The sequence below is a fragment of the Mesorhizobium sp. J18 genome (genome assembly GCF_007829525.1).
In the GTDB taxonomy this organism is placed as follows: domain Bacteria; phylum Pseudomonadota; class Alphaproteobacteria; order Rhizobiales; family Rhizobiaceae; genus VLJP01.
This window is the reverse complement of the sequence record NZ_VLJP01000003.1, coordinates 1-56,972: the sequence shown is the minus strand read 5'-3', so window position 1 is coordinate 56,972 and position 56,972 is coordinate 1. Positions and strand designations below refer to the sequence as shown.

General features: G+C 60.9%; 55 protein-coding genes (1 of these 55 running past the window's edge). 27 read left to right on the top strand and 28 right to left on the bottom strand.

Going from position 1 to position 56,972, the window contains the following annotated elements:
* A protein-coding gene (locus L598_RS02250) for an SLC13 family permease (protein WP_144859781.1) crosses the window boundary here: on the top strand, nt 1–761 show its end. It extends 1,021 nt beyond the left edge of the window; only the last 761 of its 1,782 coding nucleotides appear in the window; its start codon lies beyond the left edge, outside the window; it ends in the stop codon at nt 759–761.
* A 22-nt stretch (nt 762–783) separates the two neighbouring features.
* On the opposite strand, the gene L598_RS02245 is transcribed toward L598_RS02250, so the two are convergent.
* Nucleotides 784–1,953 carry a pyridoxal phosphate-dependent aminotransferase gene (locus L598_RS02245; RefSeq protein WP_144859779.1) on the bottom strand — a complete coding sequence of 390 codons (1,170 nt, stop codon included), beginning with the start codon at nt 1,951–1,953 and terminating at the stop codon, nt 784–786.
* Between the two features lie 66 nt (nt 1,954–2,019).
* Between L598_RS02245 and L598_RS02240 the strand changes: the two genes are divergently transcribed.
* Genes L598_RS02240 through L598_RS02230 form a run of 3 tightly spaced genes read left to right on the top strand, consistent with a single transcriptional unit; the run spans nt 2,020 to nt 3,893 of the window.
* Nucleotides 2,020–2,712, top strand: a complete 693-nt coding sequence (locus tag L598_RS02240) for a GNAT family protein (protein ID WP_246658588.1) — start codon at nt 2,020–2,022, stop codon at nt 2,710–2,712.
* A 7-nt stretch (nt 2,713–2,719) separates the two neighbouring features.
* Nucleotides 2,720–3,655, top strand: a complete 936-nt coding sequence (locus L598_RS02235) for a cation diffusion facilitator family transporter (protein WP_144859776.1) — start codon at nt 2,720–2,722, stop codon at nt 3,653–3,655.
* A 49-nt stretch (nt 3,656–3,704) separates the two neighbouring features.
* Nucleotides 3,705–3,893, top strand: coding sequence for a hypothetical protein (locus L598_RS02230; RefSeq protein ID WP_144859911.1), 189 nt, complete (start codon nt 3,705–3,707; stop codon nt 3,891–3,893).
* A 7-nt stretch (nt 3,894–3,900) separates the two neighbouring features.
* Here the strand turns inward: L598_RS02230 and L598_RS02225 are convergent, their stop codons facing one another.
* The 4 genes from L598_RS02225 to L598_RS02210 form a co-directional block, all read right to left on the bottom strand.
* Nucleotides 3,901–5,007, bottom strand: coding sequence for a nickel/cobalt transporter (locus L598_RS02225; protein ID WP_144859773.1), 1,107 nt, complete (start codon nt 5,005–5,007; stop codon nt 3,901–3,903).
* A gap of 4 nt (nt 5,008–5,011) precedes the next feature.
* Complete coding sequence (locus tag L598_RS02220) at nt 5,012–5,677, bottom strand: DUF1007 family protein (RefSeq protein ID WP_144859770.1); 666 nt, start codon at nt 5,675–5,677, stop codon at nt 5,012–5,014.
* Between the two features lie 73 nt (nt 5,678–5,750).
* Complete coding sequence (locus L598_RS02215; protein ID WP_144859767.1) at nt 5,751–6,650, bottom strand: LysR family transcriptional regulator; 900 nt, start codon at nt 6,648–6,650, stop codon at nt 5,751–5,753.
* A 1-nt stretch (nt 6,651) separates the two neighbouring features.
* Nucleotides 6,652–7,947 (bottom strand): amidase family protein, encoded by a 1,296-nt coding sequence (locus tag L598_RS02210; RefSeq protein WP_144859764.1) that lies wholly within the window; start codon nt 7,945–7,947, stop codon nt 6,652–6,654.
* 555 nt (nt 7,948–8,502) lie between these two features.
* Between L598_RS02210 and odc2 the strand changes: the two genes are divergently transcribed.
* Nucleotides 8,503–9,636 (top strand): ornithine/lysine decarboxylase, encoded by a 1,134-nt coding sequence (gene odc2, locus L598_RS02205; protein WP_144859761.1) that lies wholly within the window; start codon nt 8,503–8,505, stop codon nt 9,634–9,636.
* 159 nt (nt 9,637–9,795) lie between these two features.
* The gene (locus L598_RS02200) at nt 9,796–10,302 is read left to right on the top strand and encodes an N-acetyltransferase (protein WP_246658594.1); all 507 of its coding nucleotides are present in this window, start codon (nt 9,796–9,798) and stop codon (nt 10,300–10,302) included.
* 78 nt (nt 10,303–10,380) lie between these two features.
* On the opposite strand, the gene L598_RS02195 is transcribed toward L598_RS02200, so the two are convergent.
* The 8 genes from L598_RS02195 to L598_RS02160 all read right to left on the bottom strand — a co-directional run bounded on the left by L598_RS02195 (nt 10,381) and on the right by L598_RS02160 (nt 17,703).
* The gene (locus L598_RS02195) at nt 10,381–10,662 is read right to left on the bottom strand and encodes an SCP2 sterol-binding domain-containing protein (protein ID WP_144859755.1); all 282 of its coding nucleotides are present in this window, start codon (nt 10,660–10,662) and stop codon (nt 10,381–10,383) included.
* Between the two features lie 152 nt (nt 10,663–10,814).
* Nucleotides 10,815–11,540, bottom strand: coding sequence for a helix-turn-helix transcriptional regulator (locus L598_RS02190; RefSeq protein WP_246658587.1), 726 nt, complete (start codon nt 11,538–11,540; stop codon nt 10,815–10,817).
* Between the two features lie 14 nt (nt 11,541–11,554).
* On the bottom strand, nt 11,555–12,172 hold the full coding sequence (locus tag L598_RS02185; RefSeq protein ID WP_186444907.1) for a LuxR C-terminal-related transcriptional regulator: 618 nt from the start codon (nt 12,170–12,172) through the stop codon (nt 11,555–11,557).
* A 437-nt stretch (nt 12,173–12,609) separates the two neighbouring features.
* On the bottom strand, nt 12,610–13,611 hold the full coding sequence (locus L598_RS02180; protein ID WP_144859749.1) for an ABC transporter ATP-binding protein: 1,002 nt from the start codon (nt 13,609–13,611) through the stop codon (nt 12,610–12,612).
* Between the two features lie 43 nt (nt 13,612–13,654).
* Nucleotides 13,655–14,494, bottom strand: coding sequence for a carbohydrate ABC transporter permease (locus L598_RS02175; RefSeq protein WP_144859746.1), 840 nt, complete (start codon nt 14,492–14,494; stop codon nt 13,655–13,657).
* 7 nt (nt 14,495–14,501) lie between these two features.
* The gene (locus L598_RS02170) at nt 14,502–15,422 is read right to left on the bottom strand and encodes a sugar ABC transporter permease (RefSeq protein WP_144859743.1); all 921 of its coding nucleotides are present in this window, start codon (nt 15,420–15,422) and stop codon (nt 14,502–14,504) included.
* A gap of 71 nt (nt 15,423–15,493) precedes the next feature.
* The gene (locus L598_RS02165) at nt 15,494–16,756 is read right to left on the bottom strand and encodes an ABC transporter substrate-binding protein (protein WP_144859741.1); all 1,263 of its coding nucleotides are present in this window, start codon (nt 16,754–16,756) and stop codon (nt 15,494–15,496) included.
* Nucleotides 16,753–17,703, bottom strand: coding sequence for an N-acetylmuramic acid 6-phosphate etherase (locus L598_RS02160; protein WP_144859738.1), 951 nt, complete (start codon nt 17,701–17,703; stop codon nt 16,753–16,755). Before L598_RS02160 ends, L598_RS02165 begins: the two co-directional genes overlap by 4 nt.
* Nucleotides 17,704–17,908: 205 nt before the next feature.
* On the opposite strand from L598_RS02160, the gene L598_RS02155 reads away from it, so the two are divergent.
* From L598_RS02155 to nagA, 4 genes are read left to right on the top strand one after another with little or no spacing between them, the layout of a single operon-like run.
* Nucleotides 17,909–18,796 (top strand): BadF/BadG/BcrA/BcrD ATPase family protein, encoded by an 888-nt coding sequence (locus L598_RS02155; RefSeq protein WP_144859735.1) that lies wholly within the window; start codon nt 17,909–17,911, stop codon nt 18,794–18,796.
* Complete coding sequence (locus tag L598_RS02150) at nt 18,789–19,574, top strand: GntR family transcriptional regulator (RefSeq protein ID WP_144859732.1); 786 nt, start codon at nt 18,789–18,791, stop codon at nt 19,572–19,574. The genes L598_RS02155 and L598_RS02150 overlap by 8 nt, the downstream gene beginning before the upstream one ends.
* Nucleotides 19,575–19,591: 17 nt before the next feature.
* Entirely contained in the window at nt 19,592–20,602 is a 1,011-nt protein-coding gene (locus L598_RS02145; RefSeq protein WP_144859901.1) for an SIS domain-containing protein, read from the top strand.
* On the top strand, nt 20,599–21,774 hold the full coding sequence (nagA, locus tag L598_RS02140) for an N-acetylglucosamine-6-phosphate deacetylase (RefSeq protein WP_144859729.1): 1,176 nt from the start codon (nt 20,599–20,601) through the stop codon (nt 21,772–21,774). Before L598_RS02145 ends, nagA begins: the two co-directional genes overlap by 4 nt.
* Here nagA and L598_RS02135 read toward each other — a convergent pair.
* The 5 genes from L598_RS02135 to L598_RS02115 form a co-directional block, all read right to left on the bottom strand.
* Entirely contained in the window at nt 21,754–23,055 is a 1,302-nt protein-coding gene (locus L598_RS02135) for an acyltransferase (protein WP_186444906.1), read from the bottom strand. The genes nagA and L598_RS02135 overlap by 21 nt on opposite strands.
* A gap of 109 nt (nt 23,056–23,164) precedes the next feature.
* Nucleotides 23,165–24,016, bottom strand: coding sequence for a DUF296 domain-containing protein (locus tag L598_RS02130; protein WP_144859723.1), 852 nt, complete (start codon nt 24,014–24,016; stop codon nt 23,165–23,167).
* A 9-nt stretch (nt 24,017–24,025) separates the two neighbouring features.
* Nucleotides 24,026–24,829, bottom strand: coding sequence for an SDR family oxidoreductase (locus tag L598_RS02125; protein ID WP_144859720.1), 804 nt, complete (start codon nt 24,827–24,829; stop codon nt 24,026–24,028).
* Nucleotides 24,826–26,451, bottom strand: a complete 1,626-nt coding sequence (locus L598_RS02120; RefSeq protein WP_144859718.1) for an acyl-CoA synthetase — start codon at nt 26,449–26,451, stop codon at nt 24,826–24,828. The genes L598_RS02125 and L598_RS02120 overlap by 4 nt, the downstream gene beginning before the upstream one ends.
* The gene (locus tag L598_RS02115; protein ID WP_144859715.1) at nt 26,448–27,287 is read right to left on the bottom strand and encodes an IclR family transcriptional regulator; all 840 of its coding nucleotides are present in this window, start codon (nt 27,285–27,287) and stop codon (nt 26,448–26,450) included. The genes L598_RS02120 and L598_RS02115 overlap by 4 nt, the downstream gene beginning before the upstream one ends.
* A 213-nt stretch (nt 27,288–27,500) precedes the next feature.
* Here L598_RS02115 and L598_RS02110 point away from each other — a divergent pair, with 213 nt between their 5' ends.
* The 4 genes from L598_RS02110 (at nt 27,501) to L598_RS02095 (ending at nt 31,804) form a co-directional block, all read left to right on the top strand.
* Entirely contained in the window at nt 27,501–28,505 is a 1,005-nt protein-coding gene (locus tag L598_RS02110) for a DctP family TRAP transporter solute-binding subunit (protein WP_144859712.1), read from the top strand.
* Between the two features lie 69 nt (nt 28,506–28,574).
* Nucleotides 28,575–29,057 (top strand): TRAP transporter small permease, encoded by a 483-nt coding sequence (locus tag L598_RS02105; RefSeq protein WP_144859709.1) that lies wholly within the window; start codon nt 28,575–28,577, stop codon nt 29,055–29,057.
* Nucleotides 29,050–30,372 carry a TRAP transporter large permease gene (locus L598_RS02100; RefSeq protein WP_144859706.1) on the top strand — a complete coding sequence of 441 codons (1,323 nt, stop codon included), beginning with the start codon at nt 29,050–29,052 and terminating at the stop codon, nt 30,370–30,372. Before L598_RS02105 ends, L598_RS02100 begins: the two co-directional genes overlap by 8 nt.
* Nucleotides 30,373–30,379: 7 nt before the next feature.
* On the top strand, nt 30,380–31,804 hold the full coding sequence (locus L598_RS02095) for an amidase family protein (protein WP_144859703.1): 1,425 nt from the start codon (nt 30,380–30,382) through the stop codon (nt 31,802–31,804).
* A gap of 6 nt (nt 31,805–31,810) precedes the next feature.
* Here L598_RS02095 and L598_RS02090 read toward each other — a convergent pair whose 3' ends face one another.
* Nucleotides 31,811–32,593, bottom strand: coding sequence for a DUF72 domain-containing protein (locus L598_RS02090; protein ID WP_246658586.1), 783 nt, complete (start codon nt 32,591–32,593; stop codon nt 31,811–31,813).
* A 153-nt stretch (nt 32,594–32,746) separates the two neighbouring features.
* On the opposite strand from L598_RS02090, the gene L598_RS02085 reads away from it, so the two are divergent.
* Complete coding sequence (locus L598_RS02085; RefSeq protein WP_144859700.1) at nt 32,747–34,429, top strand: GMC oxidoreductase; 1,683 nt, start codon at nt 32,747–32,749, stop codon at nt 34,427–34,429.
* A 1-nt stretch (nt 34,430) separates the two neighbouring features.
* Here L598_RS02085 and L598_RS02080 read toward each other — a convergent pair whose 3' ends face one another.
* Nucleotides 34,431–34,679: a hypothetical protein gene (locus L598_RS02080; RefSeq protein ID WP_144859697.1), complete on the bottom strand. Its 249-nt coding sequence runs from the start codon at nt 34,677–34,679 to the stop codon at nt 34,431–34,433.
* Between the two features lie 379 nt (nt 34,680–35,058).
* Between L598_RS02080 and rnk the strand changes: the two genes are divergently transcribed.
* From rnk to glpK, 11 genes are all read left to right on the top strand, one after another.
* Nucleotides 35,059–35,478, top strand: coding sequence for a nucleoside diphosphate kinase regulator (rnk, locus tag L598_RS02075; protein WP_144859694.1), 420 nt, complete (start codon nt 35,059–35,061; stop codon nt 35,476–35,478).
* Nucleotides 35,479–35,654: 176 nt separating this feature from the next.
* Nucleotides 35,655–36,191: a nucleoside-diphosphate kinase gene (locus L598_RS02070; RefSeq protein WP_144859691.1), complete on the top strand. Its 537-nt coding sequence runs from the start codon at nt 35,655–35,657 to the stop codon at nt 36,189–36,191.
* A 147-nt stretch (nt 36,192–36,338) separates the two neighbouring features.
* Nucleotides 36,339–37,115: a DeoR/GlpR family DNA-binding transcription regulator gene (locus tag L598_RS02065; RefSeq protein WP_144859688.1), complete on the top strand. Its 777-nt coding sequence runs from the start codon at nt 36,339–36,341 to the stop codon at nt 37,113–37,115.
* 102 nt (nt 37,116–37,217) lie between these two features.
* Nucleotides 37,218–38,747 carry a glycerol-3-phosphate dehydrogenase gene (gene glpD, locus L598_RS02060; RefSeq protein WP_144859685.1) on the top strand — a complete coding sequence of 510 codons (1,530 nt, stop codon included), beginning with the start codon at nt 37,218–37,220 and terminating at the stop codon, nt 38,745–38,747.
* Between the two features lie 23 nt (nt 38,748–38,770).
* Nucleotides 38,771–39,853: an ABC transporter ATP-binding protein gene (locus tag L598_RS02055; RefSeq protein ID WP_144859682.1), complete on the top strand. Its 1,083-nt coding sequence runs from the start codon at nt 38,771–38,773 to the stop codon at nt 39,851–39,853.
* A gap of 9 nt (nt 39,854–39,862) precedes the next feature.
* Complete coding sequence (locus tag L598_RS02050) at nt 39,863–40,933, top strand: ABC transporter ATP-binding protein (RefSeq protein WP_144859679.1); 1,071 nt, start codon at nt 39,863–39,865, stop codon at nt 40,931–40,933.
* A gap of 2 nt (nt 40,934–40,935) precedes the next feature.
* Nucleotides 40,936–41,802: a sugar ABC transporter permease gene (locus tag L598_RS02045; RefSeq protein WP_144859676.1), complete on the top strand. Its 867-nt coding sequence runs from the start codon at nt 40,936–40,938 to the stop codon at nt 41,800–41,802.
* Between the two features lie 49 nt (nt 41,803–41,851).
* The gene (locus L598_RS02040; protein ID WP_246658592.1) at nt 41,852–42,730 is read left to right on the top strand and encodes a carbohydrate ABC transporter permease; all 879 of its coding nucleotides are present in this window, start codon (nt 41,852–41,854) and stop codon (nt 42,728–42,730) included.
* The gene (locus L598_RS02035; protein WP_144859673.1) at nt 42,730–43,011 is read left to right on the top strand and encodes a DUF2160 domain-containing protein; all 282 of its coding nucleotides are present in this window, start codon (nt 42,730–42,732) and stop codon (nt 43,009–43,011) included. The genes L598_RS02040 and L598_RS02035 overlap by 1 nt, the downstream gene beginning before the upstream one ends.
* A gap of 63 nt (nt 43,012–43,074) precedes the next feature.
* Nucleotides 43,075–44,799 carry an ABC transporter substrate-binding protein gene (locus L598_RS02030; protein ID WP_144859670.1) on the top strand — a complete coding sequence of 575 codons (1,725 nt, stop codon included), beginning with the start codon at nt 43,075–43,077 and terminating at the stop codon, nt 44,797–44,799.
* Nucleotides 44,800–44,877: 78 nt separating this feature from the next.
* Nucleotides 44,878–46,371, top strand: coding sequence for a glycerol kinase GlpK (glpK, locus tag L598_RS02025; RefSeq protein WP_144859667.1), 1,494 nt, complete (start codon nt 44,878–44,880; stop codon nt 46,369–46,371).
* Between the two features lie 106 nt (nt 46,372–46,477).
* Here the strand turns inward: glpK and L598_RS02020 are convergent, their stop codons facing one another.
* The gene (locus tag L598_RS02020) at nt 46,478–49,450 is read right to left on the bottom strand and encodes a LysM peptidoglycan-binding domain-containing protein (protein WP_144859664.1); all 2,973 of its coding nucleotides are present in this window, start codon (nt 49,448–49,450) and stop codon (nt 46,478–46,480) included.
* A gap of 122 nt (nt 49,451–49,572) precedes the next feature.
* Complete coding sequence (locus tag L598_RS02015; RefSeq protein ID WP_144859661.1) at nt 49,573–50,370, bottom strand: tetratricopeptide repeat protein; 798 nt, start codon at nt 50,368–50,370, stop codon at nt 49,573–49,575.
* 74 nt (nt 50,371–50,444) lie between these two features.
* Between L598_RS02015 and L598_RS02010 the strand changes: the two genes are divergently transcribed.
* Nucleotides 50,445–51,488: an EscU/YscU/HrcU family type III secretion system export apparatus switch protein gene (locus L598_RS02010; protein WP_144859658.1), complete on the top strand. Its 1,044-nt coding sequence runs from the start codon at nt 50,445–50,447 to the stop codon at nt 51,486–51,488.
* Between the two features lie 46 nt (nt 51,489–51,534).
* Here L598_RS02010 and L598_RS02005 read toward each other — a convergent pair whose 3' ends face one another.
* From L598_RS02005 to L598_RS01980, 6 genes are all read right to left on the bottom strand, one after another.
* Nucleotides 51,535–51,987: a hypothetical protein gene (locus L598_RS02005; protein ID WP_348642727.1), complete on the bottom strand. Its 453-nt coding sequence runs from the start codon at nt 51,985–51,987 to the stop codon at nt 51,535–51,537.
* A gap of 11 nt (nt 51,988–51,998) precedes the next feature.
* Complete coding sequence (locus L598_RS02000) at nt 51,999–53,255, bottom strand: type II and III secretion system protein family protein (RefSeq protein WP_246658591.1); 1,257 nt, start codon at nt 53,253–53,255, stop codon at nt 51,999–52,001.
* Nucleotides 53,256–53,364: 109 nt separating this feature from the next.
* Nucleotides 53,365–55,515: a type III secretion system export apparatus subunit SctV gene (sctV, locus tag L598_RS01995; protein ID WP_144859650.1), complete on the bottom strand. Its 2,151-nt coding sequence runs from the start codon at nt 55,513–55,515 to the stop codon at nt 53,365–53,367.
* Nucleotides 55,508–55,843, bottom strand: coding sequence for a hypothetical protein (locus tag L598_RS01990; protein WP_186444905.1), 336 nt, complete (start codon nt 55,841–55,843; stop codon nt 55,508–55,510). Before L598_RS01990 ends, sctV begins: the two co-directional genes overlap by 8 nt.
* Nucleotide 55,844: 1 nt before the next feature.
* Nucleotides 55,845–56,282, bottom strand: coding sequence for a hypothetical protein (locus L598_RS01985; protein ID WP_144859647.1), 438 nt, complete (start codon nt 56,280–56,282; stop codon nt 55,845–55,847).
* The coding region (locus L598_RS01980; protein ID WP_144859644.1) for an EscD/YscD/HrpQ family type III secretion system periplasmic domain-containing protein at nt 56,279–56,972 on the bottom strand (694 nt) is incomplete at its 5' end. The genes L598_RS01980 and L598_RS01985, both read right to left, overlap by 4 nt.

The following is a 56,972-nucleotide window of genomic DNA, read 5'->3' as shown; positions in this document are numbered from 1 at the left end:
GTATCCTCGGCGCGCATCGGCACCGCCATATACCCGGCCCCGATCTCGACAATGTGCGTTTGAGACCTGCAGACAAGCTGCTTCTGGAGGGGCCGGCGGAAAGTTTCGATGCCCTGACGGCGGAGGCCGATCTGGTCTCCGTCACGCGTCCGAGCGGGCGTGCCTTCCGGCGCCGCAAGGCGCCGATCGCGATCCTCGCGCTTGCCGCCGTCGTATTGCTAGCCGCCTTCAACTTTCAGGACATCGGTATTCTCGCCATGCTCGCGGTCGCAGCCATTCTGCTGCTGCGCTGCATCGACGGAGACGAGGCGTGGGATTCGATCGACGGTCCGATCCTGGTCCTGATCTTTGCCATGCTGATAGTAGGCGTGGGTCTGGAGAGCACCGGGGCAGTCGAACTCATCGTCAACAGCCTGACGCCTGTTCTGTCGTCCTTGCCGCCGCTGGCAACATTGATTGCGATCTATTTCGTGACTTCGGCCCTGACGGAACTCGTGACGAACAACGCCATAGCCGTGCTGCTAACCCCGATCGTCATTGCACTCGCCGACCAGATGGGGGTTGATCCGCGCCCATTTGTGGTGGCGGTCATGTTCGGCGCCAGCGCCAGCTTTGCGACCCCGATCGGCTATCAGACCAACACGCTCGTTTACGGCGCTGGGAACTACCGCTTCTCGGACTTCCTCAAGATCGGCATCCCCATGAACATCATCGTCGGCGCGGCGAGCGTTGCGGCGATCTGGTTCTTCTTTCCGATGTGACGGACGAAAATCCCGGCCCGTGTCAGCGCGCGAGGAAATCGCCGATGCGCTCGATCGCGCGCAGGATATTCTCCTCCGAATTGGCATAGGAAAGGCGCACATAGCCCTCACCGAGAACGCCGAAATCAGGCCCGCCGATAAGCGCCACGCCAGCCTCCTCGAGCAGGGCCGAAGCGAGCTTCTTGGCCTTCCAGCCGGTCCCGGTGATGTTCGGGAAGGCATAGAAGGCGCCCTTAGGCGTCCGGCAGCTTATGCCGGGCAGGCTGTTCAGCCCCTCGACCGCGACCCGACGACGCCGGTCGAAGGCGCGCATCATCTTCTCGACGTCGTCCTGCGGCCCATCGATGGCGGCAATGCCGGCATATTGGGCTGGAGCATTGACGCAGGACCAGCAATTGACCGCAAGCTTGCGGATCTTGTCGTAAAGTCCATCAGGCCAGATCGACCAGCCCAGTCGCCAGCCGGTCATGGCCCAGGTCTTCGACCATCCGTTTAGCACGACCAGGCGGTCGCGGATCTCGGGAAAGCGGAGCAGGGAGCATGCCTCCTCGCCGTCATAGGTCATGACGTCATAGATTTCGTCGGAGAGGATCGCGACCTGCGGATGCTTTTCCAGCCCCTTGACGAGCTTCTCGATCTCCTCCCGCGGAGTGACTCCGCCGGTGGGATTGGCCGGCGAATTCAGGATCAACAGCCGGGTCTTCGGCGTGATCAACGCCAGAGTCTCATCGGCCGAGAAGGCGAAGCCGTTCTCTTCGCGGATGGGCACCGGGACAGGCTTGGCGCCGGTGAATTCGATCATGGAGCGGTAGATCGGGAAGCCGGGGTCGGGATAGAGGATTTCCGTTCCGGGCTCGCCGAACATGACGATCGCGCCATACATGGTCGGTTTGCCGCCGGGCAGGATCATGATGTTCTCCGGCGAGACCTCGACTCCCGTTATCGCCAGCGTGCGGCGCGCCACCGCCTCGCGGCAGGCGAGGATGCCGGTTGCCGGCGTATAGCCGTGATGGCCGTCGCGCAGTGCCTTCACGGCAGCTTCGACAATATGCTCCGGCGTCCGGAAATCCGGCTGGCCGATGCCGAGATTGATGATGTCGCGGCCCTGATGGCTGAGTTCCGTCGCCCGCGCCAATACGGCAAAGGCATTTTCCTCGCCGATGCGGTCGAAGGCGGCAACTGTTTGGAGCATAGTCGTGACCTATCTGGTTCTTTCCTCAAATCACTGCTTTTGTGAGCTTCGGAGGGAAAATGTCAAATGGGGATGAATGTGCCGCAGGATTTGAAGAACTGGACGCCGCGCCCACGCCCGTCGCGCATCGCAATGGAGGGCAGATATGTGCGGCTGGAGCCGCTCGACCCGGAAAAGCATGGGGACGGGCTGTTCGCCGCCTCCAGCATCGACGATGCCGATGGCCGCTTCCGCTGGCTTGGCGAATMCCCGCCGGAAAGCCGTGCCGCCTTTCAGCCCTGGCTGGAGAAAGCGGCGGCAAGCGAGGACCCGCTTTATTTCACCGTCATGGACAAGGCGACCGGCAGGATCGCCGGCCGCCAGACATTCATGCGCATCGATCCGGCCCATGGGGTGATCGAGATTGGCAACATCTATTGGGGGCCGCTGATCTCCCGAAGGCCGGCCGCGACGGAGGCGCTCTACCTCTTTGCCCGACACGCCTTCGATGAGCTCGGCTACCGGCGTTTCGAATGGAAATGCAACAACCGCAACGAACCCTCCAAGCGTGCGGCCCTGCGCTTCGGTTTCCAGTTTGAAGGCATTTTCCGCCAACATATGATCGTCAAGGGCGAAAACCGCGACACGGCGTGGTATTCCATACTGGACGGCGAGTGGCCAGCGGTCCGGCATGCCCTTGAAGCCTGGCTCGATCCCTCCAATTTCAGACAGGACGGACAGCAGAGGGCGCGGCTGGAGGACATACGCAACGCCGGCTAGGAGTGAGATGAACGGCGCTCACGCACATGACCATGGAGCAGGGCACGGCCACGCCGGCGAGGTTTCCGACAAACGCCGGGTGCTGATCGCAGCCTGTCTGACAGGTGGTTTCATGGTTGCGGAGGTGCTGGGCGGTCTTTTGACCGGATCACTGGCGCTGCTGGCCGATGCAGGTCATATGTTCACCGACTCCGTTGCATTGGGCTTCGCATGGTATGCCTTTCATCTCGGCGAACGGCCGGCTACCGGACGGCATACCTACGGCTTCGCGCGGGTAAAGACCCTTGTGGCCTACACGAACGGCATTGCGATTTTCGTCATTGCCGTCTGGATAGTTTATGAAGCTTGGCAGCGCTTCATGCAGCCGCCGCCGGTGCTCGGAGGGCCGATGCTGATGGTCGCAAGCGCCGGCCTGCTGGTGAACATAGCGGGCTTCCTGGTTTTGCATGGCGGCGATCGGGAGAGCCTCAACATGCGCGGTGCGCTTCTGCATGTGATGGGAGATATTCTCGGGTCCCTGGCAGCGATCGTGGCGGCTGTCGTCATTCTGATGACCGGCTGGTTCCCCATAGACCCAATACTGTCGGTATTGGTTGCGGTGCTCATCCTGGCAACCGCCTGGCGGTTGATGCGGGATGCCGCGCACTTGCTGCTGGAGGGCGTGCCGTCGAAGCTCGACCGGGATCGCATCTCAGCCGATATCGAGGACAGCTTCCCGGAAGTGGAGGAAGTGCATCATGTGCATGTCTGGTCGCTCGACGGCAAGCGCCATATGGCGACGCTGCATGTCTGCCTGAAGGACGGCGCCGATGCGCCTGCCGCCATACGCGCCATCAAGCGGAGGCTGGCGGCGGAGCATGGGATCGACCATGCAACCGTGGAGCCGGAATTCGGGCGCTGTGCCGATCGTCAACACGATCATGCCGCTGCGGTCGAGCGATAAGGCGAAAATGTCGCGGGACCGCTTGGCCGCACATGGCTATGAGGGAGACATGGAAAATCGCAGCACTCTGATCGCAGCGGCGATCATTTTCGTCGGCTTCGGCCTTATGGCCTATTTCATGCCCACCATCATGCTTGCCGTAGGGGAAATGTCGCCGGTCGCGGCGGGTGCGCTGGCGGTGCTGTTCGTCGGCGGATTTTTCCTCGTCTTCTGGCTGCGCGGCCGCAGCCGGCGATAGCCAAAATTTACGCAGACAGGCTCGCCGCCAACAGGGCCAGGCCCAGCAGGAAGACCATCAGCGCACCTCCGATCTCGATCACTGAATGGACGCGCGAGCCGAGGCTCCCGCCGCCCGCGATGGCCACGGCCCAGTTCTTCGCCGTCACGGCCAGTGTGGCCAGGGCGGATACGGTGATGGCAGTGCCGAGGGCCATGGCGAAGACCGATACAATTCCGCCGAGCCACAAACTGTTGAGGAAGGCGAAGGTCAGCACGATCAGTGCGCCGGAGCAGGGGCGTATGCCGACGGCCGCGATCGCGGACCAGGCGGTCTTCCAGTCGAACCGGTCGCTGGATAGGGCCGAAGGGTCCGGCGCATGCGAATGGCCGCAGGTGGCGCAGACTTCGCCGGGGCCATGGTGATGGTGGTCATGCACATGATGATGGTTGCCATGATCGTGATGATGCCCGTCATGGGTATGGTGGTGATGGGTATGGTCATGATGGGCATGACCATGTGTTGCCTGTTCGCCGGCATAGGCGGCTGACAGGCTGTGCAGGGGTGCCGAGATTTCGGGCTGGCGCCGCAGGAGCGGCCTGAGCTTGCGCCAGAGAAGCCATGCGCCGAAAGCGGCAATCAGGCCAAAACTCACAGTCTCGAGGAACCATGTGGCATTGGTCATGGAGATCGACGTGCCGCGCAGAAGGAGGAAGACCACTGTCATCAGCACGATGGCTGTGACGGCCTGCAGCATGGCCGAAACGAAGGAAAGCAGCACGCCGCGCCGGAGCGCGACTTCGTTCGCCAGCATGTAGGAAGAGATCACCGCCTTGCCGTGACCCGGGCCGGCAGCGTGGAAAACACCGTAGGCAAAGGAAAGACCGACCAGCAGCCAGAGATTGCTGCCGTCCTCGCGCATTGCCTTCAACGCACCGGTCAGGGCCCGGTAGAAGTTCTGCTGATGGACATTGATCCATTGCAGGATGCCGGCGAGGGGGCCGGTCGGAGTGATCGCCGGTTCGGCAACGCCGATGCCGAGCGAACTTTGTGCATGCGCATGGGAAAGGATGCGCACGAAGACGATTGCCGCAAGGAGAAATATCGCGGCAATCCGGAAGCTCCGCGATCTCATCTGGTCACCCCTTCCTGCTGCATTCTACTTCAAGGCGCGTGGCGAAGATCTTGCTGAGATCATTGCCGCTCGGATCGTTGAAGAAGGCTTCCGTCAAGCTGTCCTGATTCTGCGCTATCGCCTCATCCGGATCGGGCCGGATGACGCTCCGCCTGCATCCGTCCGGAAGGCCCTCCACAACCATATAGTTGTCTTCCACAAAATCGATTGCCGTGTAGAAGGTCGGGTCATAGACGCCGAAATCCACCGTCCCTTCCAGTTTCAGGGTGTCCCTGGGGCTGGATTCGAAAAGGATGATCAACTGATTGTCGGTGAAGTCGGCCATAAGCCGCTCCGGTGCCTGCATGGCAACATCCTTGCCGTTCAAGGTCACGAGCTGGAAATAGTTGAACTCGGCAAGAGAGGCATGGACGACGTTCGCGACCTCTTCGAGTTCCTCTGCGTCGAGATTCATGTCCTTGTTCTTGTCGAACTCGACCAGGACGGTGCTGGAGAAGAGATCGTCGAATCGCCAGACATGACGGAGTGCTTCGACTGTCCGGTCCGGTTTCACTGCGACATCGAGCCGTGCTTCGGCAAAGACATGCGGATGAGCAAGGCCGCAGGATGCGGAAGCGAAAAGAGCGAGCGTGGAACAGGTCGCAAAGACCAAGCTCTGAAATGTTTTCATGAAAGAGCGCCCGTCCAAATCAATGATGATCCTATCGGCGACAAAGCCGGCGAAAATGGGACCTCGAAACGTGTCAGCTTGTCCCGTTCTGCTTGAACCATTGTGCCAGGAAATCGACGAGGACGCGAACCTTGGCGGGGAGGTAGCGCCGGTGCGGATAGATGGCGAAGATTCCGGAGCCGCCCCGGATATAATCTTCCAGGACCTGGACAAGGCTCCCTTTCGCAACTTCAGGCGCGGCAATGAAATCCGGAATTACCGCAAATCCCAGCCCGGAAACCGCAGCAGCGCGAACCGCAAGAGGACTGTTCACCTCGATCGGACCTGAAACGGTAATGCTGACTGCTTCCCCGTCGGTATCGGCGAAGGGCCAGTTGGAGCGCCAGCGTCCATTGGTGTCGATCACGCAGGGCAGGCCAGCCAGGTCCTGCGGCTTTTCCGGTCTGCCGTATTTCTCGATGAGTTCGGGCGAGGCGAAGACGCCGAGCGAAAAAGGCGCCAGGCGGCGTGCTATCAGAGAGGAATCCTCGAGCCGTGTCACGCGGATTGCCAGATCGAAGCCTTCCTCGACCAGATCGACAAAGCGGTCGTCGAGTGCGATGTCGAGCACGATGTCGGGATAGGCCAGGGCGAAATCGATCAGGGATTGGCCGATCGGCGCGTCTGCGAAGGTGCGCGGCGCGGAAAGCTTGATACGTCCCTTCACGTCCCCGGAGGATTCGCGCACCGCCTCGGCGAGGCTGTCGATCTCGCGAATGAGCTCGGATGCGCGTTTGTAATAAGTGTGACCGGCTTCGGTGAGGGAAAACTGGCGCGTCGTCCGGTTGAGAAGCAGAGCGCCGAGCTCGTCCTCCAGCTCGCGAACATATTTCGACAGAAGCGCCTTGGACCGACCGATCTTGCGCGCAGCGGCGGAAAAACCTTCGGCTTCCACGACATCGACAAAGGCGCGCATGCGCGTCAGCGTGTCCATGCTATGCCTCTTCCTCCAGGATTCGGCGCGCAAGCCGTATCAGGGCCATGTCGGAATTCTTCGGCCCCAGCAGGGATATTCCGAAAGGCGCGCCATCTACGCGACCAAGCGGCAGGCTTATCTGAGGAAAGCCGGAAAGCCCTGACAGGCAGAGCAGCCGCAAAGCGCGTTCGCGATAGGCGAGGAACTCTTCGGCAGAGAAATTCTTGAGCGGTGCCGCACCCGGCATAGTCGGCAGGACCAGGAGGCCATCCTCGCTGAGGCGGTCTGCCAATTCGCCGCGCAAGGCGTTCCGCTTCTTTGTCTCTTCGGTCGCGACTTCGCAGCCGAGCGTGGAGCCAAATTCGAAGCGTTGCCGAACGCCGGGGTCGAGTTCACGGTCGCCCGCCGAAATCCACGGGCCATGAACGGCCCACGCCTCATAGGCCTGTATTTTGCGGAAGGTCCAGTAGAGATCGTCCATGGATGTGGACAAGGCCGGTGCGGGTTCCGGCGCTCCTGCCACATTGGCGACGAGCGTCAGCATCCGGCGATATTCGGCTGCTTCGGCATCCCCCAATACGAGTTCGTCAAGCGCGGCAAGACGGAAAGGGCGTATTTTACCTTCCACCTTGAGGACAGGGTGGCCCGCAGGGCCGGGTAGGGATGATGGATGCGGCACGTCATCTCCGTCCCCACCCCGTCCACCTTCGCCGATTGACCCTCTTCGCAAGGGGGAGGATGGGGAGCCGAGCAATACCTCCGCCACCCGCTCATAAGTCTCGATGTCCTTGGCGAACCAGCCGAAGGTGTCGAGGCTCGGCGCCAGCGGCATGGCCCCTTTCAGGGAAATCCGGCCATGGGTGGTCCGCAGGCCGATCAGACCGCAGAAGCTCGCAGGGCCGCGAATCGACCCGCCTGTGTCGGAACCGGCCGCGATGTCGCAAAGTTTCCCCGCCACCGCGGCAGCCGATCCCGAGGACGAACCGCCGGTGACCCGGTCGGGTGCTGCCGGGTTGACCGGATGCGGATAGTGGATGTTCTGCCCCATCAGGGAGAAGGTCAGCTCGTCGGTCTGTGTCTTGCCGACGAATCGCGCCCCGGAATCGAGCAGAGCTTGTATGGGAGGCGCCGTTTCCGTCGCGACCGGCTGCTCCGCATGGCGCTGCGGATTACCGCCCCCGGTCCGGTAGCCGGCCACGTCGAAAATATCCTTCACGCCCAGGCTAAGCCCGGCGAACGGGCCTTCGGAAGCCGAGGCGACAGGAATTTCTGGGTAGTCGAGGAAGGCGTTCAGCCTGTCTTTTGTGCTAGTCATTGTTCTATTCTTTGAAACGGTTTTCGCAGAGTTGTTCAGCAAGGATTTTTTTTCAACCCGGTGATGATTTTCCGTTGATTGTGACAGGCGGCGCGCATATATCGCGCCTGCCCAAAGTCGCACGTGCCTGTGGGTGTCCGCCGCCCCTCTAGATGGTGAGGGAGCCGGTAAGGTACCTGGAACTAACCCCTCCAGTCGATTTCGCGGCCAACCGCAAAATCGAGGACATCTTGAAGCAACGACGGTGCGGGCCTTTCTGGTGTCTGCCGGTTGTCCAAAAACCGGGGTTACTGAAGAGGCACACCTTCATTGCCGGCAGTGCGGAACGGGCTCTCCCAATCCAAAGCTGAGGCAGACAAAGCGAGCATTCGCTGCAAGGCGGAAGCTCATCGCCGCGTGATACGCGTTTCATGGTCCGGCAAGTCCACCGGCTGGATTCGTGCAGCGTCGCATCGCGTCCTTTGTCCACCGCGGGATCGTGGCCGTGCGCCGAAATCCCGCCGCCTGAGATGAAGCGGCCATCTGACTTTCAAGGGGCCGCATTGGGAGAAGCCAATGGCCACGCAGCGCATTCTCGATTTCCTTGCCACCCGACGTCCTAACGGCCCTTGCCTTGTCGTCGATCTCGACGTCGTGCGGGACAATTTCCATGCCTTTGAAAAGGCGCTGCCGGATTCCAGGATCTACTATGCCGTGAAGGCAAATCCGGCGCCGGAGATTCTGCGCCTCTTGGCCTCGCTCGGCTCGTCCTTCGACACTGCCTCGGTGGCCGAAATCGAAATGGCCATGGATGCAGGCGCCACCCCCGACCGCATCTCCTTCGGCAACACGATCAAGAAGGAACGCGACGTCGCGCGTGCCTATGAGCTTGGCATCCGTCTCTTCGCCGTCGATTGCGTGGAAGAGGTGGAGAAGATTGCCCGCGCTGCGCCCGGCGCACGGGTTTTCTGCCGCGTTCTGACCGATGGGGAGGGCGCAGAATGGCCGCTGTCGCGCAAGTTCGGCTGTGTGCCGGCTATGGCGATCGACGTGCTTCGCTACGCCAAGAAGCTCGGCCTCGATGCCTATGGCGTTTCCTTCCATGTCGGTTCGCAGCAGACGGATCTGTCGGCCTGGGATCGCGCGCTGGAGGATGCCAAGCATGTTTTCGCCACGCTGGCCGAGGAAGGCATTACGCTCCGAATGGTCAATATGGGCGGCGGCTTCCCGACCCGGTATCTCAAGGATGTGCCGGCGGCACAGGCTTACGGGCAGGCGATCTTCGAGGCGCTTCGCAAGCATTTCGGCAACCGCATTCCGGAGACGATCATCGAGCCGGGGCGCGGCATGGTGGGCAATGCCGGCGTCATAAAGTCGGAAGTCGTGCTGATCTCGAAAAAGGCCGACAATGACAATGTGCGCTGGGTCTATCTCGACATCGGCAAGTTCGGCGGTCTCGCCGAAACCATGGACGAGGCCATCCGCTACCCGATCGTCACCCCGCATGACGGTGATGCGGTGGCCCCTTGCGTGCTGGCCGGCCCGACCTGCGATTCGGCGGACGTCATGTATGAAAAGACGCCGTACGCTCTGCCGCTGTCGCTGACCATCGGGGACGAAGTCCTGATCGAGGGTACGGGCGCCTATACGACCACCTATGCCTCGGTTGCCTTCAATGGCTTCGAACCCCTCCGATCCTACGTGATCTGAGCGGCCGCCAGGCTGCTCGGATCGACTGGCTACGGCGTTTTCCGCCCGTGCCGGTCCGCTTGTGGACGGGTTTTCCGCTTGTGAAGGATTGGAACGATGGAAGAACGCGCTGAAGAATTTGGCCAGGTGACACGGTTCACAATTGCGCGTGAGGTGCCGATGGACGCGGCTGCCCGCGAAGCACTGCTCGACCGCGCGATGGGCAGGAACTGCAAAAGGAAGTCCTCGGAGAAGCTGCGGCGCGGCCGCATGCCCTCCGAAGGCCTCTCCTTTGTCGTACGTGATGATGCCGGAACGCTGGTGGCGACGGTTCGGCTGTGGGACATCACGGCTGGTGAGGATGGTCCCAAGTCTCTGCTTCTCGGGCCGCTTGCCGTGGAACCTTCCCTCAAGGGCGCCGGTATCGGATCGGCCCTGATGCGGCACGCGATCGCCGAAGCCAGGCGTCTTGGCCACAAGGCGGTCCTGCTTGTCGGCGACGCGCCATATTATGCGCGTTTTGGCTTCTCCGCCGAGAGGACCCGCAGGCTTGCCATGCCCGGTCCCTATGAGAGGGAAAGGTTTCTGGCATTAGAACTCGAGGACGGCGCGCTCGACGGAGCGGCGGGGGTCCTCAAGGCGAGCGGACGAAAAGTTCCCGCTGCCTCTACGTCGCTCGCGGCTTGAACCGAAGCTCATTGCGACGGAAAACGCCCGGCAGCGGGGGCTGCCGGGCGTTGTCATTTGCGGAGCTTTCCGATCCGATCATATGATCTGGCTGAGCGACATGGCCACCGACATGTCGCCTTCGACCTTCAGCTTGCCTTGCATGAAAGCCGAGGTCGGGCTCAATTCGCCTGCCAGCATGGATTCAAGATCATCTTTCGAAAGCGTGATGGTGCAGTCTGCCGGTGCGTCCTCGGTCGAAACGGTGTTGCCGTCGATGACGATAACGCCGTCGCTGCCGCAATCGAACTTGACCGATTTGTCGAAGCCCGAACCCGTTACGCGGTCACGCATTTTGCCGGCGATAGCATCAAGTCCCATGGAAAACCTCTCCTGATGAGACGGCCTGGAGAAACTGTTCCCGCCGCTCGTTAGCCCCTTCGAAGCCATTAGTTACACAGATCTATGACAGTTGCACATAGTAACCTATTGACGTTTACGTCAATGTCTTGAAGCCGGATCCGCAATCTCTCCTAGTCGATCAATCCGGCCCGGAGTGCTTTGGCGACCGCGTGAACGCGGTTGACGGCGTTCAGCTTGTGCGCAGTGTTCGCGAGATACTGGTTGGCGGTATGGATGGAAAGATGCAGCTTCCGGGCAATCTCGCCGCTTGTTAGTCCATTCGCCGTCAGTCTCAGGCATTCGAGTTCGCGGCGGGAAATGGATGTCTTTCCCTTCTGTTGCTCCAGTATCAATCTGTTCAGGGCGGCGAAAAGGGAATGACAGCATAGATGGGCGTCCAGCATTTCATCAGCCCCAAGCGAGATCGTATTCCCGGTGAAAGCGACTATTCCCTGCCGGCCCCGTTCGGTGACGACGGAAAAAGCAATGCCGGTCGTCGGCTCGGAGGCTTTTGCTTTTTCCGTCCGTGCGTCCCTCCTGCTCCGGACGCGGCGCCCACTTTCGGCATTCCATGCAACGATACCAATGCCTGCCGTCGGAGACTGCCGGTAGCGATGCAGGAGAGTCGCTGCAAGGTTGCGGGTGACATCGGACAATGCGGGATAGTCCTGGTCCATGCAGGGGAGGATCTGGGCATGTTCGCGGCTTGCCGCAAGCGTGAAGACATGGAAGCCGGTTGCTCCGATTTCCGCCGCCAGATGCCGAAACCCGTCGGCTATCCGCGGCTTGTCCAGACTGGATGCGCTTCCGGCAAAGGACAATGCCAGCGGAGAGGACGCGTTGTTGTTTGAATTCACGCTCCCGTCCTCTCTCAGATGAAACCGCGGCGGATCGCGGTTGCGATCGCCATGGCACGGTTGCTGGCTGCAAGCTTCTGGATGGCATGCGCCACATAGCTGTTGACGGTGTTGGCGGAGATTTCGAGGATCAGAGCCACTTCCTCGGCCGTCTTGCCCTCCGAAACCCAGAACAGGCATTCACGTTCGCGTGCCGACAGCGGAGCATCCCGGCCCGCGGCCTGTCCGTTCTCGAAATGCGACAGGACATAGCAGCAGGCCATGTGCACGCGTCGCAGCACATTCGTATTGATCCGTCCTGGCGCACCTGCGGAGAAAATCACCGTATAACGTCGGCCGCCTGCTGCAAGTGTGAGGCTGAACAGTTCCTGCTGACCGTATCCGGCGAGGATGGCTATCTCCTTGCATTCCAGCAGCTTCGCGAAAGTCTGCGGATGCCAGGGACGCGGGCTTGTGCCGAGGAAGGTCCCCCCGGTTCCCTCGGCCATTTTAGCCAGCCCGTCGCTGCCGACGGCCAGCACGGCGTCATAGGGCCAGTTGGAAACCACGACCTGCGTCATGGCGTTCGGTTCCGCCGCTGCGTCGAGCAGCATGTAGAAAGAAGCCCCGGCGGCACCGCAGAACCGTCGCATGAATGCTGCCAGCTCCTGCCTGCCTATCTTCTTAGGAAGGGTTTTTATGACTCGCGACTGGCGTACTGCTGTCGGCATCGTGTCTGACGGGCCTCACCCGGTCTGTGATTGCTTGGTTTGCGCGCCAGCCCCCGAAAGCGAACGCACAAGATCACACTCTGCCGGCCGCAGGCCAGAGTTGCCTGAACTTCGCAAAACTACGCAACAAAAGCGGCCGAAGTGACCACAGCCCCGTTCAATCGAAGCGCGCACGAATCTCCGCAAGGGGACATCACATCGTGTGGCACTTATTTCCTGAGACTGAACCTGACCCAAGTACCAAAGCTTAGGCAAGCAGCCGATTCAGGTCAAGGAACCTGGGAGATTACCGAAATAACATTACTGTCATCCTGTGGCTGCCGGACCACGATTCGGACGGCGTATGGCCGGTCATGTGTTCAGGTGCGCGCTTTGCCCGCCTCATCGAAACGGAACATGTGCTCCCTGCGAGGCGTGGCATGAAGGATGTCGTCGGGCGCGAATTTGTGTTCTCCAAAAAGGCGGACGGTCAGAAGACCGGCCTTCTCGGACTCCAGATAGAGGATCGTGTCGGCGCCGAGATGCTCCACATGCAGAACCTTGCCCTGCCACTCACCGGACGACGGATCGATGGTGATGTGCTCGGGACGGATGCCGATCGTGCCTTTGCCGCTTTCGCCAAGGCGCCCGGCCTCGATGAAATTCATCCTGGGCGAGCCAATGAAGCCGGCGACGAAGAGGTTTCCAGGGTGGTTGTAGAGCTCCATCGGCGAGCCGATTTGCTCGACGCGGCCCTGGTTCAGGATGACGATGCGGTCGGCCAGGGTCATGGCTTCCACCTGATCATGAGTAACATAGATCATGGTCGCCTTGAGGTCGCGATGGAGTTTGGCGATCTCCAGCCGCGTATTGACCCTCAATGCCGCATCGAGGTTCGACAGCGGCTCGTCGAACAGGAACAGCTTCGGATTGCGCACGATTGCTCGCCCGATCGCGACGCGTTGGCGCTGGCCGCCGGAAAGCTCCGCCGGTCGGCGCGTCAGATAGTCGTCCAGCCCGAGCATCTTGGAGGCGGTATCGACGCGCTGGCGGATTTCCGCTCTGGGGCTTCCGGCCTGCTTCAACCCGAGGCCCATATTGTCGCGCACGTTCAGATGCGGGTAGAGCGCATAGCTCTGGAACACCATGGCAATTCCGCGCTTGGCCGGCGGTACGGCGCTCACCTCCACGCCGTCGATCAGGACTTGCCCCTCCGTCGCGTCCTCCAGACCGGCGATGACGCGCAGCAAGGTCGATTTCCCACAGCCCGAAGGACCGACAAAGATGACGAATTCGCCATCTTCGACCTCCAGATCGATTCCTTTCAGCACCTCGACCTTGCCGAAGGATTTGCGGATGTTTTCGAGCTTCAGCGATCCCACTGCATACTCCGGCTTTTCGTTTGTACTGCCGCTTCGAAGTACCTCACTTCACCGCTCCTGCCGTGATCCCGCGGATGAGCTGGCGGGAGAAGATGAGATAGAGGACCAGAACCGGAATGATGGCCAATGACAGCGCTGACAGGACCGCGTTCCAGTTGGTGACGAACTGGCCAAGGAAGATCTGTGCGCCGAGGGTGACGGTTTTTGTTTGCTCCGCCGGCGCCAGAATCAGCGGAAACCAAAGATCGTTCCAGATCGGGATCATGGTGAAGACGGCCACCGTGGCCATAGCGGGCCGCACCAGCGGCAGCACGAGGCGGAAGAAGATGCGGTACTCCGAAAGTCCGTCCATGCGCCCGGCATTCTTCAGATCGTCGGACACCTGCCGCATGAATTCCGCCAGGATGAAAACCGCAAGCGGCAATCCTTGCGCCGTATAGACGAGGATCAGGGCCGTCCGCGTGTTCACCAGCCCGCTCGCCACCATGAGTTCCAGGATCGCCACCGTGCCGAGCCGGATTGGGATCATGATGCCGAGGGCGAGATAGAGCCCCATCAGTGTGTTGCCGCGAAAGCGGTATTCGGCCAGTGCAAATGCGGCCATGGCGCCGAAAATCAGCACCAGCGCCAGGGAAACGACGGTCACGATCAGGCTGTTCTGGAAATAGAGCAGGAAATTGCCCTGGTCGAGGACGGTCCTGTAGCCGATCAGGCTAAAGGTTTCTGAATCCGGCAAGGCCAGCGGCGTGCGGAAGATCGCCCGCCGCTCCTTGAAGGAATTGATGATGATGACGATGACCGGGAAGAGCGCGATCACCGTATAGAGGATCAGGATCGCATGAGCAGCGATCGAGCGGGAAAGGGATGAGGTGGCGCGACTCATGATCCCCTCAGAATTGATACCGGCGCAGACGCGTCTGGATGCCGAAGAGATAGAGGCACACGCCGGCCAGGATGATGAGGAACATCATCGAGGCGATGGCCGACCCCATATAGGGGTCGCCGATCTGGAGCTGGAAGCCGAAGAAGGTGCGGTAGAGGAAGGTGCCGAGGATATCCGTGGAGAAGTTCGGGCCGGCCATGGCCCCCTGCGCCGAGTAAATGAGATCAAAGGCATTGAAATTGCCGACGAAGGTCAGCACGGAAATGATGCCGATCGAGGGCAGGATCAGCGGCAGCTTGATCTTCCAGAACTGCGCGATGCCGGTGACTCCATCGCATTCGGCGGCCTCTATGATCTCATCCGGTATCGACAGCAGCGCGGCATAGATCAGCATCATCGGTATGCCGACGAACTGCCAGACCGAAATCAGGGCGAGCGTCGTCAGTGCATATTCCTCCTTGCCGAGCCACGGCTCGAACAGGCTCTTCAGGCCGACAAGGTCGAGCATGTCGGGTGCGATGCCCCAGAGCGGGCTGAGGATCAGCTTCCAGACGAAGCCGACGATGACGAAGGAAAGGATGGTCGGCACGAAGATCGCCGTCCGGTAGAACCCTCTCAACCTGAGCCTTGGATTGGAAAGAAGTGCCGCGAGCAGGATTCCGATCGGATTCTGAACCAGCATATGGATGATGAAGAACCAGGTATTGTTCCAGAGTGCGTTCCAGAAATTCGCCGACCAGCGCGGGTCTCCGAGCAGCGTGCGGAAATTCTCAAGTCCCGCGAAAACCTGACCATCCGGCGTGTTGCGGAACAGCGAGAGCTGCAGCGTGCCGAAAAGCGGCAGGATCATCACTGTGGTGTAGACCAGCACCGCCGGCGCCAGGAAAACGGCGATATGCCACCGGATCGGCTTTCGCGAGGCCGCCATCCTGTTTCCTTTGCAGCTTCGTGATAAAATCCGGGCCGCCGCAGTGGTGGCGGCCCGGATGGCGGATCAGATTATTTCTGCTGAGGCTCGTACCAGCTTTCCAGGCCCTTCTGCAGTTCGGCAGCGGCTTCCTCGGGAGTTTGAGTGCCGTTGATGACATTAGCCGATTTCACCCAGGTCTCGTTTTCGAGATTGGGCGTGCCACGTGACAGGATCTGATAGGTTGAGCGGATGGTGGATTCACATTTCTCGCGCCAGGCGACGAATTCCTGAGCCAGTGGATCCTCCATCTCGACGGGCGTCGAAGACAGGCTGAAGAAGCCGGGCAGGGCGTTGGCGTAGATGTCGGCAAATTCCGGCGAAGCCACCCAGGAGAGGAATGTCTTGGCCGCTTCCTGGTTGGGGCTCTTGGCGTTGAGGCCTATGCCGATATCCGTATGGTCGGATATGTAGCACTTGTCGCCGGCTGCTTTTACTGGCGGCGCGAACGCGCCCATCTCGAAATCGACCTGCGTGTTGAAGACCGAGATCTCCCAGGAGCCCGCCGGGAAGATCGCGGCGCGGCCGAGCGTGAAGAGGTTTTGGCTGTCGGGGTAGGACTGCGCCTCGAAGCCGTCGCCGAGATAGTCTTTCCATCTGGCGAGTGTGGCGAAGGGCTCAACCCATTGCGGATCGGTCAGCTTCTGCTCGCCCTTGATCAGCGCCTGCCGTCCTTCCTCGCCCTTCCAGTAGTTCGGGCCGATATTCTGATAGCCCATGGTGGCGGCTTCCCACAGGTCCTTCGTCCCCATGGCCATCGGGATGTAGTTGCCGTCCTCCTTGATCTTGTCGAGGACGGCGAAGAATTCTTCCTCGGTCTCCGGCACTTCCAGGCCAAGTTCCTCGAAGGCGTCCTTATTGTAGATGAAGCCGTGGATCACCGAAGCCATCGGCACGCAGAAGGTTGCCGAGCCGTCATCGGTCGACCATGCAGACTTGGCGACATCGGAGAAGTTCTCCATGCCGGGAAGGTCGGTCAGGTCCGCGAGCTGTTTCTTGTTGTAAAGCTCAAGCGAAGCGTCAAAGGGCCGGCAGGTGATGAGGTCGCCGGCGGAACCCGCATCCAGCTTGGCGTTAAGCGCGGCATTGTATTCGGTCGGCGCGGACGGGGAAAAGACGATCTTGATGTCAGGATGCTTCTCCTGAAAGGCCGGGATCAGCTTCTCCTGCCAGATCGCCAGGTCGTCGTTACGCCAGCTCTCTATGGTGAGCGTGGTTTCCTGCGCCAGAGCCGACCCGGCCGCGCCGAGCACGGGCGAGGCCAGCAGCAGCGTCATGATGGATGCGCGTTTCATTTCTTTCTCCCTGTTTGCGGCGCTTCGAGCGCCGGGTAAACCGAATCCGTGTTCCCTTTGATCTTCGACAAGGCAGCGCGCAGGTACTGCCCCGCATTGTCAAGCATGTTCTCCGCCGCAGCCTTGTCACTGGCGCCGGCGGCAAGCAACACCGCAGACTTGATCGATCCGTCCGCTTTGTCGAGCCAAATTCCGGCATCTTCTGTGGAGCAGCCGGCGATCGCGGCGACGATGCGTACGGCACGGTCCCTCAGCTTCAGATTGTCGGCGCGCAGATTGACCATGTAGCCGTCATGCACATGGCCAAGCTGGATAGCCATGAGCGTCGACAAAAGATTAAGCGCGATCTTCTGCGCCGTGCCTGCGCCCATGCGCGTCGAGCCTGCCACCACTTCGGGCGGCGTTGGCAGCAGGACGGGGACATCCGCATAATCGAAGAGCGGAGCCGCTTCGTTGTTGGCGATGCCGATCGTGCGTGCGCCGGCAAGGCGCGCCGCTTCGAGAGCGGCCACCGCATAAGGCGTCGAACCGCTGGCGGTCGTCGCGATCACGCAGTCCTTCGGTATGGGTGAGAGAGTTACGACCTCCCGGCGGGCCAGTCCGCTGTCGTCTTCCGGGCCGCCGGTGAATTCCGTCAGACCGTCCATGCCGCCGGCAAAGAGTATAGCGATGCGGTCATGCGGAATGCCGAAGGTTCCCGGCAATTCGAGGGCGTCGGCCATGGCCATGAGACCGGAACTTCCGGCCCCGGCATAGATCAGACGGCCACCGGATGAGAGGCTTGCGGCGGCAAGCTCGGCGGCCTGTACAATAGCGGGCAGGGCATGCCTGACAGCCATTGCCGCCTCGATCTGTGCTTGCAACAGGATTTTCAGAATGTCATTCGGTGGACGGGCATCCAGTCCCGTTGCCTCGGCATGCATGCTTTCGGTCGTCCGCGCCGCCACGCTTTCCTCTCTTCCCATCCGGCTTATGATGCCAAAAAAAGACCACTTGTCCAGACAACGTTAACGATTTTCCTCTGTCGAATCTTCTAAATTCTGTATATCAACAATAAAATTAAATGTTTGAAGCAAATTTCCATATCGTAATGTCGGAAGCTCTTGGTTATTGGCGCTTAATTGGTATGATGTCCTCGCAAGGAGGATAGCCTTGGAATATCTGATCGCGATCGACGGCGGCGGCACGACCTGCCGCGCATTGCTGGCTGATGCCGGCGGGCGAGTGCTCGGTCGCGGACAGGGTGGCGCGGCCAACATCATGACCGATCCCGACGGCGCGCTCGCCAGCATCATCGCAGCGGCCGAAAGCGCCTGCGAGGCGGCGGGGATTTCGTCCGATATCCTCGCCGCTGCCGGTGCGGCCCTCGGCCTTGCCGGGGCGAATGTCGGCGGCAATGGCGAGCGCATGCGGGCGCGCCTGCCTTTCGCGAGGAGCATCGTCGTATCCGATGCGGTAATCGCCATGCACGGTGCGCTTGGAGCCCATGACGGCGTGGTCGCCATTCTCGGCACGGGCTCCGTATTCGTCGCGCGTGACAGGGGTAGTGTCCGCATGATCGGCGGCTGGGGATTCAAGGTAAGCGATCTTGCCAGCGGGGCGCGGCTCGGCCGTTCGCTCTTGGAGGAGACGCTGCTTGCCCATGACGGCGTCCGGGAAGGCTCAAGAATGACCGCCGAGACGCTGGCTCATTTCGACGGCAATCCCGACCGCATCGTGGAATTCGCACATTCGGCCCTTCCGCGGGACTACGGAACCTTTGCGCCGCGGATTTTCGCCGCTGCGGATGCGGGCGACAAGGTGGCTCTGCGCATCCTTGACGAGGCCGTGACGCAGATTTCGGAGGCGCTGGAGGCCATCATGCCTGCCGGCGGTGGGCGTCTCTGCCTGCTTGGGGGACTCGCCCCGCTTTACGAAGAGTGGCTGCGCCCGCGCTACGGGGTGATTCTCCACAAGCCACTTGGCGGCGCGCTCGACGGCGCGTTGCTGCTGGCCATGCAAAGCTTTTCTCTTGTCACCGGAGGCGGCAGCGATGGATGATGTCGTCTCGGGCATCTTCACGCGTAAGCCGGGAGAGGGCGCGCGGCAGGGTCCGCTCTATATCAGCCTGCGCCGCGATATCGAGCGCGCCATTGCGCAGGGAATCCTGAAGCCCGGCGATGCGCTGCCGGCCGAGCGCGAACTCGCGGCCATGGCGGACGTGTCCCGGGTGACCGTTCGCAGGGCTGTGCAGGATCTTGTGGCGACCGGCCTTCTGGTGCAACGGCACGGTTCCGGCACCTTCGTGGCACCGCACATCGAGCGCGTGGAACAGCCATTGTCAGTGCTAACATCGTTCACGGAGGATATGGCCCGGCGCGGCATGGCCGCGGATTCCTTATGGCTCGATCGGGGCATCTACGCTCCTTCACCGGACGAGATGGTGGTGCTCGGCCTGTCGGCGGAAGAATCGGTTTCGCGTGTCAGCCGCGTGCGCCTCGCCAACGGCACGCCACTCGCCATCGAGCGGGCAACCCTGTCGGCGCAGATCCTGCCGGAACCGGCCAAGGTGGGCGATTCGCTCTATGCCGCGCTCGCCAAGGTCGGCAACCGGCCGGTACGTGCCATCCAGAGGATTTCTGCCGCGCTTCTCGACGACGGAGATGCCGCGCTTCTCGGCGTGCCGCCGGGTTCGCCAAGCCTCAATATCGAGCGCATTTCCTATCTCTCCTCGGGGCGCGTGGTGGAATATACACGTTCGCGCTACCGGGCGGACGCCTATGACTTCGTCGCAGAATTGCGGCTTCGGGAACCTGAATCGACAGGAAGGACGTCTTGACCACCGAACCGACATTCATGCGCCGTGAGATCGAGGCGATACCCGATGCGGTCACCGGATTCCTGCAGGGATCGGAACGGCTTGCGGAAGGCTGGGGCATCCGCCTTCGCCAAAAGGATCCGGCATTCGTGGTCACCGTGGCGCGCGGCTCGTCGGATCATGCCGCTTCCTATCTCAAATATGCCTTCGAGATTGCGGCCGGCATACCGGTTGCCTCCATCGGGCCTTCTGTGGCCTCGATCTACAATGTACGGCTGAAGCTCAAAGGTGCTGCCTGCCTTGCCATATCGCAGTCGGGCCAGAGCCCTGACATCCTGCGCATGGCGCAGTCGGCGCGCGAGGGCGGCGCCCTGACCTTCGCGCTCACCAACACGCCAGCTTCGCCGCTGGCCGAAGTCTGCGACGAACTGGTCGATATAGCTGCCGGGCCCGAGCGTAGCGTGGCGGCGACGAAGACCTTCGTGAACTCCGCAGTGGCCGGCCTCATGATACTCGCCGCCTGGGCAAGGGACGATGGCCTTCGCAACGCGGTGCATGCCTTGCCCGAGAAATTGCGCGACGCCCTTGCCTGTGACTGGTCGGAACTTTGCGAGGCGCTCGACGGGCGGCAATCACTCTTCATCCTTGGGCGCGGACCGGCCTTTGCCATCGCTAACGAGGCGGCGCTCAAGTTCAAGGAGACCTGCGCCATCCAGGCCGAAGCCTATAGCGCTGCCGAGGTCATGCACGGGCCGGTGTCGATCGTGGGCAAAAATTTTCCCGTCCTGGCGCTCGCGGCCCGTGACGCCGCCGAGCGTTCCACCGGCGAGACCGCTGACCGGCTGGCCGGGAAGGGAGCGGCGGTGTTCATCACCGGGGATGGAGCGAAAGCGGCAAGTCGGCTCCCCTTCGCCTCGACGGGACATCCGCTGACCGGCCCGCTCGCGCTGATTGTTTCCTTCTATTCTTTCATCGAAACGCTGGCGCGACGGCGCGGGCTTGATCCCGACCGGCCAGCCAATCTGAAAAAGGTGACGGAGACGGAATGAGCGCGCGCTTCGCCCTTTCGGGAGCTAGAATATTCGACGGCGAGGAGTGGCACGAGGACAAGGCGCTGCTCGTTGGGCCTGACGGCGTGGAGGCGATCAAGCCGGTGGAGGAACTTGCCGGCCCGGTTGAAATCCACAAGCTCGACGGCGGTATGCTTGTTCCCGGTTTCATCGATCTGCAGGTCAATGGCGGCGGCGGGCTGCTTCTGAACAGCGATCCGTCGGTCGAAACCATTCGAACCATCTGCGCGGCGCATATCCCCTTCGGCACGACGGCGCTTCTGCCGACGCTCATTACCGACACACCGGAAGTCGTGGAAGCGGCTATCGCCGCAGGAAAGGAAGCGCAGAGGCGGAAGATGCCCGGCTTCCTCGGCCTGCATCTGGAGGGCCCGCATCTGTCGTTGGCGAAGAAAGGAGCGCATGATCCGGCGCTCATCCGGCCTATGGAGGATCGCGACCTTGAAAGGCTCATTGCGGCCAGACGCGATCTGACGGTGCTGACAATTACCGTCGCGCCGGAAACCGTGACACCTGAACAGATCGCGGCATTGGCCGGCGCGGGCGTGGTGGTGAGCATCGGCCATTCCAATGCGGAATATGACACGGTCTTCGCCGCGATCGCCGCCGGCGCGCGACAGGTCACGCACCTGTTCAACGCCATGAGCCCTCTCCAGCATCGCGATCCCGGCGTCGTCGGGGCGGCGCTTGATTCCGGCGAGGTTTATGCTGGACTTATCGCTGACGGCTACCATGTGAACCCTCATGCGATGGCAATCGCGCTGCGCGCCAAGCGCAGGCCTGGCCGCATCTTCCTCGTCACCGACGCCATGGCCACGATTGGAACGGACATGCGCGAATTCACTCTCAAAGGCAGGCTGATCAGGCGCGAGGGCGGGCGGCTAACGCTCGAGGACGGCACGCTGGCCGGCGCCGATCTCGACATGATCTCTGCCGTGCGTTTCATCCACAGGCAGATCGGGCTGGAACTCGGCGAGGCGCTGCGCATGGCATCGCTCTATCCGGCCGAGGCCGTAGGGCAGGACAAGCGCCTCGGCCGTCTGAGAGAAGGTACGGCGGCATCTTTCGTGCACCTGTCGAAAGATCTCGACGTGCGCTCGGTGTGGATCGACGGCACAAAAGCCTACGCTTCACCGTCTGCGCCAGGCTAAACGCGATGTGGTCCCAACGGCAGCAGGGGGCCGTCTCTTTGACTGGTAGAATGCTCCTTCGACGTAACGTGTGGCGAACATCGATATCGGGATCGCAAGGGCGAACGTACCAATCCCGAGGAACACGACATAGATCCCCTGAGACAGGTCCAGCAAATTGAGTCCATACATCACGCCGTAGAGCGGGATCATGTGAAGCAGATAGAGGGAATAGGATATCTTCCCCAGGAAGAGCATGGGCTTGAGCTTCAGTGCCGCGGAGAGGGCATCCTCTTTGCCCGCCCGGTCCCGCACGTAGAGGGCAGACCCGAAGATGAAAATCCATATACCGATCGCGATGCTGACGGTGCCGATTGCCAGTGCCGCGGCAGTGATTGTCCATTTGTTGAGATAGGCCTGATCGCTCCATGATCGGTTCCAAAGGTAATAGCTGATGATCCCGGTCAGGAAGTAGATCGCGAAATAGCTGAGCGCGGCGCCGTTCGGCCATCTCATTCCGACATACCAGGCAGCCGCAATCCCGGCGATAAACAGAACTTTCATGAATGGCCGGGCGTCATGGAGAATCCAGAACAGGATGGGGGCAATCAGGTAGAACTGGAACTCGGTGGAGATATTCCAGGCTTGCCCGAGAAAGGCAAAAGCGCCGAAGGGAAGCCATTGATCCGGAACGATGCCATGGAGCAGGGTCAGATGGCTCAGCACATGTTCCGGCCATTGCGCGAAACTCGCTTCATATATGGCAATGCGTCCAGCATTCTTCGGGCCGGTAAAATCCGCCGACTGCAATGCTTCGTAAGCTATGCCTGACATGGCCACGGACAGGGCGAAAGCGAACAGATAGACGGGGTAGATCCGTAAGAAACGCCTGGAGATATAAGGCAGATAGGGTTCACGCCTGCGCGACATCATCATAAAGATCACGAAGCCGCTCATAACGCAGAATATCTGCACGCGGATGAGTTCCCCAAACAGGGGCTCCAATACGCCAAGATTGCTTGCTTCTATTCCGGATGCCGGGAGGAGATGGACAAAGACCACCCAAACCGCCAAAAGACCGCGCAGGCCTTCAAGTTCTTCGATCCGAGCCAATTCGGGGCCTCTTTCGAGTTCGCGTTGGCCCGCCGCGCCGGTGCAGAAGCCTAGAATGCTGCAATGCACAAACACAAGCCGAGAGCGGAATGAATCCGGCAGACATGGATCACTTTGTGCAGCAGATGTCGTGACAATTTGATGTGCCTGATCAAAATCTGGCCATAGAACGGCTACCAGGACACCCAAAGCGATTTCTGTCGATGCGAGCTATTCGGGCAAGCCGTTCTCGCGGACGATGTCCTCAATGCAGACGGGCGATTTCGCCCTGGACGGAGCGAATTCTCAATCGATATCTTCAGGAAGTTTTGACGATGAGCAGTTCGAAGGTCACGCAGACAGGGTTTGCTCCGCGCTGCAGCCGTCCTTCGGATATCACACCGTCCATGCCGACTATGGCGATGTCGAGGGTGCAGACCGGCTTGCCGTCCTTCGAGGCGACAGTTCCTTCGGTCACCAGCACTTCCGTGGCATATGAGTCCACGAACCGGCCATCATCGAATTCCACACCGATCAGGCTGCCTATGCCGTGGATGCTCGCCTCGCCGATTCCATGCAGGCGGCAGATTTGCTCGATCGCCAGCGATATGTCCTGATTGGGCTTGACGGTGCAAAGCACCGCATTGGGGGTGGCACCTGCCGAAACCGTCGTTTCGCGCGGCGAGAAGAGGCGGAAATTTGTTTCGTCGTCCTGCGAGACGTCGAGGATCGCGCCGGCGATTCCCCAGGCTTCGACTTCAGTGCTTTCCGCGATCCGGGATTCCAGCGGCAGGAGGTGGCCCATATTGCGGGCGCCCTCTTCCGTCCCCCAGATGCCGTGGCAATGAAGGAAGGGCTCGCCGTCACGCAACCCGATGCCCATTCCGGCCAGCTCGATCATCATGGTTCCCGGCGGCGAGCGGGTGTCGCTATACCAAGCTGCATGTTCCGCATCGGGAGAGGCTGCGGGGATCACATAGTGAAGCGGCGACAGCTGGACATTTCGGAGCGTCATGTAGCCACCTTGAAGGCCGGCCTCGGCGAGCGCGCGGGCGGCTGCTTCGTTGACGCTCAGATCGGGCTGCAGCCTCGCTGTGAAGCGCCGGGCCTGACAGGGCACCGCGCGGAAACGCTCGGGCGAGGGCGAACCGGGGTGAACTATGCTGCGCATCGGAACCGGTCAGGCCGCCAGGCCGGCATTGATGAAGCCGCCGTCGACAGCAAGAATCTGGCCGTTGATGTAGCTTGCCTCATCGGAAAGCAGGAAGGCGACCGCCTTTGCAATCTCCTGCGGCGTGCCGTAACGGCCCTGTGGCACCCGCTCGCCCCATTGGCGGCGGACGTCTTCGGTGTGCACTGCCCGCGCCAGCGGTGTGTCGATCGGGCCTGGCGCGACGGCGTTCACGCGGATGCCGCTGCGGCCAAGCTCCGTCGCCATGACAAGGGTCAGAAGGTTCAGCCCGCCCTTGGAAGAGCCATAGGCGCTGCGGCCCTTGTTGCCGCAAAGGCCGGAGACGGAACTGATATTGACGATGCTGCCGGGCCGTTTCTCGGCCAGCCCGGCGATGAAGCTGCCGGTGAGATTGACATCGACGANACTGATATTGACGATGCTGCCGGGCCGTTTCTCGGCACGCGCGGCGATGAAGCTGCCGGTGAGATTGACATCGACGATCCTGCGGAAGTCCTCGACGCTGGTTTCCACCGCCGGCCGGTCCATGGCTATGCCGGCGGAATTGACGATGCCGGAGAGACCCGCAATGGCGGCGACCGCTTTCTCCACCTCCGCCTCGTCGGTGATGCTGCAGGCTATGCCGTTTTCGGCGGGAATGTTCAGATCGTCGCAGGCTCTTGCAAGGGCGTCCTGAGTGAGGTCGATGAGGAAGACCTGCCAGCCGCGTTCAAGCAGAAGCCGTGCGGTTTCGAGCCCGATGCCGGACGCGCCTCCGGTCACCAGCACGGCTCCCGTGGTTTTCCCGGTCATTCTGTCCTCCCTCCCGCGCCCGGCACCTGGCCGCGCCTTTCGAGTTCCTCACGGATCATCTTCTTGGCGATCTTGCCATAGGCGGATTTCGGCATCTCGTCCCAGAAGACGAAAAGCTTGGGCAGCTTGTAGCGGGCGATCTTGCTTTCAAGCCATGCCCGCAGATCGGCCGGATCGAGAACCGCGCTCGGTCTGAGCACGCAAACGGCCACGCCGACCTCTCCCCAAACCGGATCCGGCATGCCGAGCACAGCCGTCTCGCTCACATCGGGATGGAGGAGGATCTTTTCCTCGATCTCGCGTGGATAGATGTTCGAGCCGCCGGAGATGTACATGTCAGAGGCGCGGCCGGTAATATAGACGAAGCCGTTCTCGTCCATGTGGCCGAGATCGCCAGTGCGGAACCAGCCGTTGCGGAAGGCCTTCCGGTTGGCTTCCGGATTGTCGTAATAGCCCGCGAAGACCGCCGGGCCGATGACGCAAATCTCGCCCGTCTCGCCGGGTGCAACCTCCTCGCCGGCGTCATTCTGAATGGAGACCTGCATGCCGGTGCGCTCGAAGCCGCAGGTGCCGATTCGGGCATTCGGGCCGTCCTCCGGATCGTGATAGGCCGGCGGCAGAACGGTGATGTTGCCGGTGACTTCGCCAAGGCCAAAATATTGCACGATGACCGGTCCGAGTTTCTCCAGCGCCCGCTTCTGGTCGGCCCGGTACATGGGCGCGCCAGCATAGATGACATAGCGCAGCGAGGAATGGTCGAAGCGATCTACCGAGGGATCCTCGACCAGCATCTTCAATATTGTCGGCACGGTGAAGGTATTGGTGACGCGCCATTTCTCGACCAACTGCCAGATGGTCGGCACGTCGAGCTTCTCGCCGGGCGGCAGGATGGTCTTTACACCATGCGCCACCTGCGCAAGCTGATGGACGCCCGCCCCATGCGACAGCGGCGCGACCACGATCGAGGCATCGTCGCGGCCGGTGCCCGGCATCAGGTCGCACAGGTGATTGGTGATGACGAAGGCCATCTGGCCATGCGTCAGGACCGCTGCCTTTGGGCGACCGGTCGTGCCTGACGTGAAGAAGAACCAGCAAGGATCGTCGCGCTCGACGGCGGTGCTCGGCACGCTGCGGCCCGCATGGCGCTCGACAATGCGATCATAGTCCTCGCCGAATCCGGTTTCGCCGATTGCAATGACGAATTCGAGATCCGGACATTGCTTCCGGCATGCCTCGGCATGGGCAGGAAAGGCGGCGCCGCAGATCATGCCGCGCGCGCCGCTCGCCTTGGCGAGATAGGCAACTTCATCCGGCGACTGACGGTAGTTCGCAGGCACCCAGACGGCGCCGAGGCGGAAGCATGCGAACATGGATTCGAACATCTGGTTGCAGTTGGCCGACTGCACCAGCACGCGGTCTCCCTTGACGACGCCAAATTCCTCCGCGAGTGCGGTGGCCATGGCGGCGACCCGAGCCTCCATTTCAGCCCAGGTCCATTGCCGGTCGCGCCAGACGAAGCCGATGCCTTCCGGATCGCGGCGAGCCGATTGGGTCAGGAAATGGGCGAGGTTCATGACCCGCGTCGAGGTGGGCGTCAGCCCGCCCTTCGGTACTTTGCTCAAAGTGATGTCCTCCTCGTCTGGTGCCGGATCGCAATCGGCTCGCGTAACGGGCCCTTGGACGCAAACATCCTTGCGAGCTTCTCTTCCACCTGCCTGACTTCGTGGAACAGATGACCGGCCAGCTCGCGCTGGCGCGGTTCCTGCATGCGGCTGTCGATGGCGGCGATGCTGAGCGCCCCGACCGGGCGCCCATCGGGGGAGCATATGGCCACGCCGATGCCCCAGGAATTGGCCACGATCAGGCCGGGATTGAGCGAATAACCCCTGGCTCGAGCCGCTTCGACATCCTGGCGGATGCGCTCCGGCGGCAGCATGGGATAGCTTTCGCGCAGCACCTGATCGTTTTCGGCCAGAACGGCTTCGACCTCCTCGTCGGGCAGGGCGGCGAGCATGGCGAGCGAACCGGCCCCGACGCCGAGCGGATGCTCGAAACCGGCCTGCAGGGCGTGGGTGCGCACGGGGTAGGTGCCTTCCTCGCGATAGAGGCAGACGGAGAAGGAGCCCCGGCGGACGGAAAGGAAGCTCGTATCCTGCGTTCTCTTGGAGAGCCGGATCAGGCTTTCCATGGAAAGCTGCAGCAGTCCGAAGCGGCGCGAGGCAAGGCTGCCGAGCACATAGGCTTCCTCGCCGAGGAAATAGCGGCGGCTTTCCTCGTCCTGCTCGACCAGTCCGGCACGCATCAGCGCCAGAAGCAGCCTGCGGGCGGTCGGCTTGTTGAGGCCGCTTTCCTCGACCAGCGTAGAAAGCGCGGCGCCGCGATCGGCATGCCTGCCGACCATTGCCAGCAGGCCGAGCGCGCGATCAACGCTTTGCGATCCATTCAATTCGGCAATCATTCCTGGCCAGAATATTGATCCACAATATGGACCTTATATGAATTGGTTATTCGAGGCAGAATAAAGCAGCCTCGATTTTCCATTGCAACAACCTTCTTTTTGCGTATTTTCTCCTTTCCCTGAGAAGGTCATTGATCCATCATGTGGACCGGCTTTCGAGGTTGCGGGCGTTGGGCGTGTTCAATCCCGCTAAGAGGAAACGGAGGAGCAAATATGAAATTCGCAAAGCTCGGCGCGACGGCGCTGACCTCGATGCTGGCCGGCATGGCCATGCTTGGAACGGTTTCGGCAGAGACATTCCGTCTTTCGCACAACACCGGCGACACCACCACCTGGCACAAGGGCGCGGAGAAGTTCAACGAACTGCTCAAGGAAGCCACGGGCGGCGAGATGGAGGTTCGCGTTTTCCCCAACGCGCAGCTTTCGGGCGGCGACCAGATGAAGCAGGCGGAGATGGTGAGCCGTGGGGCGCTCGATTTCGTCGCCACCTCGGCCATCAATGTGACGCCGCTGGTCCCCGAAATGGCGGTCTTCTCGCTGCCTTATCTTTATTCCTCCTATGACGAAGTGGACGCCACCACGGAGGGAGCGGCCGGCGACCGCATGGAAGAGATCATGCTGGAACACAATATCGTCGTGCTGGCATGGGGCGAGAACGGTTTCCGCGAGGTGACCAACAATGCGCGCCCGATAAAGACGCCGGAGGACATGAAGGGCCTCAAGATGCGCGTGGCAGGCCCGATGTATATCGACGTCATGAATGCGCTTGGCGCCAACCCGCAGCAGATGCAATGGACGGAAACCTTCACGGCGCTGCAGCAGGGCGTGGTCGACGGGCAGGAAAATCCGATCGGCGCGGTCATCATCCCGCAGCGCGTCTACGAGGTGCAGAAATATCTGACCACCTGGCACTATTCCTATGACCCGATCTTCCTCGGCGTGAGCAAGAAGCTGTGGGATTCCTGGGACGAGGACACCCGGGCCAAGGTCCAGAAGGCAGCAACGGAGGCCATGGACTACCAGAAGCAGATCACCCGCGAGGACACCGAGAAGGGCATAGCCTTCCTCAGGGAGAAAGGCATGGAAATTTACGAGCCTTCCGCGGAAGAAATCGGTGCCTTCCGCGAAGCCACCAAGCCTGCTTTCGACACCTGGGCGGCGAAGGTCGGAGACGAACTGGTCAAGACCTTCCAGGATTCTATCTCAGGGTCCAACTGACGCCCCTGCTTGACAAGGAGAGGGTGGCGGGCGTCATCCTCTTCGGCATCCATCAGGAGGGGCAACCTCATGGCATTTCTGCTGCGTGATGCAGAGAAGATCATCTGCGCCGTCATTTTCTTCGGCATGACTGTGCTTGGTTTCGTGAATGTGGTGGTACGTTACGTCACCAATTATTCGCTCGCCGCGTCCGAGGAGCTTCTGACCAACGGTTTCCTGTTGCTGACGATCTTCGGTGCCGCCATCGCGGCAAGGACCGGCGACCATCTTGCCGTGACGATTGTCTACGATCTTGTTCCAGCCTTCATGCGCAAGGTCATTCTCGCTTTTGCCGCCATGCTCGCGGTCCTGCTGCTCACGCTTTCGGCATGGTTCTGCTGGGAGCTTATCGAAAACCAGCTTTCAAGCGGCATCCGCTCCTATGCTCTTGACGTACCGGCCTGGTACTACAGCGCCGGCCTGCCATTCGGTTTCGCTCTGATCGTCGTCAGATACATCCAGTATGCGCTCGAAAACTGGCGTGAGCTGGATCGGGAGCAGCAAGATGCCTGATATCGGCGCCGGCACGCAGATGGTTGTCGTCTTCTTCGTGCTTCTGTTCCTGCGCGTGCCGGTCGCCTTCGCCCTCGGGCTTTCGGCCATCTATGCCATGTGGGTTCTGGGCTTCGGCCTTGATCTCGCAGGCGACCTGATCGCCACCGGCATTGCCAAGTTTTCCCTTCTCGCCATTCCCTTCTTCATCCTGGCAGGCGAGTTGATGGGATCGCTCGGCATCGCCGAGCGTATGATCCGCTTTTTCCGTGTCCTGATCGGCAATCTGCCCGGCGGCATGGGCGTTGTGGGAACGGTGGTCTGCCTGTTTTGGGGCGCGGTCAGCGGCTCCGGACCGGCGTCAGTCGCCGCCATCGGGCCGCTGATCATCAAGGGCATGACCGATGACGGCTTTTCGAGGACCTATGCAGCAGGCCTTGTCTGCACGGGCGCCGCGCTTTCGATCGTCATTCCTCCCTCGATCGGCCTCGTCATCTATGGTGTGATCGCGGAAACCTCGATCTCCGATCTGTTCATCGCCGCGATCATACCGGGCCTGTTTCTTGGCGCCTTGATGCTCCTGACGCTTCCTTTCGCGAAAACCGTCAGTGATCCTTCGATCTCCCCGAGCCTCGAAAGGCTTTCGCCGCAGCCGCATAGCGATCTGCCATACGGGCACAGATTGTGGCGTTCCTTCCTCGACTCCTTCTGGGGTTTGATGACTCCCGTCGTCATCCTGGGCGGCATCTATTCCGGCGCTTTCACGCCGACGGAAGCAGCCATCGTCGCCACCGTCTATGCGCTGCTGGTTGGCGGCCTGATTTATCGCACTCTGAGCCTGCGCGGGCTTTACCAATCGCTGGTCGATGCCAGCGCCTCATCGGCGGTGGTCATGCTGGTCGTCGCCTATGCCAGCCTGTTCGGCTGGGTGGTCACAGTCGATGATCTGATCGGTCAGTATTCGTCTGTTCTCTTGGGCCTCAGCGACAATCAATGGGTGATCCTCGCCGTAATCATGCTGGTGCTCCTGATCGCCGGCATGTTCATGGATGCGATCACCATCATGTTCATCTCGCTGCCGATCTTCCTGCCTGTCGCGCGTGAGCTCGGCTGGGACCCCGTATGGTTCGGCGTCCTGGTGATGATCAACCTTGCGATTGGCCTCTTCACTCCGCCGGTCGGCATCAACCTCTATGTGGCGGCGAACATCACCCGATTGCCGCTGGAGCGGATTGCTCAGGGAGCCATACCATTCCTGATTACCAGCATCATTGGTCTGGCAATCGTGGCCATGTTCCCGGAGATGTCTCAATTCCTCGTCAACGCATTGCGGTGAGGGCGGAATGAGCACCAGCCCCGAACTCATCAAACAGTCCGCCTGTGCGGTCGTCGATCTTCTCAAGGCAGGGGAAGTCACACCGCTGGATCTCCTCGATGCACTGGAGGCGCGGATCGGTGAGGTAGACGGCAAGGTCAATGCGCTGCCGACACTCTGCTTCGATCGCGCGCGGGCAAACGCGAAGGCGCTGATGGGAAAACCGGTTGCCGAGCGCGGACGGCTGGCCGGGCTGCCTGTGCCGATAAAGGATCTGACGGAAGTCGAGGGCGTCCGTACGACCTATGGTTCGCCCATCTTCGCTGAATATATCCCGGAACAGTCGGATATTTTGGTCGAAAATCTCGAGCGGGAAGGAGGACTGGTCTACGCCAAGTCAGCCACGCCCGAATTCGGCGCCGGCGCCAACACCTTCAACGAGGTGTTCGGGAAGACGCTCAACCCGTGGAACACCAGCCGCTCCTGCGCGGGGTCGAGTGGAGGCGCGGCCGTATCGCTCGCCACCGGCATGGCCTGGGTCGCGCATGGGTCCGATCTCGGCGGCTCCTTGCGCAATCCGGCAAGCTTCTGCGGCATTGTCGGCTTGAGGCCAAGCCCGGGGCGCGTGGCAAAGACGCCCGGGACCGTGGTCGACAATATACTTTCGGTCGAAGGTCCGATGGCACGCACGGTAGAGGATGTGGCGCTCCTGCTGGACGCAATGACGGGCGAGCACCCGGCCGATCCTGTTTCCCTGCCACGCGACGGCACCTCCTATCTCGAAGCTGCACGACAGCCCGCAAGGCTGAACAAGGTCGTCTTCAGTGCCGATCTCGGAATAACGCCCGTCGATCCGGAAGTGGCCGATATCTGCCGCCGCGCTGCCCTGCGTTTCGAGGAACTTGGGGTTGCGGTGGTGGAAACTCATCCCGACCTGTCGGAAGCCCGCGAGACCTTCCAGACATTGCGGGCCGCCGGATTCGCCGCCGCCCATGCGGCGAAGCTGAGGGAAACGCCCGAGCTTCTGAAACCGGAAATGATCTGGAACATCGAAAAGGGCCTCAAGCTTGGCATGGCGGACATCATCGAGGCGGAGACGCGGCGCGGCGAACTGATCCGCCGCATGAATGCGTTTTTCGATGAATACGATCTATTGATGACGCCGGCCACGATCGTCTCGCCCTATCCGGTCGAGCAGCGCTATGTCGAGGAATGTGCCGGGGTCAGGTTCGACAACTATATCGATTGGCTGGCGATCGCCTTCGCCGTCACGCTGACCACCGCGCCGGCTCTTTCGCTCCCATGCGGCTTCAGCAGGGAAGGTCTGCCGGTCGGGCTGCAGATCGTCGCACGCCCGCGCGGCGAGGCGCGGCTGCTTTCAGGCGCCCGGCAACTGGAGGAAGCGCTCGATCTCGGCACCGTCAATCCGATCGATCCGCGGCCCGGCAAATAGGCTGTCCTAAGTTTTTCGTATCTTCGCTTTGAGCTTTTCGGCATCCGTCGGGGCGGCGCTCTTGACGTCATTGTCGAAGAAGCACCAGACGTCGCGACGCTGGCGCTTCCATTTACGCATTTCACGCGCCCAGTCGGCAATTGCCCTGGCGGAATAGCTGCCGTGATAGCGGCCCGAAGGTCCGTGATTACGGATATATACCCAACCGGCCGTGACCTCGCATGGCGCGGGGGCGTCGGCATGATCGGAAATGCAAAGCGCCATGTCGTGATCGGCGAGCAGGTCGAAGATGGATTTGTCGTACCAGCTCTCGTGCCGGAACTCGAAAGTATATTGCCGTGATTTCCTGAGGAGCTTCAGGAAGGCCGCCAGTCGCTCGCGGTCGATCTGCATGTTTGGCGGCAACTGGAAAAGGACCGGGCCGGCTTTGTGTTTCAGGAGCTTCAGTCGCTCCTCCAGAAAGTCAATGGAATCCTTCTCCACCAGAAGCCGCTTCATATGCGTTATGTAGCGTGAACCCTTCCAGGCAAAGCGGAACTCGTCCGGCGTGGTCTCGAACCAGTTCTGCACCGCCTTCGGCGTCGGCATGCGATAAAAGGGCGCATTCAGCTCCGCCGAATTGAAGCGCGTGGCGTAATAGACGAGGGCATCCTTTTTCCTGATCTCTTGCGGATAAAAGGGACCCCACCAGCCGGCATAGTGCCAGCCGGAGGTTCCGATGCGGAGCTCTGGCTGGCTCTTCCGGCTATGAACGGTCTCTCTCGGCGGCACGGTCTTTACGTCCGGCAAGGATGGGCAATCAGCCCTCCATTATCCTTCGCAGCACTTTGTGAACCGGTCTTTGCCCTTGGCCAGAATAAAGGTTTTGCCAAGCGTTGTGTTCCAATTCTTTCGGTGATTAGACTCGACACGTTCCCATCTTCCTGACGGGTTGTCTCCACCATGATAGTGAACGAAGGAAACCTTTCGGCACATGCTGATGTCTGCATCGTGGGGGCGGGACCGGTAGGATTGGCGCTTGCGTTCAAATGTGCAAGCAAGGGACTTTCGGTCGTGATGATCGAGGCCGGGATGGATAACCGGCGCGGTTGGCAGGCCGGACCTGGCTTGCTGGACATCGTCAACAAGCATCATGCTGATCCCGGCCTGATTTCCGCCCGTGGCGTGGGAGGCACCTCCCGCCTCTGGGGAGGCCGGTGCGTTCAACTTGACGACATTGATTTCGAAAAGAGAGCCCATGTTCCCTTTTCGGGTTGGCCCATATCCCATCACGAAATCTCCAAATATTACGATGAAGCGCTGGTGTTTCTGGGATGCCGGGTCGAGGAAGGTTCTTCCACCTCGCCCTCCGATCCTGAGGCCCGGGGGGAAATCACCACCACTGTCATCGAAAGGTGGAGCGCCAGACCCCGCCTCAGAGAGCTTCATGGCAGGCGGTTGCGCGCATCGGAGCGCATAAAGGTCTTCACCCGGAGCGTCGCCCGGGAGATCAAGTTCGATTCAAGCGGCGAACATGTCCGATCAATCTTCGTGGAGCGGAACGGCGAAGGCGTCGAAGTTAGGGCCAGTATGTTTGTTCTGGCCTGCGGCGGCCTGGAGAATGTGCGGTTGCTGATGGCTACTCAGCGTCGACGGCCACAGAAATTCGGCGGAACGGATGGAGCGCTCGGGCGCTTCTATACGGGACACCTGACCGGCTATGTCGCTCGAATCTGCTTCGAGCACCGGGATTTTGCCGAGCAATTCCAATTCCAGAAGGAAGGCAAAGGCTCTCACTTCCGCCGTCGCCTGTCGCTATCGTTTGAAGCCCAGGTCGCGGGAGAATATCTGAACACGGCCTTCTGGCCGGAAAGCCATTCGATAGCGGATCCTGCTCACGGCAGCGGAGCGCTGTCGATAGCATATCTTGGTCTCTCCTCTTTGAAGATTTACGGGCCCCTCAGGCGTGGCCTGGCTCCCCATTCCAGCGGTGCCAATACCGATATCGTCCGGCGGCATTGGTCCAATGTCAGAAGCGACCGGAACCTGTTTCGCAATGGTTTCGCCATTTCTGGGCATTTCCTCAGGAACCGCTTCGGGACAAGGATGTATTCACTCGTCAATCCGCAGAACCGCTATCTTTTGCGCTACCATGCCGAGCAGATTCCCGACCCGTCCAACAGGGTGAGGCTGACGGACGAGCCGGCCAGCTCACCGGATATTCCTATCAGGGTAGACTACAGTTTCATGCCACAGGATGCGGATTCGGTCGTGAGGTCCCACGATCTGCTGGATCGCTGGCTGCGCCAGAATAAGCTCGGCTATCTTGAATATCTTGCGCCGCCGGAAGATCGGTCCGCCCTCGTCCTCAATCAGGCGGTCGACGGGTATCATCAAATCGGCCTTACCCGCATGTCCAACCAAAGGCGTGAGGGCGTGGTGGACGCTGATTGCCGCGTGCATGATGCGGACAATCTTTTTGTAGCGGGGAGTTCGGTATTCCCTACGGCCGGCCAGGCCAACCCGACCTTGCCGGCTGTCGCTCTGGCGATGCGTCTAGGCGATCATCTGGCGCGGCAGATATCGCACGGCTGCACGGCTGTAGGCCGGATGTTACCCGGAAAAGCCCACCATCCGGTGGGCTGATTCAAAAGGCCATGACGAGAGTGGCACCGATCGCCATGAGGGTCGCCACGACGACGAAGCCGGCGTAGAGATGGGGCCGATCGAAGAGCAGGGCATGGCCGGCGATCCAGGCCGCAGTGGCGGATCCGAGGGCAAAAAAGAAACCATCGCGCTCGCCGAAGCCGATGGTGGCGCCCATCAGCCCGCCGACGATAAGCGCCCCGAACACGATGATGACGGCAACAGCATATTGTTCGAAATTGTCGTTCATTCTCATTCCTTTTGCCGGAAAGAGCGTAGGTGCCCGGCTATTTCCTTCCCATGCGTCGTGCAAATCGAAGCGGCCTAATTTGCCTTGCAAATTGCAATTGCGCCAGAGGCTTGACTTCCGTGTCCTGTTAGGCCCTCATTGAGGCATGACTATTGGTCTTGAACCTTTTTCGCACATTTATCTTCGGGTGTGTCCCATCGCGGGATACTAGCCCCCGGCTCGGTGCGTCGCGTGCCCCGAGTCGCGGGGCATCCATCAGACCTTCCATCATTTCACTGAATCAATCCGTGGGCGGTCGGCGCGCATCAACAGCTTTCAGCACACAAGGCAGCCGTGAGCACTCTGATCGCCGCGGCGCCACATTAATCAGGTCGCCTAAATGGAACTGAAGAACAAAACGACCCGCAAGCCCAAGATCGTCGTGGCGCAATCGGATTACCAGCGGCTGTCAAGCCTTGCGGAAGCAGCTTCGGGGCACAATCCCGAGGTTTCGGAGCAACTGCTGTCGGAACTCGACCGGGCAACGATCAGGCCCGACGAGCAGGTCGGAACGGATGTTATCCGCATGGGGTCGACGGCGGAATACAGCACCGAAACCGGGGAAGCCAGAAAGGTGACGCTCGTTTTTCCCGGCAGTGCCGATATTTCGGAAGGCAAGATATCGATCCTTACGCCCATCGGCGTGGCCCTTCTCGGCCTGGCGCCGGGTCAATCCATCGACTGGACAGCGCGTGACGGCCGGAGGCATCGCCTCATGGTCACGCGCGTCGAACAGGGAGAATCGGCGCAGACTGCCTGAAGCCGTACGGACAGACCGATGCAATCACATCGTCTCCTCGACCGCCTTGCCGTAAGCGGAGGCTGCCTCATCGCAGGATCATAGCCCCTGCGCCGCTGCGCGCGGCCAGGGGTCTCTCCAATCACGAAATCATTTGATCGTGCCTGGTCCCGGAGGATCACGGACGGAGGTCTGCGATGTCTGAAACTGCCTGCATACTTACAACCAAGGATTTCACCATCCTCGAGGTGATGCTTGACCGCTGCAGGGACACGGCCCTGGCCGCATTGCTGCGGCAGAAGCTGGACAAGGCTCAGGTCGTGTTTAGGGAAGATATTCCGGAGCACACCGCAACCTTGAATAGCCGCCTGATCTACAGGATGAACGACGGCCCGGCGAACACCCGCATCATTTCCCATGCTTTGATAGGTTCTCCGGTCGGGCTCTTCCTGCCGATTACCAATCCGAGGGGGCTTGCGCTGCTCGGTCTTTCGGAAGGGCAGGTATTCGAACTGGCAATCCCGGAAGGCCGCGTGGAGAGAATCCTACTCGAAAAAGTCCTGTATCAGCCCGAAGCCGAACGGCGCCGGAAGAATCATGCAATTCCCGGCGGAACCCGTCCGAAGGGTCGGCCGATGCTGAGCCTCGTTCATTCATCGGACGGTGTGCCGACCGTGGGGGCCTCGGTTGCTCCAATCGGGGACCCCGAGGATCCCGGACCATCGGCCGCCTGACGGTGCGGCCCGGTACCCTTAGCATCAGCATTGCGGAGAGAGAAACCGGTCGTTGCCTTTGCAGTTTCGGACAAATGGCGCTTGCCATTTGTCCGTTTTCGTTTTTCCCTGCATGGAAAGAAAACGAAAATCCGAAAGAGTAAAGGGATGTATCTGTCGCCACGGCATGCCGAGATCATGGAAATGGCGAAGAAGCACGGTCGTGTGCTCGTCGACGATCTCGCCCTGTATTTCAATGTCACGCCGCAAACGATCCGAAAGGATCTGAATGATCTGTGCGATCAGCGTCAACTCACCCGTATCCATGGCGGGGCATTGCTGCCTTCCGGCATCGAGAACATGGAATATGAGGAACGGCGCAAGATCGCTTCGGAACAGAAGGAGGCGATCGGCAAGGCGGCTGCGGGCCTGATCCCCGACAATGCCTCTCTCTTCATCAATATCGGCACCACGACCGAAGCGGTTTCAAACGCGCTTCTCGACCATCGCGGATTGATGGTGATCACCAATAATATCAATGTTGCCAACAGGATGCGCGTCTATCCTTCGATAGAAGTGGTTATAGCCGGTGGTGTGGTGCGCGGCTCTGACGGAGGTATTGTGGGGGAGGCGGCCGTCGACTTCATCCGGCAGTTCAAGGTCGATTATGCCGTCATCGGCGTGTCGGCGATCGACCATGACGGGGCCTTGCTCGATTTCGATTTTCGCGAGGTGAAGGTCGCCCAGGCGATCATCGCAAATGCCCGTCACGTCATTCTTGTGTCCGACAGCACCAAATTCGAGCGGACAGCACCGGTTCGCATAGGGCACCTGTCGCAGATCAACACTTTCATCACTGAGAGATGCGGCATCGAATCCATCCGGCGGATTTGCGAGGAGGCGGAGGTCCGACTGATCGAGACAGCCGAGCACGGGGACCGGTAGGTGCGGCTTGTTTTCGTTTGACATTCATCTTGCTTTCGAAATAATTCAGTTCTGCTTTCGACAGCATGATTGTGCTGCGATGCGAAAGCATTGGAGGATTATTTGGCCGGCGACGGAAATTACGACATCCTGGTCATCGGGGGTGGCATCAATGGCTGCGGCATAGCGCGTGACGCTGCCGGCCGCGGCTTCTCCGTCTTTCTCGCCGAAATGAACGATCTCGGCTCTGGCACCTCCTCCGTTTCCACCAAGCTCATCCATGGCGGTCTTCGCTATCTTGAACACTACGAGTTCCGGCTGGTGCGGGAATCGCTGATGGAACGCGAAGTCCTTTGGAAGAATGCGCCGCATATCATCTGGCCGATGCGTTTCGTGCTGCCGCATCACAGCGGCCTGCGGCCGGCATGGCTGCTCAGGCTCGGCCTTTTCCTTTATGATCATATCGGCGGCCGCAAGCTGCTGCCGGCGACGAAAACGCTCGACATGCGCAGCGATCCGGCCGGAAAACCTCTCAAGCCGATGTTCCGCCGCGCTTTCGAATATTCGGACTGCTGGGTGAATGACGCGCGCTTGGTGGTGCTCAATGCGCGCGATGCTGCCGACCGTGGCGCGGTCATCCGCACGCGGACAAAAGTCACCGCAGCGCGGCGTGAACGTGGAGTCTGGCGGGTCTCGCTCGAAGACCGGCAAACGGGGGCTCTCGATACAGTGACGGCAAGGTTGATCGTCAATGCAGCCGGCCCCTGGGTCGATCAGGTGCTTTCAATGACGATCGGCAGGAACGATGCCCACAATGTCCGTCTCGTGCAGGGCAGCCACATCGTCATTCGCAAGAAATTTGACGATCCGCGGGCCTATTTCTTTCAGAACAAGGACGGCCGTATCATCTTCGCCATTCCCTATGAGGACGATTTCACCCTGATCGGCACGACCGATAGGGACTTCGTGGGCGCTCCGGACAAGGTGGCGATAAACGACGAAGAGATAGGCTATCTCTGCGAAGCGGCCAGCGAATATTTCGCCGAACCGGTGCGGCGATCCGATATCGTATGGACCTATTCGGGCGTGAGGCCGCTTTTCGACGATGGCGCCTCCAAGGCGCAGGAAGCCACGCGCGACTATGTCCTGAAGGCGGATGGCGGCGATGGTGACGCGCCATTGCTCAACATATTCGGCGGCAAGATAACGACTTACCGGCGGCTTTCGGAGGCAGTGCTGGAGAAGATCGAGGAGTTTCTCGGTCGCAAAGGTGGCCCCTGGACGGCAGGGGCAGCCTTGCCCGGAGGTGAATTCGGCGCGGCAGAATTCGATGCGCAAGTCTCCCGCTTCAAAGGCGAGCATCCTTTTCTTGGCTCGGCTCACGCGAAGCGCCTCGTGCGGCTCTATGGAACGCGCGCCGGCAAGGTCGTCGGGCTGGCGCGGTCGGAAGCGGAACTCGGCCGACATTTCGGTGCCGATCTCTATGAAGCCGAGGTAAGATATCTGATGGACAATGAGTGGGCTGTTACCGCCGAGGACGTGTTGTGGCGGCGCACCAAGAGAGGACTTCGGATCCGTGGGGAGGAGGCTGCTGCGCTTGAGACGTTCATGCGCGGTGCGGCGGACCGGAAACAGAATGCGGCGGCGGAATAAAGGATAGTTCCGGGGAGGAGGAAATGCTGGAACTGCGGAACGTGTCGAAAACGGTCGGCGCCGAGGAGCATATCCGCGACGTCTCGCTGTCCTTGCAGCACGGCACGCTCAACGTCCTGCTGGGGCCGACGCTTTCGGGTAAGACCAGCCTGATGCGCCTCATGGCCGGCCTCGACACGCCAACATCGGGCAGCGTGTTCTTCGATGGCGAGGACGTGACCGGTCAGCCGGTGCAGAAGCGCAAGGTTGCCATGGTCTACCAGCAATTCATCAACTATCCGGCCATGACGGTCTACGAGAACATTGCTTCTCCCTTGCGGGTGGCCGGCGAGGATCGCCAGGCGATCGACCGCAAGGTGCGGAAGGCGGCCGAACTCCTGCGCCTGACACCCTATCTCGACCGCACGCCGCTCAACCTTTCGGGTGGACAGCAGCAGCGCACCGCACTCGCCCGCGCCGTAGTGAAGAATGCCGGCCTGGTGCTGCTCGACGAGCCCCTCGCCAATCTTGACTACAAGCTGCGCGAGGAACTGCGCGCCGAACTGCCGAAGATATTCGCTGAATCGGGAGCCATCTTCGTCTATGCGACCACCGAGCCGCAGGAGGCTCTTCTCCTCGGCGGCAACACCGCTACCCTGTCGGAGGGCCGGGTCACGCAATTCGGACGGACCATCGAGGTGTTCCGCAATCCTGTGGACCTCGTGACTGCGCGCACTTTCTCCGATCCGCCGCTCAACACGATCACGCTCGGGAAAAAGGGAGCCGGCTTCCGGCTTGAAGGCGGGGTGGTTCTGCCGGCGCCTGAAGGACTGGAAGGCATTGCCGAGGGGAACTATACGATCGGCTTTCAGCCGCATCATCTTCTGCTGGAACGCCCGACCGCCGGCGCCGTATCGGTGAAGGCGAAAGTGACGGTGACGGAGATAACGGGCTCGGAGAGCTTCGTGCATCTCGACTATGCCGATGCGCGCTGGGTGATGCTGGCTTCGGGCGTCCATCATTTCAACCCCGACGAAACGATCGAGGTCTTCATCGACACCCGTCATCTGATGGTCTTCGACGAAACCGGGCGCGCGGTATCAGCACTCCGGAAATTGGCGGCGTGAGGGAGGAAGATGGCGCGCATCGATCTGGAACATATCCGGCATTCCTACCTGCCCAATCCGCGAGCGGATGCCGACTATGCCCTGAAAGAGGTTCACCAGTCATTAGAGGATGGCGGTGCCTATGCGCTGCTCGGCCCGTCGGGTTGCGGCAAGACGACCCTTCTCAACATCATATCCGGGCTGCTCCGGCCTTCCGAAGGGTGTCTGCTGTTCGACGGAGAGGATGTCTCGGACCGTTCGACGCAGGAGCGCAACATAGCGCAGGTGTTCCAGTTCCCCGTCATCTACGACACCATGACTGTCTACGACAATCTCGCCTTTCCGCTCAGGAATCGCGGTCTGCCGGAAGGCGAGGTCGACCGCAAGGTGCGCGAAATCATCGGGATCATCGGCCTTGCCGACAGGGCGAAGCGGAAAGCAAGGGGGCTGACGGCCGATCAGAAGCAGAAGATATCGCTCGGCCGTGGCCTCGTGCGCTCGGACGTCAACGCCATCCTGTTCGATGAGCCGTTGACTGTGATCGACCCGCATATGAAGTGGGTGCTGCGCTCGCAACTGAAGCAGCTTCACAAGCGCTTTGGCTACACCATGGTCTATGTCACCCATGACCAGACGGAGGCGCTGACCTTCGCCGACCGCGTCGTCGTCATGTATGATGGGGAGATCGTGCAGATCGGCACGCCGGACGAACTGTTCGAGCGGCCGAAGCATACTTTCGTGGGCTATTTCATCGGCTCGCCAGGCATGAACGTCGTGCCGGTATCGGTGCAGGGAAGGACGGCTCATTTCGGAGGCCAGGCGATCACCTTGCCGGGAGCGCCAGAAGGCTCGATGACAGGGCCGGTCGAGCTTGGCATCCGTCCGGAATATGTGCGGCTCGGCCGCGAGGGCATGCCAGTAACGATCAGCAAGGTCGAGGATATCGGCCGCCGCAAGATCGTGCGCGCCAGCCTTGAAGGGAAGGAAATCGCGGTGATCGTCGGCGAGGATGGGGAGATACCCGCCGAACCGCATGTGGCCTTCGATCCGGCCGGCATCAACATCTATGCGGATTCCCGCCGCGTGGAACTGGGGGGCTGACCATGCAGAAGACCTGGAACAATAAGGCCTGGTTCCTCGTCCTGCCGGTGCTTCTGCTGGTGGCGTTCTCGGCGATCATCCCGTTGATGACCGTGGTCAATTATTCGGTGCAGGACACATTCGGCCGCAACGAATTCTTCTGGGCGGGCACGGCATGGTTCGAGGAGGTGCTTGCATCGGACCGTTTCTGGGACTCGATGGGCCGCAACCTTGCCTTCTCGGCCATCATCCTGGCGATCGAGATTCCGCTCGGCATCTTCATCGCGCTCAACATGCCGCGCAGCGGCTGGGGCGTGCCCGTCTGTCTGGTGCTGATGGCGCTTCCGCTTCTGATCCCGTGGAACGTCGTCGGCACGATCTGGCAGGTCTTTGGCCGCATCGATATCGGCCTGCTCGGTCGTGGGCTGTGGGAACTCGGCATCGACTACAACTATGTCAATGACCCGTTCGACGCCTGGGTGACCGTCATCATCATGGATGTCTGGCACTGGACGAGTCTTGTGGTGCTTCTGTGCTATGCCGGCCTAGTCTCGATCCCGGACGCCTATTATCAGGCGGCCAAGATCGATGGCGCCTCGCGCTGGGCGGTGTTTCGCTACATCCAGTTGCCCAAGATGAACCGCGTGCTTCTGATCGCGGTACTCCTGCGCTTCATGGACTCCTTCATGATCTACACGGAGCCCTTCGTTGTCACCGGGGGTGGCCCCGGCAACACGACGACGTTCCTTTCCATCGACCTCGTGAAGCTGGCAATTGGCGAGTTCAATCTGGGAGAGGCGGCGGCCATGTCGATCATCTACTTCCTGATCATCCTGGCCCTGTCGTGGGTCTTCTACACGGTCATGACCAATTATGGCGCGGAGAGGTGAGATGGCGCGGAGCGACGAGACCATCTCCAATGCAAGGACCGAGGCGCTGATGGCGAACGGCAAGGCTGGTCAGGTCCGGCGAGAGGCCGATGTCGCCCTTGCACGCAGGATGCGCCGCCGCGGCGGCGAATCCCGCTTCTGGTGGCTCGTGCCGACCCTCTACATCATCTTTCTGATGCTGCCGATCTACTGGCTCGTGAATATGAGCTTCAAGACCAACCGGGAGATACTCGGCGTCTTCTCGCTCTGGCCGCAGGAGCCGACGCTCAGGAACTATATGGTGATCTTTACCGATCCCTCCTGGTATTCAGGCTACATCAACTCCATCATCTATGTGGTCCTCAACACGGTCATCTCGGTCGTCGCCGCGCTGCCGGCGGCCTACGCGTTCTCGCGCTACCGCTTCCTCGGCGACAAGCACCTGTTCTTCTGGCTGCTGACCAACCGCATGGCGCCGCCGGCGGTTTTCGCACTGCCCTTTTTCCAGCTCTATTCGGCCTTCGGCCTGATCGATACGCATATTGCCGTGGCGCTGGCGCATTGCCTGTTCAACGTGCCGCTTGCGGTGTGGATCCTGGAAGGCTTCATGTCCGGGGTGCCGAAGGAGATCGACGAGACCGCCTATATTGATGGCTATTCCTTCCCGAAATTCTTCGTGAAGATTTTCATGCCGCTGATCGCGAGCGGCATCGGCGTCGCAGCCTTCTTCTGCTTCATGTTCTCATGGGTCGAACTCTTGATTGCGCGCACGCTGACCACCACCGACGCCAAACCCATTGCGGCGACCATGACGCGCACCGTGTCGGCTTCCGGTCTCGATTGGGGTGTGCTGGCGGCCGCCGGCGTGCTCACCATCATACCGGGCGCGCTCGTGATCTGGTTCGTGCGCAACTATATCGCCAAAGGCTTCGCCCTGGGGAGGGTGTAATGAACTTTTCCTGGATGGCCTGGACATGGCCGACAGCCACCTTCTTCGCCACCATCCTTCTGCTGCTGGTCGGCATGGGCGTATGGGAATATTTCTCGCCGGGCGGCAATCCGCGCGTCGGTGTCCTGCGCTTCGAGACAACGCGCGGCGATCGTCTCTTCATTTCGCTGCTCGGCAGCGCCTTCATTCATCTCGCCTGGCTGGGACTCGTCGGCCCCGGCCTCTGGTGGGCTCTCGCTCTCTCCGTAGTCTACGCAATCGGCGTGTTTCGCTACGTATAGAGGGGGGAAAATGGTGGGAGCCCGTGGCTCCGGATCTGTTCGCAAACTATGGGAGGTTTGATCATGCGACGGCAATTTCTAGCATCCACAACAGCGCTCATTCTGTGCTTCGCGGCAGGCAATGCCTTTGCCGGCATGGACGAGGCAAAGGCGTTTCTCGATGCCGAGATCGGGGACATGTCGTCGCTCGACCGCGCGGCACAGGAAGCCGAGATGCAGTGGTTCATCGATGCTGCAGAGCCCTTCCAGGGCATGGAGATCAAGGTCGTCTCGGAGACGATCACGACCCACGAATACGAGTCCAAGGTGCTGGCGCCGGCATTCTCGGCCATCACTGGCATCAAGGTCACGCACGATCTCATCGGTGAAGGCGACGTGGTGGAGAAGCTGCAGACCCAGATGCAGTCGGGCGAGAATATCTATGATGCCTATGTCAACGATTCGGATCTGATCGGCACCCACTGGCGCTATCAACAGGCGCGCAGCCTCACCGACTGGATGGAGAATGAGGGCAAGGACGTCACGAACCCCAATCTCGACATCGACGACTTCATAGGCAAGTCGTTCACGACTGCTCCGGACGGCGATCTCTACCAGCTTCCCGACCAGCAGTTCGCGAACCTCTACTGGTTCCGCTACGACTGGTTCAACGACGAGAAGAACAAGGCTGAGTTCAAGGAAAAATACGGCTATGACCTCGGCGTGCCGGTCAACTGGTCGGCTTACGAGGACATCGCCGAGTTCTTCACCGGCCGCGAGATCGACGGCAAGAAGGTCTATGGCCATATGGACTACGGCAAGAAGGACCCGTCGCTCGGCTGGCGCTTCACCGATGCCTGGCTGTCCATGGCCGGCAATGGCGACAAGGGCATCCCGAACGGAAAGCCGGTCGACGAATGGGGCATCAAGGTTGACGAGAATTCGCGGCCGGTCGGCTCCTGCGTGGCGCGCGGCGGTGACACCAACGGTCCGGCCGCCGTTTATTCGATCCAGAAATATCTCGACTGGATGAAAGCTTATGCACCTGCAGCCGCCCAGGGCATGACCTTCTCTGAGTCGGGTCCGGTTCCCGCGCAAGGCGAGATCGCGCAGCAGATCTTCACCTATACGGCCTTCACAGCTGACTTCGTCAAGGAAGGGCTGCCGGTGGTCAACGAGGATGGCACGCCGAAATGGCGCTTCGCCCCTTCGCCGCACGGCGTCTACTGGAAGGAGGGCATGAAACTCGGATACCAGGATGCCGGCTCATGGACGATCCTCAAGTCCACCCCGGATGACCGCGCCAAGGCCGCCTGGCTCTATGCGCAGTTCGTCACCTCCAAGACGGTGGACGTGAAGAAGAGCCATGTCGGCCTTACCTTCATCCGCCAGTCGACGCTCGACCATCAGTCCTTTACCGATCGGGCGCCGAAGCTTGGTGGCCTGATCGAGTTCTACCGTTCGCCCGCCCGCCTTCAGTGGTCGCCGACCGGTACGAACATTCCGGACTATCCGAAGCTTGCGCAGCTCTGGTGGCAGGCAATCGGTGATGCGGCTTCCGGCGCCAAGACGGCCCAGGAGGCCATGGATTCGCTCTGTGCGGAACAGGAGAAGGTGCTTGAGCGTCTCGAGCGCGCCGGCATCCAGGGCGATATCGGACCGAAACTCGCCGAGGAGCACGATCTCGAATACTGGAACAAGGATGCCGTCTCGAAGGGCAACCTTGCGCCGCAGCTCAAGATCGAGAATGAGAAGGAAAAGCCGATCACCGTCAATTACGACGAACTGGTCAAGAGCTGGAGCAACTGAGGCCGCATAGTCTCAGTTGACCGCCAAACGGAGGCGGCAGGAATGCCGCCTCCTTCCTTGTCTGGAGACAGGTTGCCGATGGCCAATCACATCCTCGCCATAGACCAGGGCACGACGTCGAGCCGCGCTATCGTCTTCGACGGTGAAATGAAGGTTGTCGCGGTCGGGCAGAAGGAATTCACACAGCATTATCCAGCCTCGGGCTGGGTTGAGCATGACCCGGAAGAGATCTGGTCGTCGGTCGTCACGACCGTCAAGCAGGCCCTGAGAAAGGCCGGCCTCACGGCTTCCGATATCGCAGCCATCGGCATCACCAACCAGCGCGAGACCGTCGTCATCTGGGACAAGGCGACCGGCAAGCCGATCCATAACGCGATCGTGTGGCAGGACCGGCGCACGGCGCAGCTTTGCCAGAAACTGAAGAAACAGAGTCTGGAACAACGCTTCACCAAGAAGACAGGGCTTCTTCTCGATCCCTATTTCTCGGGCACGAAGCTCTCCTGGCTGCTCGACAAGGTGAAGGGCGCGCGCAGCCAGGCCGAAAGAGGCGAATTGCTGGCCGGCACGATAGACACATTCCTGATCTGGCGGCTGACGGGCGGCAAGCTGCATGCCACCGACGCGACCAATGCCTCGCGCACGCTCGTCTACAATATCGTAAAGAACGAATGGGACGAGGAACTGCTCAAGATCCTGCGCATCCCGGCCACCCTGCTGCCGGAAGTGAAGGATTGCGCGGCCGATTTCGGAGAGACGGAAAAATCGCTCTTCGGCGCTTCCATTCCTATTCTCGGTGTTGCGGGGGACCAGCAGGCGGCGATGATTGGCCAGGCCTGTTTCGAGCCGGGCATGATGAAGTCGACCTATGGCACGGGCTGCTTCGCCGTTCTGAATACAGGGGACAAACTCTGCCTGTCGAAGAACCGTCTGCTGTCGACCATCGCCTACCGGCTCGATGGCAAGACCACTTATGCGCTGGAGGGCTCGATCTTCGTTGCCGGTGCCGCTGTGCAGTGGCTGCGTGATGGCGCGAAGATGATCTCCAAGGCTGCCGATAGCGGCGTGCTGGCGGCAAAGGCCGACGTCACGCAGACCCTTTATCTCGTGCCGGCTTTTGTGGGGCTTGGCGCTCCCCATTGGGATGCCGACGCGCGCGGTGCCATATTTGGTCTCACGCGCAATTCCGGTCCGGCGGAATTCGCTCGCGCGGCCCTGGAATCGGTGGCTTTCCAGACTCGCGATCTGCTGGATGCCATGAAAAAGGATTGGAAGGACTCGAATGGCAGGACGGTCTTGCGTGTGGACGGCGGGATGGTTGCCTCCGACTGGACCATGCAGGCGCTCGCCGACATTCTCGACGCACCGGTGGATCGCCCGCAGATACTGGAAACGACCGCGCTGGGTGCCGCCTGGCTGGCGGGGTCACGCGCAGGCGTGTGGCCGAAGGCCAAGGCCTTTGCCAAAAGCTGGTCGCTGGAGCGGCGCTTTGAGCCGAAAATGTCTGCGGAGGAACGCAACCGCAAGATAAGAGGCTGGCGGGACGCAGTCAGGCGGACGCTGAGCTGCTCCTGATCGCGGCAACCGTAGACGGGTGAGCCAGCGATGAGCGCCCGCGCTGGGGCTGCATCGCGGGGAGCGTCTGTTTGCGGACCGGTTGGTAACGGATTGCTCGGGGCTTTTATGCCACCGGAATGTCGAGTTCGAGCACTGCGAGAACGGCATCGAGCTGTGCGGCCGATTCCGGGCGGCCTTCACCGGAGCGAACGAACCAGGGCCGTTCCTCGGTACTGAAAACGCGCTCGTCATCATTGTCCGACGTGGCCTCGAAGCGGGCGATATCGCCATCGAATTCATCGAGCGTATGGTGCAAGTTGTCGCGCAGCGCCGCGAGCTTGGCTAGGCCATCCTCGCTGCTCGCAATTGAATTGATCCAGTCTACCGTCTGCTCCGGGGTCAGACCTTTCAATTCGCCATAGCGCATCAGGATGGGAACCGGGCTGTAGCCTTCACCGCTCTGGTCGATCAACGCTGATGCTGCCTCTTCGTTGAATCCGCTATGCCGAAGGAAGGCGGCGGTCGTTTCGGTCTCGAAGCGGCTGTTGTGCTGGGCATTCTGGATTCCATCCCAGATGAAAAGGCCGACCGTGGCCACGCCGGCAACGCCGAAGCCGATCGGGCCTGCCAGGCTCGACGATCCAAACACCGCATAGCTGACCCCGCCGGCCGCGGCCACATTCAGCCCCGCGCCCACGACGTCTCCGTGGGAGAGGCGCCCCATCGCATCGACGGCGGCAAGGCTCGCGCCGAGCAGGTGGACCATTTTGCCGCCGAGCTTCAGGCCGTTGGTCAGTGCAGATTCGTTCGACGTCAGCAGCGAGGTCACGAACTGTGCGCTGTCGATGCCCACGCGCGCAGAATCGACCGCCAACTGCAATTGGGCGCGCAGCGACGGATCTTCTCCATAGGCCTCTATGGCGTTGGCCAGGCCGGAGCCCACGATCGCCAGCGCGCTCGCGCGGAAGAGACGGTTGAACGGGGCATCGCGCAACTGCGCGTCGAACGTGTCCAGAGCATTGTTGAGGTTGCGGACGGCGTCTATGCCGTATCTTTCGGCATTGAAGTCGTCAGTGTGCTCCGGCACCAGATCCAGGAATGCATCGGAAATCTCGCCGAGCTGGTTGCTGCTGATGCCGAGGAGATTGGCGAGCTCCGGATTGTTGGCCAGCGCTTCGGTGAGTTGATCGCGCGCCGCTTGAAGCGAGGCCGGATCGCTCGGATCGATATCGCCGGCCGGTATCATCACGTTCTCGCGCAGATACGCTCCGACAAGATTCGACGCCAACGGATTGTCGCTGCCGGTGATGCCGAGGTCGTTGAAGAGCTGGATCAGTTCCTGACCCGCTTCTCCTTTCACAAGCTCCGGCAGGTCCCGCAGTGCCATTGATACGGCCAGTTGCGCATTCGGATCGTCCAGAAGATTGTTGATGCGTTCCTGATGATCGGCGCGCGTTTCGTCTGGCAGGTTCTGGAACTGCTGGATCTGGGTCAGAAGGCCCGAGCCACGGTCGGCCAACTGCCTTTCCAGCTCATCCAGCCGGTTTTGCCATTCCGGCCCTTTCTCGTCGATATAGTCCTGGATCGCGGTCTCGAGCTGTTCTTCCGTCATGGCAGTGCTGCCATTCGAGATGAGGTAGCTCAACTCCTCGAGATGGGCGCTGTAATCTTCGGCCAGATCGGCAATGCCGTGGTCGCGCGTGCCTTCGACCGTGTACAGGATCTCGTCGAGAACGCTCGGGTCGATACCCTCCATGGAAGCTATCGTCAGGGCATAGGCAGGAATCGGCTCTCCATTGCCGATGGCCTCGTACATGGACGATCGCACGGTGTTCATGTCGAAGAGGCCCATTTCGGCGAACCGGTTCGCCGCCTCTTCGCCGCTGGTCGTTCCCGCAATGCGGTCGAGGACGCTGATAAGGGACGATGTTCCTTCCGGCCCGATCTGAACGCCGCTATAGCCATTGTCGAGATAGTGCTGCTGAGCCTCTCCGAGCTTCGGCATCATCGCGTCCACGACCCTGGCGGCCATTTCGGGATCCAGATCGGCCGTGAGTGTTTCGAGCCGTTGCATGGATTCGAGCGTGGGAGCGCCTGGTTGTTCCCGATCCAGGTCGCTGCTGATCAGAGGATCGGCCACCCAATTGGCTGCACCATCGATGATTTCCTGTGCCGCGTCCGATCTGTCGAGCGCGTCGCTCAGGCGTTCCGACGCATTGGTGTAAACGCCCTCCAACTCCTGCAGGGCCTCTGCCGGATCATCGGTTTTGATTCCCTCAACAAGCTCGCTGGCTGCATTGTCGGCGATGGTGCGGGCGCCTTCTGTCCTGTCAAGTGCAGTCTGCACGCTCGGGGAAGCATTCCCGTAGAGCTCTTCCAAGACACGCAGGGCCTCCGTCGGGTCCGTCTCGGCTTGTGCTTCGGCGATAATGTCGCGGGCGGCAGCTTCCGATTCCATGCCGGTATGGCCGCTGTCGGTAAGCTGGATATTCGCCATTTCGGCCGCTTGCTCTATGGCCATCTGTGCCGGGCCGGCATCCACCCAGTCATTGTCATAGAAGCGCTGGAGTGCCTCCTGGCGGCTTTCGGGCGGCAGCGCTTCCAGATAGGCGCCGATATCGGTGGCGATCTCTCCGATTTCAGCGTCGAAATCGATGGTTCCGGGATCATCGGCATATTCAAGCGCGTTGCCACGTTCATAGAGATTCTGAACGAAACCTTGTTCGCCTTCAGGAATGCCGGACTGGTTGAGAGGCGTGTTGGCGGCTTCTTGTGGGGAAGTGTTCGGGAGGAAAAGCACATCCCCCGGATGGATCAGATCCGGATTCGAATTCAGCAGGGATTCATTGATCTCGATAAGCTCTTGATGCGAAACGTCGAATTGATCGGCAATGGTCCATAGGCTGTCGTGCTGTTCAACCACGACCAGCCGCTCCTCGAACTCATCTATTTCGCCGGAACCCCCTGCCTGCTCCCTGGCGCGCAGTGCTTCCGAAATCGCCTGGGTGAAGGCCTGCTGTTGCGCCCTCGAAAGGGAAGTGACCCGTCCGTTCTCATTGTATCGATGCGTTGCTTCGGCGTCGATCCGAAAAGACATGCGGCGTCCCCTTCCAGTCTGCTACATGGGGCGACCGTACGCACCAAATCGGGCGCGCAATTAAAGCTTCTGTTTCAGTTTTATGAAAATCGACGGCAGGCTCCTACAGGAGGATGGCCTGCCTATCCGCCGGCGGAGCCGAGTGCCTGGGCGCGGGCCAGCACGGTCGGTTTTGCGCGGAAGGATTTCGCCTGCGCGAGAAGTTCGTTCACCTCCGTGGTAGACAATCCGGCAAGTGAGAGGGCGCGTGCCTCGCCGGCCTGGCCGAGCAGGCCGTAGACCAGAATCGCATTGCGCTTGTGATGCAGGCTTGCGCTCGGAGAGGTGGCTACCTTCCGCGCCAGCGGAAGGGCCCTGCTGGCATCGTTCGCCAACGCCATGGCAATCGCCATGTTGATCTGGATATCAAGGTCGTTAGGAGCCAGGGACAGCGCTTGCTGGAACGTGGCAAGCGCAGGCTCGATCTGGCCGGCGAAAGTCTGTGCGACGCCAAGCCGGTTATAGGCCTCGACCGTGTTCACGCTCCGGGTCCCTTCCGCGAGCGTGCGGAGACCGGCTTCCGTATCTCCCTCATTGACCATCACCCAGCCGAGACCGACAAGGGCGGGACCGTAATTGGGCGAACGGGAGAGGGCGGCCTTATAGGATTGGATGGCCTGATCAGGATACCCAGCACGCATATAGGCGTCGCCGAGTTCGACGAATGTTTGAGCGGAGGCGTCCTGAGCCGAAGCAGCCTGTTCATAAAGCGCTATGGCTGTTCCGGTGTCGCCCTGCTTTTCTATATCCGCGGCCAGCCGCAGGAGGCGGGAAGACTTGCCGCCCTGCTCCGCGGCATCGAGCTTGCTTTGGTTTTGTGTTGTTGCACAGCCCGAAAGGATTACTATGACCAGTGCAGCCAGACCGATTTTACGTTGCATGCCCAGTCTCCCTGCCGCGCTCCGCGCGGGTCACTCCTCGGGGGAAGTAGCAAGGCAAGTCATAGGCGAGTCCGATGGCACAGGAAAGTGAGGAAAAGCAACTTCCGGCCACCGAAAAGAAGCTTCGGGACGCGCGCCGGAAGGGACAGGTGCCGCAGAGCAGGGATCTGGCTGCCGGATTTTCCATTTTCGCCGTCCTTCTCTATCTGGTGTTTGTCTGGCCCGCCATCTCGGATAGGTTTTTCTTATTGGTGGAGGCGGTTACCAGCCGCCAGGACGATGCCTTCGCCGACGCCAGCAGATTTGCCATTCACCAGGCCTATTCGACCATATTCGCCGTTCTCGTGCCTTTGGTCTGCATTGCCGCGGTTGCTGTCATCATCTTCGGCGTCTTTGCCACCGGCGGTCCCGTATTCTCCTTCGATCCAGTCAAGCCGCGTTTCGAGAAGGTCAATCCCGCACAGGGCTTCAAGCGGATCATGTCCCTGCGCAACGTGGTCGAGTTCGCAAAAAGCCTGATCAAGCTCGTGCTGCTTGCGGCACTGCTTACCGCCATCCTGCTGGCTTGGCTCCAGACCCTCTTCGAAGCGCCGGGCTGCGGCGAATCCTGCCTCAGAGGGACTATAACCGGGGTGATATCGCCTCTTCTCATTGCAGTAGCGCTGGCCTTCGTGCTCATCGGACTTCTCGACGTTCCCATCCAGCGGGCACTTTTCCGGCGCGACATGCGGATGACGAGAACGGAGTTCAGGAGAGAGCGCAGGGACCTGGAGGGCGATCCGCAGATCCGGCAGGAGTTGCGGCGCCAGCGGCGGGAGGCCGTGGCGCGGCCTATCAAGCGCGGTATAGAGCATGCCTCACTGGTCCTGCATGATGGCGACAGGCTGGCCGCATTGCGCTACGTGGCCGGTGAGACACCCGTGCCGGTCATCGTGGTGATGGGGCAGGGCGGAGAGACCGCCACGCTCCTTTCGCAGGCCCGCCGGCTGGGATGCCCCGTGGCGCAGGATGCCGCTTTCATCGACGCGGTCTTCATCAAGGGGCGCGTGGGCAATGATCTGGAGTCGAACCTGTTTCCGCTTGTGGCGCGCCATCTCGTGCGGTTGAACCTCGTTTGAATGGCGGCATGATCCTGACTGGTCCATGTCATACCAGGCGACCAGGCTAGCCTCCAGGCGTCTGAAGCGGATCGGGCATGCTGCCTTCATCATGCGCGCCGCCGATCGCTTCCTCCTCGCCATATATGTAGCGGCGGGCTGCTCGTACCGTCGGTGCGGCAGGAGCCGGACCGAGTCTTCTGCCTTCCACAAGGTCCCGCTGGTTTTCCGCCATGAGCTGAAGATTGTAGGCGTTGGCGCAGCCAGGCGGCAGATGCGGACCCAGTTGAGGGACGACGGTTCCTATCGTCTGGGCCGGTTGAGGGGAACTGTCCGCAGGTTCGCCGAGGCAGGCGTCCGGAACCAGAATGGACCCACCCACTCCCTTGCCGGTATCGGTAAAGCTGTTCGTGGAAACATAGCTATATCCCGCCGAATGGTCCGGGGGAGCGGAGGCGCAGCCGGCTGCTGTAAGAAGAGACAGCATCGCCATTGTGCGAGCGGCATGGTATGAGCTCATCATTCGTCCCCTCATTTCACGATCATGCCAACGCCGGTAGTGTTTCTCGGCTGTGGTTTGGGTGCCGGCCTGTCGAGAGGGGTCGCCATTTTCCCGTAGCTGACCGGCTCGACCAGATATGGCGTGATCAGGATGACAAGTTCGGTCTCTTCCCGCTGGAAACGCTGCGACTGGAAAAGGGCGCCGAGAACCGGCACATCGCCCAGAACCGGAAACTTCTGCAGGTTGGTCGACAGGCGGCGCTGGAAAAGGCCGGCTATGGCAAAAGTTTGTCCGCTTGCCACCTCGACCGTAGTATCTGCACGGCGTACCACGAAGCTCGGCAGGTTCAGCCCCTCCACGGTGACGCTCCCGCTGTCAGAAAGCGAGCTGACCTCCGGCTTGACGTTGAGCGCGATGCGGTCATTACCGATCAGGGTCGGCGTGAAATCGAGCGAGACGCCGAAGGATTTGTAATCCACGGTAATGGAGTTGTCGCCCTGAGGAACGGGAACGGGAACTTCGCCGCCGGCCAGAAAACTTGCCGTATGGCCGGTCTTGGCCGTGAGATTGGGTTCCGCCAGGATCTTTACGATCCCGTTGCGCTGCAAGGCCTCGAGCAGCACCTCGATATTGACGTCGTTCGAGCCGATGCGGAAGCCGAGATTGCTTTCGCTTACGTCGCCACGCTTGAACATCCCGAAGCTGAAGCTGCCGTCGGTAATGGTGGCATTCCAATCCAGGCCATAGGCCAGGAGTTCGGAACGCGAAACTTCTGCGAAGCGAACGCGTATATTGACCTGCTGCGAGCCGTCTATGGTCGTGTTGTTGAGCGGCGGGTGCTCGGGCGGCGAATAGGTCCGGGCGACGCTGTCGACGTCGAGAGCCTCATTCACCGTGCGGGTCCGTCCTACCGCCACAAGTCGGTTGCCGAAGAAGGTCAGCTCCGTCGCGGAATTCGGCCGCAGTCTCTGGTTGGCTTCTGTGGCCCCGCGCCCATCGACGCCGACACGAAACTCCATCGACGCTTCCACCTGCTGGTCGCCGGAGACGGCAATGAGGTTAGTGATGCCGGGCTTGAGGCCGAAAACATATACCATGTCCGAGGACACGATCTGCAGATCGGCGATGGTAGTATCCGCAATAAGCACCGATTCTACCGGCTGGCTGAAGCGGAAAAGCTTGCCTTGTCCGACATGAAGATCGACCTGCCGTTCAATTGGCTCGGAAGACTGCGCCGGTGCTTCCCCCGAAATGAAAAGCACGATGCCGAGCGCCGCCAAAAGCATGCACACGAGCCGGCTCCATACCGGGCAAGCCCTATGGTCCGGTTGTGCTGGAGTGCCAGCTATTGTCATGCATTTCCCCTCTAAGCATGTCAGTCAAAAAACTTTTAAGCTAAGGAATGGAGGTCTGCGCCGCGGGCAGCGCCCTGGGCTGGCGGCTTGCACCATGCGCCCGGCGACCTGTTATCGTCGCTAATGGCTGAACGCTGAACTCCGGCGCCAATTCCTGATAGGAGAGCACCGGTAGCTCTATCTTCTTTTGCTTGAGCAGACTGCGCATATGACGTCGCACATCCGTGGCCGTCAGGACGACAGGCGCTGTTTCGGCCGATGTTTGTGAGAATGCCTGCTCGATCTGCTCTATGATGGCCTGCAAATCATCGCCGGAAGGGTTGACAGCCGCGCCGGTGGAGGTGATCTGCACTGCAGCCCGCAAAGTCTCCTCGGCGGAAGGCTGCAGGACATATGCGGCGACGATGTTGTCGCGATTGGCCACCCGGAAGGTGATTTGCCGCTTCAGCGCGATCCGGACATGTTCCGCCAGCACGGCTGAATCCTTCTCGCGCTGGCCCCATTCTGTCAGCGCTTCCAGGATGATGCGCAGATTGCGCACGGGTACGTTTTCGGCGACCAGCCGGCGCAGGACATCGGCAATCTTCTGCAGTGGCACGGTTTCCTGCACTTCCCTGACAAGCTCCGGATAATCCGTTTCCTGCGTGGAAAGCAGCCGGCGGGTTTCCTGTATGCCGATAAAATGATCCGCAAAGGCGCGCAGGGCGTGTTCGAGGGCGCCGCGAACCACTTCCATGGGCTGTATGAAGCTGAGGTGAGCCTGCTCCAGTTCCGGCGCATGCTGAGCCTCGACCCAGACAGGCTCGCGCCAGCCAGCCAGCACGGGTCCCTTTCGATAGCCGATGCCGAGCAGGTCCAGATTTGCACTGTCCGCCAGCACGAGCACGCGGTCAGCCGGCACATCGGCGGTGAGAATTGGAGCCCCTTCCATATCCACCCGCATGCGGTCCGCGCCGATTGCATCGTCGACCTGCATCCCGATTGCCGGCACCTCGATCCCAAGGTCGGCCTGCAGGTCATGACGGATCCGTTCGCTTTCCCGGGCGAATGCCTGTGCGGAAATCACGGCGCCGAGTTCCGGGCCGAGCCGAATCACAAGGCGGTTTGACGACGGCAGCGCCGGCTTTTCCTCATGCTCCAGGGCGTCCATGCCCGCATCAGCCGTCTGCCGTGTGGAAGCCGGCGGGGTCAGGTCGACAGCCGGCTTGTGGCGGGACTGGCTGCGATGAAGGCCATAGGCGCCGGCTGCCATTGCCGCTCCCAGGATGAGGAACACCACGGAGGGAAAGCCAGGAACGAGGCTCAGCGCGATCAGGATCGTGGCACCCAGTCCGAGTGTGCGCCCGTCGCGAAGGAGCTGACTGGTTATCTGTTGACCCAGATCGCCCTGATCGTCGGCACTTGCCACGCGGGTGATCATGGTGCCGGCCGCGATGGCTATCAGCAGCGCCGGTATCTGGGCCACCAGCCCGTCCCCCACGGTCAACAGCGAATAGGTCTGCATGGCTTCGCCCATCGACATATCGTGCTGGAGCGTTCCCACGCTGAACCCACCGATCAGATTAACGAAGATGATGACGATGCCGGCGATCACGTCGCCTTTGACAAACTTCATGGCGCCATCCATAGCGCCGTAGAGCTGGCTCTCATGTTCGAGCTGCTTGCGCAGCCGGCGAGCCTCGGCCTGATCGATGTCGCCATTGCGCAACTCGGCATCGATGCTCATCTGCTTGCCGGGCAAGGCGTCCAGCGTGAAACGGGCGGCCACTTCGGCGACACGTTCGGCGCCTTTGGCGATCACCACGAACTGCGCGGTGGTGATGATGAGGAAGATCACGAGCCCGACTGCGACACTGCCGCCGACGACGAAGACGCCGAATGCGGTCACGATGTCTCCCGCATCTGCCTGCAGGAGGATGAGGCGTGTCGTCGTGATCGTGATGGCGAGGCGGAAGAGGGTGGCGATCAGGATCACCGAAGGCAGCGAGGAAAATTGCAGCGGATGCGTGACATAGAGCGCCGCCAGCAGGATCAGTACGCTGAGGGCGATATTGGCCGTGATGAGAATATCGACGAGCCATGTCGGCAACGGGATCAGCATCATCGTCACCGCCACAAGCATCAGGACGGCGATGACGAGATCGCTGCGGCGGGACAATTTCGCAAGGAAAGGAAGCAGCCGGTCAAGCATTTGCGCGCTCTTCACGGCTGGCCAGGAATTCACGGAAGGAGCGGCGTGCATCCTCCGTTCGGCCGGCTTTCAGCAAAGCACGGCTTTTCAGCAAGGCCAGCACGGGCTGTTGTTCCGTATCGTCGATGGCTTCCAGCCGGGCGATTGTAGCAAGGGCCTTGTCCGCCTCTCCGTCGAGTGTGAGCAAATGGGCCAGTGTCCGCAGAATGGCGGGATTGTCCGGGGCCAATTGCACGGCGATCAGCAGGTAGACCACGCCCCGCTTTATCTGCCCGTGGCAACCATAGAGATGGCCGAGTATATGCAGCAGCTGCACTGTGTCGCGCATTTCACTCCGGCTCGAATCCCTCCTGCATTCTGTCAAGCAGGTCGCGTTGGCGTTCGATCTCCTCCTCCATCAGGGCTTTCGCCAGATCATGTAGCTGGTCTCCTCCGTCGAGATCCGGGACCAGATCCGTGATGCAATGCTGCAGAATGGACACGGAGCGGCTTAGGATCGCAGGCTCCAGGGCCTGTGGAGCAACGAATTCGGCGAGCAGGTCGTCGACCGACATTGTTGGGCGGGAGGATGGTGCAGGCTTCGCTTCTGCGCTTGCAGGTTGCTCCGTCGCGCCGGATTCTTGCGAGCGGCCTGCCTTGAGGCGAACCGAGTCGACAGGACGGCGCCGAACCGGCTGTCCGCGCAGCGCCTCGATATTCTGCGCCTCCCGCCCTGACGGTTCGAGCCTGGGCGTGTCAATCCGCAATGCATCCACGCGTCGCGTCATTGATATTTCAGCGCCATTACTGTGTCGCCCTTGGCCAGCAGCAATTGCTCCTCGCCGATCTCCTTGATGATCCAGCCGCCGCTGACGAAAGCGCCTTCATGGTACCGGGCGCCGTCGGAAGTGATGATGTATGGCCGCTCGCCGTACCAGATCGCCCGTAGGGGAAGGCGCGGAGCGGTGCTGGCATCGCCAACGGCCACATTGGAGATGAGGAGGAGACGCCCCTGGTGCAATTCGTCGAACCAGGCCTGGACCGATCTCCATGCCTGAACCTGATGGTCGGGTATGGTTCCCGAAACCATCAGACGACCCTCTGCGGCGGTTATCTCCAGGCCACGGATCCCGGCCTGTTCCAGTTGGACTTTCAGGCCGTCGCGAGCTTCCCGCTCGAACCGATCCTGCTGTTGCGATGCACCTTCCGGATGCTGAATGCCCGCCACCGTAAGGCTCGCATCCGCGCTGGCGGCGCTTCCGTCCAGTCCGACTTTGGAAAGCGTATTGGATGCCACGGGCACGGCGAATATCGTCGCCAACAGACCTGCCGCGATCATGTATGTCCGGTTGGGAATGGCTGCAAAGACCGGCGGCCGGGGCTCACCGCCCGTCAAGCGGATTCGCGCCGCGCCTATCGTGGCCTCGATTGGTAGCCGGCAGCGGTATCCCTCGGGTACGACCTGACCATCCGACAGA

Excerpts from the sequence above, each read along its gene's own strand:
- L598_RS02245 (WP_144859779.1), bottom strand. The coding sequence starts at position 1,953 with ATGCTCCAAACAGTTGCCGCCTTCGACCGCATCGGCGAGGAAAATGCC.
- L598_RS02235 (WP_144859776.1), top strand. The coding sequence starts at position 2,720 with ATGAACGGCGCTCACGCACATGACCATGGAGCAGGGCACGGCCACGCC.
- L598_RS02230 (WP_144859911.1), top strand. The coding sequence starts at position 3,705 with ATGGAAAATCGCAGCACTCTGATCGCAGCGGCGATCATTTTCGTCGGC.
- L598_RS02225 (WP_144859773.1), bottom strand. The coding sequence starts at position 5,007 with ATGAGATCGCGGAGCTTCCGGATTGCCGCGATATTTCTCCTTGCGGCA.
- L598_RS02220 (WP_144859770.1), bottom strand. The coding sequence starts at position 5,677 with ATGAAAACATTTCAGAGCTTGGTCTTTGCGACCTGTTCCACGCTCGCT.
- L598_RS02215 (WP_144859767.1), bottom strand. The coding sequence starts at position 6,650 with ATGGACACGCTGACGCGCATGCGCGCCTTTGTCGATGTCGTGGAAGCC.
- L598_RS02210 (WP_144859764.1), bottom strand. The coding sequence starts at position 7,947 with ATGACTAGCACAAAAGACAGGCTGAACGCCTTCCTCGACTACCCAGAA.
- odc2 (WP_144859761.1), top strand. The coding sequence starts at position 8,503 with ATGGCCACGCAGCGCATTCTCGATTTCCTTGCCACCCGACGTCCTAAC.
- L598_RS02200 (WP_246658594.1), top strand. The coding sequence starts at position 9,796 with ATGGACGCGGCTGCCCGCGAAGCACTGCTCGACCGCGCGATGGGCAGG.
- L598_RS02195 (WP_144859755.1), bottom strand. The coding sequence starts at position 10,662 with ATGGGACTTGATGCTATCGCCGGCAAAATGCGTGACCGCGTAACGGGT.
- L598_RS02185 (WP_186444907.1), bottom strand. The coding sequence starts at position 12,172 with ATGCGACGGTTCTGCGGTGCCGCCGGGGCTTCTTTCTACATGCTGCTC.
- L598_RS02175 (WP_144859746.1), bottom strand. The coding sequence starts at position 14,494 with ATGAGTCGCGCCACCTCATCCCTTTCCCGCTCGATCGCTGCTCATGCG.
- L598_RS02170 (WP_144859743.1), bottom strand. The coding sequence starts at position 15,422 with ATGGCGGCCTCGCGAAAGCCGATCCGGTGGCATATCGCCGTTTTCCTG.
- L598_RS02165 (WP_144859741.1), bottom strand. The coding sequence starts at position 16,756 with ATGAAACGCGCATCCATCATGACGCTGCTGCTGGCCTCGCCCGTGCTC.
- L598_RS02150 (WP_144859732.1), top strand. The coding sequence starts at position 18,789 with ATGGATGATGTCGTCTCGGGCATCTTCACGCGTAAGCCGGGAGAGGGC.
- L598_RS02145 (WP_144859901.1), top strand. The coding sequence starts at position 19,592 with ATGCGCCGTGAGATCGAGGCGATACCCGATGCGGTCACCGGATTCCTG.
- nagA (WP_144859729.1), top strand. The coding sequence starts at position 20,599 with ATGAGCGCGCGCTTCGCCCTTTCGGGAGCTAGAATATTCGACGGCGAG.
- L598_RS02130 (WP_144859723.1), bottom strand. The coding sequence starts at position 24,016 with ATGCGCAGCATAGTTCACCCCGGTTCGCCCTCGCCCGAGCGTTTCCGC.
- L598_RS02115 (WP_144859715.1), bottom strand. The coding sequence starts at position 27,287 with ATGATTGCCGAATTGAATGGATCGCAAAGCGTTGATCGCGCGCTCGGC.
- L598_RS02110 (WP_144859712.1), top strand. The coding sequence starts at position 27,501 with ATGAAATTCGCAAAGCTCGGCGCGACGGCGCTGACCTCGATGCTGGCC.
- L598_RS02105 (WP_144859709.1), top strand. The coding sequence starts at position 28,575 with ATGGCATTTCTGCTGCGTGATGCAGAGAAGATCATCTGCGCCGTCATT.
- L598_RS02100 (WP_144859706.1), top strand. The coding sequence starts at position 29,050 with ATGCCTGATATCGGCGCCGGCACGCAGATGGTTGTCGTCTTCTTCGTG.
- L598_RS02095 (WP_144859703.1), top strand. The coding sequence starts at position 30,380 with ATGAGCACCAGCCCCGAACTCATCAAACAGTCCGCCTGTGCGGTCGTC.
- L598_RS02085 (WP_144859700.1), top strand. The coding sequence starts at position 32,747 with ATGATAGTGAACGAAGGAAACCTTTCGGCACATGCTGATGTCTGCATC.
- L598_RS02080 (WP_144859697.1), bottom strand. The coding sequence starts at position 34,679 with ATGAACGACAATTTCGAACAATATGCTGTTGCCGTCATCATCGTGTTC.
- rnk (WP_144859694.1), top strand. The coding sequence starts at position 35,059 with ATGGAACTGAAGAACAAAACGACCCGCAAGCCCAAGATCGTCGTGGCG.
- L598_RS02070 (WP_144859691.1), top strand. The coding sequence starts at position 35,655 with ATGTCTGAAACTGCCTGCATACTTACAACCAAGGATTTCACCATCCTC.
- L598_RS02065 (WP_144859688.1), top strand. The coding sequence starts at position 36,339 with ATGTATCTGTCGCCACGGCATGCCGAGATCATGGAAATGGCGAAGAAG.
- L598_RS02055 (WP_144859682.1), top strand. The coding sequence starts at position 38,771 with ATGCTGGAACTGCGGAACGTGTCGAAAACGGTCGGCGCCGAGGAGCAT.
- L598_RS02050 (WP_144859679.1), top strand. The coding sequence starts at position 39,863 with ATGGCGCGCATCGATCTGGAACATATCCGGCATTCCTACCTGCCCAAT.
- L598_RS02045 (WP_144859676.1), top strand. The coding sequence starts at position 40,936 with ATGCAGAAGACCTGGAACAATAAGGCCTGGTTCCTCGTCCTGCCGGTG.
- L598_RS02040 (WP_246658592.1), top strand. The coding sequence starts at position 41,852 with ATGGCGAACGGCAAGGCTGGTCAGGTCCGGCGAGAGGCCGATGTCGCC.
- L598_RS02035 (WP_144859673.1), top strand. The coding sequence starts at position 42,730 with ATGAACTTTTCCTGGATGGCCTGGACATGGCCGACAGCCACCTTCTTC.
- L598_RS02030 (WP_144859670.1), top strand. The coding sequence starts at position 43,075 with ATGCGACGGCAATTTCTAGCATCCACAACAGCGCTCATTCTGTGCTTC.
- glpK (WP_144859667.1), top strand. The coding sequence starts at position 44,878 with ATGGCCAATCACATCCTCGCCATAGACCAGGGCACGACGTCGAGCCGC.
- L598_RS02020 (WP_144859664.1), bottom strand. The coding sequence starts at position 49,450 with ATGTCTTTTCGGATCGACGCCGAAGCAACGCATCGATACAATGAGAAC.
- L598_RS02015 (WP_144859661.1), bottom strand. The coding sequence starts at position 50,370 with ATGCAACGTAAAATCGGTCTGGCTGCACTGGTCATAGTAATCCTTTCG.
- L598_RS02010 (WP_144859658.1), top strand. The coding sequence starts at position 50,445 with ATGGCACAGGAAAGTGAGGAAAAGCAACTTCCGGCCACCGAAAAGAAG.
- L598_RS02005 (WP_348642727.1), bottom strand. The coding sequence starts at position 51,987 with ATGAGCTCATACCATGCCGCTCGCACAATGGCGATGCTGTCTCTTCTT.
- L598_RS02000 (WP_246658591.1), bottom strand. The coding sequence starts at position 53,255 with ATGCTTTTGGCGGCGCTCGGCATCGTGCTTTTCATTTCGGGGGAAGCA.
- sctV (WP_144859650.1), bottom strand. The coding sequence starts at position 55,515 with ATGCTTGACCGGCTGCTTCCTTTCCTTGCGAAATTGTCCCGCCGCAGC.
- L598_RS01990 (WP_186444905.1), bottom strand. The coding sequence starts at position 55,843 with ATGCGCGACACAGTGCAGCTGCTGCATATACTCGGCCATCTCTATGGT.
- L598_RS01985 (WP_144859647.1), bottom strand. The coding sequence starts at position 56,282 with ATGACGCGACGCGTGGATGCATTGCGGATTGACACGCCCAGGCTCGAA.